At 41.2% G+C, this 52710-nt stretch carries 46 protein-coding genes; 20 read left to right on the plus strand and 26 right to left on the minus strand.

Annotation, left to right across the window (positions count from 1 at the left end):
• Nucleotides 1-668 precede the first annotated feature (668 nt).
• The 3 genes from JIG41_RS22250 to JIG41_RS22260 are packed head-to-tail and all read right to left on the minus strand — an operon-like array spanning nucleotide 669 to nucleotide 2308.
• A complete protein-coding gene (locus tag JIG41_RS22250) occupies nucleotides 669-1004 on the minus strand; it encodes a DUF6488 family protein (RefSeq protein ID WP_199525485.1) in 336 nt (111 codons plus the stop codon).
• 52 nt (nucleotides 1005-1056) lie between these two features.
• A complete protein-coding gene (locus tag JIG41_RS22255) occupies nucleotides 1057-1590 on the minus strand; it encodes a hypothetical protein (protein ID WP_199525486.1) in 534 nt (177 codons plus the stop codon).
• A gap of 22 nt (nucleotides 1591-1612) precedes the next feature.
• A complete protein-coding gene (locus tag JIG41_RS22260; protein WP_199525487.1) occupies nucleotides 1613-2308 on the minus strand; it encodes a HupE/UreJ family protein in 696 nt (231 codons plus the stop codon).
• Between the two features lie 363 nt (nucleotides 2309-2671).
• Between JIG41_RS22260 and JIG41_RS22265 the strand changes: the two genes are divergently transcribed.
• The 3 genes from JIG41_RS22265 to JIG41_RS22275 are packed head-to-tail and all read left to right on the plus strand — an operon-like array spanning nucleotide 2672 to nucleotide 6363.
• The gene (locus JIG41_RS22265) at nucleotides 2672-4501 is read left to right on the plus strand and encodes a DUF3604 domain-containing protein (RefSeq protein WP_036972394.1); all 1830 of its coding nucleotides are present in this window, start codon (nucleotides 2672-2674) and stop codon (nucleotides 4499-4501) included.
• A gap of 9 nt (nucleotides 4502-4510) precedes the next feature.
• On the plus strand, nucleotides 4511-5380 hold the full coding sequence (locus tag JIG41_RS22270) for a peptidyl-prolyl cis-trans isomerase (RefSeq protein ID WP_036972395.1): 870 nt from the start codon (nucleotides 4511-4513) through the stop codon (nucleotides 5378-5380).
• Nucleotides 5377-6363, plus strand: coding sequence for a HupE/UreJ family protein (locus tag JIG41_RS22275; RefSeq protein ID WP_244887025.1), 987 nt, complete (start codon nucleotides 5377-5379; stop codon nucleotides 6361-6363). Before JIG41_RS22270 ends, JIG41_RS22275 begins: the two co-directional genes overlap by 4 nt.
• 79 nt (nucleotides 6364-6442) lie before the next feature.
• On the opposite strand, the gene JIG41_RS22280 is transcribed toward JIG41_RS22275, so the two are convergent.
• The 11 genes from JIG41_RS22280 to JIG41_RS22330 form a co-directional block, all read right to left on the minus strand.
• Nucleotides 6443-9322, minus strand: a complete 2880-nt coding sequence (locus JIG41_RS22280) for an EAL domain-containing protein (RefSeq protein WP_083422858.1) — start codon at nucleotides 9320-9322, stop codon at nucleotides 6443-6445.
• A gap of 3 nt (nucleotides 9323-9325) precedes the next feature.
• Nucleotides 9326-9610 carry a hypothetical protein gene (locus JIG41_RS22285; RefSeq protein ID WP_180311751.1) on the minus strand — a complete coding sequence of 95 codons (285 nt, stop codon included), beginning with the start codon at nucleotides 9608-9610 and terminating at the stop codon, nucleotides 9326-9328.
• 132 nt (nucleotides 9611-9742) lie between these two features.
• Nucleotides 9743-10531, minus strand: a complete 789-nt coding sequence (locus JIG41_RS22290) for an HD-GYP domain-containing protein (RefSeq protein WP_199525488.1) — start codon at nucleotides 10529-10531, stop codon at nucleotides 9743-9745.
• Nucleotides 10532-11031: 500 nt separating this feature from the next.
• Nucleotides 11032-14340: an EAL domain-containing protein gene (locus JIG41_RS22295; protein ID WP_180311753.1), complete on the minus strand. Its 3309-nt coding sequence runs from the start codon at nucleotides 14338-14340 to the stop codon at nucleotides 11032-11034.
• Between the two features lie 126 nt (nucleotides 14341-14466).
• Nucleotides 14467-15852 (minus strand): tRNA 5-hydroxyuridine modification protein YegQ, encoded by a 1386-nt coding sequence (yegQ, locus tag JIG41_RS22300; RefSeq protein ID WP_199525489.1) that lies wholly within the window; start codon nucleotides 15850-15852, stop codon nucleotides 14467-14469.
• 224 nt (nucleotides 15853-16076) lie between these two features.
• Complete coding sequence (locus JIG41_RS22305) at nucleotides 16077-17624, minus strand: S8 family serine peptidase (protein ID WP_199525490.1); 1548 nt, start codon at nucleotides 17622-17624, stop codon at nucleotides 16077-16079.
• An 11-nt stretch (nucleotides 17625-17635) separates the two neighbouring features.
• Nucleotides 17636-18217, minus strand: a complete 582-nt coding sequence (locus JIG41_RS22310; protein ID WP_199525491.1) for a hypothetical protein — start codon at nucleotides 18215-18217, stop codon at nucleotides 17636-17638.
• Between the two features lie 486 nt (nucleotides 18218-18703).
• Nucleotides 18704-19183 carry a hypothetical protein gene (locus tag JIG41_RS22315; RefSeq protein WP_065979597.1) on the minus strand — a complete coding sequence of 160 codons (480 nt, stop codon included), beginning with the start codon at nucleotides 19181-19183 and terminating at the stop codon, nucleotides 18704-18706.
• Between the two features lie 70 nt (nucleotides 19184-19253).
• Nucleotides 19254-21887, minus strand: a complete 2634-nt coding sequence (locus tag JIG41_RS22320; protein WP_075593188.1) for a hypothetical protein — start codon at nucleotides 21885-21887, stop codon at nucleotides 19254-19256.
• Nucleotides 21887-22498 carry a hypothetical protein gene (locus tag JIG41_RS22325; protein WP_036972403.1) on the minus strand — a complete coding sequence of 204 codons (612 nt, stop codon included), beginning with the start codon at nucleotides 22496-22498 and terminating at the stop codon, nucleotides 21887-21889. Before JIG41_RS22325 ends, JIG41_RS22320 begins: the two co-directional genes overlap by 1 nt.
• Before the next feature lie 404 nt (nucleotides 22499-22902).
• The gene (locus JIG41_RS22330; RefSeq protein ID WP_036972404.1) at nucleotides 22903-23499 is read right to left on the minus strand and encodes a hypothetical protein; all 597 of its coding nucleotides are present in this window, start codon (nucleotides 23497-23499) and stop codon (nucleotides 22903-22905) included.
• Between the two features lie 242 nt (nucleotides 23500-23741).
• Between JIG41_RS22330 and ndk the strand changes: the two genes are divergently transcribed.
• The 10 genes from ndk (at nucleotide 23742) to JIG41_RS22380 (ending at nucleotide 34761) form a co-directional block, all read left to right on the plus strand.
• Entirely contained in the window at nucleotides 23742-24173 is a 432-nt protein-coding gene (ndk, locus tag JIG41_RS22335) for a nucleoside-diphosphate kinase (protein ID WP_036972405.1), read from the plus strand.
• A gap of 172 nt (nucleotides 24174-24345) precedes the next feature.
• Nucleotides 24346-25476 carry a bifunctional tRNA (adenosine(37)-C2)-methyltransferase TrmG/ribosomal RNA large subunit methyltransferase RlmN gene (locus tag JIG41_RS22340; protein WP_036972406.1) on the plus strand — a complete coding sequence of 377 codons (1131 nt, stop codon included), beginning with the start codon at nucleotides 24346-24348 and terminating at the stop codon, nucleotides 25474-25476.
• Between the two features lie 113 nt (nucleotides 25477-25589).
• Nucleotides 25590-27500 (plus strand): type IV pilus biogenesis/stability protein PilW, encoded by a 1911-nt coding sequence (pilW, locus tag JIG41_RS22345; protein ID WP_199525492.1) that lies wholly within the window; start codon nucleotides 25590-25592, stop codon nucleotides 27498-27500.
• On the plus strand, nucleotides 27497-28354 hold the full coding sequence (locus tag JIG41_RS22350; RefSeq protein WP_075593185.1) for a RodZ domain-containing protein: 858 nt from the start codon (nucleotides 27497-27499) through the stop codon (nucleotides 28352-28354). Before pilW ends, JIG41_RS22350 begins: the two co-directional genes overlap by 4 nt.
• A 5-nt stretch (nucleotides 28355-28359) precedes the next feature.
• Nucleotides 28360-29478 carry a flavodoxin-dependent (E)-4-hydroxy-3-methylbut-2-enyl-diphosphate synthase gene (ispG, locus tag JIG41_RS22355; protein WP_036972409.1) on the plus strand — a complete coding sequence of 373 codons (1119 nt, stop codon included), beginning with the start codon at nucleotides 28360-28362 and terminating at the stop codon, nucleotides 29476-29478.
• 132 nt (nucleotides 29479-29610) lie between these two features.
• On the plus strand, nucleotides 29611-30885 hold the full coding sequence (gene hisS / locus JIG41_RS22360) for a histidine--tRNA ligase (protein ID WP_036972410.1): 1275 nt from the start codon (nucleotides 29611-29613) through the stop codon (nucleotides 30883-30885).
• 24 nt (nucleotides 30886-30909) lie between these two features.
• Complete coding sequence (locus JIG41_RS22365) at nucleotides 30910-31530, plus strand: tetratricopeptide repeat protein (RefSeq protein ID WP_036972411.1); 621 nt, start codon at nucleotides 30910-30912, stop codon at nucleotides 31528-31530.
• 9 nt (nucleotides 31531-31539) lie between these two features.
• Nucleotides 31540-32718, plus strand: coding sequence for an outer membrane protein assembly factor BamB (gene bamB, locus JIG41_RS22370; RefSeq protein ID WP_199525493.1), 1179 nt, complete (start codon nucleotides 31540-31542; stop codon nucleotides 32716-32718).
• 75 nt (nucleotides 32719-32793) lie between these two features.
• Entirely contained in the window at nucleotides 32794-34263 is a 1470-nt protein-coding gene (gene der / locus JIG41_RS22375) for a ribosome biogenesis GTPase Der (RefSeq protein WP_036972413.1), read from the plus strand.
• Nucleotides 34264-34380: 117 nt separating this feature from the next.
• A complete protein-coding gene (locus tag JIG41_RS22380) occupies nucleotides 34381-34761 on the plus strand; it encodes a VOC family protein (RefSeq protein ID WP_036972420.1) in 381 nt (126 codons plus the stop codon).
• Here JIG41_RS22380 and JIG41_RS22385 read toward each other — a convergent pair.
• Nucleotides 34758-35183 carry a MarR family winged helix-turn-helix transcriptional regulator gene (locus JIG41_RS22385; protein WP_036972421.1) on the minus strand — a complete coding sequence of 142 codons (426 nt, stop codon included), beginning with the start codon at nucleotides 35181-35183 and terminating at the stop codon, nucleotides 34758-34760. The two genes, JIG41_RS22380 and JIG41_RS22385, sit on opposite strands and share 4 nt — an antisense overlap.
• 195 nt (nucleotides 35184-35378) lie before the next feature.
• On the opposite strand from JIG41_RS22385, the gene JIG41_RS22390 reads away from it, so the two are divergent.
• Nucleotides 35379-36377 (plus strand): NADP-dependent oxidoreductase, encoded by a 999-nt coding sequence (locus tag JIG41_RS22390; protein WP_199525494.1) that lies wholly within the window; start codon nucleotides 35379-35381, stop codon nucleotides 36375-36377.
• A gap of 214 nt (nucleotides 36378-36591) precedes the next feature.
• On the opposite strand, the gene JIG41_RS22395 is transcribed toward JIG41_RS22390, so the two are convergent.
• Nucleotides 36592-37107 (minus strand): zf-TFIIB domain-containing protein, encoded by a 516-nt coding sequence (locus JIG41_RS22395; protein ID WP_199525495.1) that lies wholly within the window; start codon nucleotides 37105-37107, stop codon nucleotides 36592-36594.
• Between the two features lie 21 nt (nucleotides 37108-37128).
• Nucleotides 37129-37716 carry a DUF4202 domain-containing protein gene (locus tag JIG41_RS22400; protein ID WP_036972426.1) on the minus strand — a complete coding sequence of 196 codons (588 nt, stop codon included), beginning with the start codon at nucleotides 37714-37716 and terminating at the stop codon, nucleotides 37129-37131.
• Between the two features lie 174 nt (nucleotides 37717-37890).
• Here JIG41_RS22400 and JIG41_RS22405 point away from each other — a divergent pair, with 174 nt between their 5' ends.
• Nucleotides 37891-40401: a bifunctional diguanylate cyclase/phosphodiesterase gene (locus JIG41_RS22405; protein ID WP_199525496.1), complete on the plus strand. Its 2511-nt coding sequence runs from the start codon at nucleotides 37891-37893 to the stop codon at nucleotides 40399-40401.
• Here the strand turns inward: JIG41_RS22405 and JIG41_RS22410 are convergent.
• Nucleotides 40376-40840, minus strand: coding sequence for a thioredoxin family protein (locus tag JIG41_RS22410; protein WP_036972428.1), 465 nt, complete (start codon nucleotides 40838-40840; stop codon nucleotides 40376-40378). The genes JIG41_RS22405 and JIG41_RS22410 overlap by 26 nt on opposite strands.
• 227 nt (nucleotides 40841-41067) lie before the next feature.
• Here JIG41_RS22410 and JIG41_RS22415 point away from each other — a divergent pair, with 227 nt between their 5' ends.
• Both JIG41_RS22415 and JIG41_RS22420 read left to right on the plus strand, forming a co-directional pair.
• The gene (locus JIG41_RS22415) at nucleotides 41068-41637 is read left to right on the plus strand and encodes a DUF3365 domain-containing protein (protein WP_065979608.1); all 570 of its coding nucleotides are present in this window, start codon (nucleotides 41068-41070) and stop codon (nucleotides 41635-41637) included.
• A gap of 99 nt (nucleotides 41638-41736) precedes the next feature.
• Nucleotides 41737-42072, plus strand: coding sequence for a zinc ribbon domain-containing protein YjdM (locus JIG41_RS22420; protein ID WP_074988514.1), 336 nt, complete (start codon nucleotides 41737-41739; stop codon nucleotides 42070-42072).
• Here the strand turns inward: JIG41_RS22420 and JIG41_RS22425 are convergent.
• The 6 genes from JIG41_RS22425 to JIG41_RS22450 all read right to left on the minus strand — a co-directional run bounded on the left by JIG41_RS22425 (nucleotide 42069) and on the right by JIG41_RS22450 (nucleotide 46960).
• A complete protein-coding gene (locus tag JIG41_RS22425) occupies nucleotides 42069-42869 on the minus strand; it encodes an alpha/beta hydrolase (RefSeq protein ID WP_065979609.1) in 801 nt (266 codons plus the stop codon). The two genes, JIG41_RS22420 and JIG41_RS22425, sit on opposite strands and share 4 nt — an antisense overlap.
• A gap of 188 nt (nucleotides 42870-43057) precedes the next feature.
• A complete protein-coding gene (locus JIG41_RS22430) occupies nucleotides 43058-43903 on the minus strand; it encodes a mechanosensitive ion channel family protein (RefSeq protein WP_075593436.1) in 846 nt (281 codons plus the stop codon).
• A gap of 41 nt (nucleotides 43904-43944) precedes the next feature.
• Entirely contained in the window at nucleotides 43945-44916 is a 972-nt protein-coding gene (locus tag JIG41_RS22435) for a calcium/sodium antiporter (protein WP_118845063.1), read from the minus strand.
• 343 nt (nucleotides 44917-45259) lie between these two features.
• Nucleotides 45260-45664 (minus strand): hypothetical protein, encoded by a 405-nt coding sequence (locus JIG41_RS22440; protein WP_199525497.1) that lies wholly within the window; start codon nucleotides 45662-45664, stop codon nucleotides 45260-45262.
• A gap of 100 nt (nucleotides 45665-45764) precedes the next feature.
• Nucleotides 45765-45932, minus strand: coding sequence for a hypothetical protein (locus tag JIG41_RS22445; protein ID WP_199525498.1), 168 nt, complete (start codon nucleotides 45930-45932; stop codon nucleotides 45765-45767).
• A 218-nt stretch (nucleotides 45933-46150) separates the two neighbouring features.
• Nucleotides 46151-46960, minus strand: a complete 810-nt coding sequence (locus tag JIG41_RS22450; RefSeq protein ID WP_036972438.1) for a sulfite exporter TauE/SafE family protein — start codon at nucleotides 46958-46960, stop codon at nucleotides 46151-46153.
• 389 nt (nucleotides 46961-47349) lie between these two features.
• Here JIG41_RS22450 and JIG41_RS22455 point away from each other — a divergent pair, with 389 nt between their 5' ends.
• The 3 genes from JIG41_RS22455 to JIG41_RS22465 all read left to right on the plus strand — a co-directional run bounded on the left by JIG41_RS22455 (nucleotide 47350) and on the right by JIG41_RS22465 (nucleotide 51129).
• Nucleotides 47350-48324: a DUF1852 domain-containing protein gene (locus JIG41_RS22455; RefSeq protein WP_036972439.1), complete on the plus strand. Its 975-nt coding sequence runs from the start codon at nucleotides 47350-47352 to the stop codon at nucleotides 48322-48324.
• A 24-nt stretch (nucleotides 48325-48348) separates the two neighbouring features.
• Entirely contained in the window at nucleotides 48349-49380 is a 1032-nt protein-coding gene (locus JIG41_RS22460; RefSeq protein WP_180311772.1) for a methionine synthase, read from the plus strand.
• Nucleotides 49381-49593: 213 nt separating this feature from the next.
• Nucleotides 49594-51129, plus strand: coding sequence for an EAL domain-containing protein (locus tag JIG41_RS22465; RefSeq protein WP_199525499.1), 1536 nt, complete (start codon nucleotides 49594-49596; stop codon nucleotides 51127-51129).
• A gap of 392 nt (nucleotides 51130-51521) precedes the next feature.
• Here JIG41_RS22465 and JIG41_RS22470 read toward each other — a convergent pair whose 3' ends face one another.
• Complete coding sequence (locus tag JIG41_RS22470; protein WP_199525500.1) at nucleotides 51522-51833, minus strand: hypothetical protein; 312 nt, start codon at nucleotides 51831-51833, stop codon at nucleotides 51522-51524.
• Between the two features lie 194 nt (nucleotides 51834-52027).
• Nucleotides 52028-52423, minus strand: coding sequence for a hypothetical protein (locus tag JIG41_RS22475; RefSeq protein WP_199525501.1), 396 nt, complete (start codon nucleotides 52421-52423; stop codon nucleotides 52028-52030).
• Nucleotides 52424-52710 lie beyond the last annotated feature (287 nt).

Raw genomic sequence — 52710 nt, forward strand, 5'->3', positions numbered from 1 at the left:
AAACCCAATAGAGCAAGTATGGAACTGGATACGACAACACTGTTTATCCAATAGAGTGTTTTCGGGCTATGACGAAATTGTTGATGAAGTTTCAAAAGCATGGAATCACTTTATTTCAATACCGGAGCGAGTGATGAAGATGTGTAATCGGGAATGGATAAAGTTGATTTAATCTTTATGCGGAATGGTATTACTCTAAGTAACTTTTGTCCAAAAGTGAGTTATTGTCTCTTGAACGCTCACTTGAGACTTTTGTATTCTAAAGTTCAGTCACATACTGGCAATATGCCTCACTGCCTTCATCTTCCTATATTTGAAGAATGCCAACTCCGTCTTATAGTTCTGCCATCATGATAGCAAGTAACATCAAACTTAATCCCCATTTAATATTACAGTAGCAGTTCAATCTCAATCTAAATAAGAACCAAATTGAGGACACGTTTCCTGCCACTTTTTGGCTTATTTATTATCTATGCATGAAGTAAAAACAAGGTAAAAAACATCATTTTCAATAAAAATATTGAAATTTATTGCTCCCCACCTCTCCACTGTATACCTGAAAGTAGCCCCGTTGCACTTATCTAAATTAAGGTCATGTTTATTGATAGATGAATTACACAGCTAGTTATCAGAGTGGCTCATTTATATTGCACGCTGATGGCTTTCAGCTATTCAAAATCATGATTGGACTTCACATCTAACAATTCGCCAGTCTTAGCTATCTTAAAGAAGATATTTTTCTCATTTTGGTTATTTTCTACTTTGACAACATAATAGCCCTCTTCAACATGGACTATTGAGAGCTTATCGTTTGCTACCTCTTTCCATGAAGCATCGAGTTTACCAACTTCAAAACCATAATCCTTAAAAGTCATTTTCTTGATTGACTTGGCAGCAATATTCATTGCTTTTTGGTCATTAATAAGATCATGGCCACTGTGCGCCAACGCCCCAACACTCACTAATGCAATGCAGATTAACGCTGTTGTAAATAATCGATTCATTACTTTTCTCTCCTGGTTTTTACTTTTACCATGTGTTTAATTATGCCGTTTATTATTTTAAGCCAATCACTTCATATTCACCCTTAACAAGCAGCTGTACGGCAATTGGGTTATCTGTTTTATTTTTCCAGTACCAACCGTGTGAACCGGCAAAGGGAGCTGTGAAGCTTCCTTTCATTTCATTACTGGTGGCAATCGTATAGCTTTCAAAATACCCCGTTGTGTCACCTTTTGGTTCACCATGCAAATCGAAATACAATGGCTCACCCTCTGTTAACCATTCATAGGTCATTTTGGCATGTTGGGGCATTGCAAACTTATATTCAACTCCTCTACCTGCAGGAACGATTACTTCAATGATCTGAAATTCATCGTCGGTGCCTTTATTCCCTGTCGGTGATTGACTTGGTTGTGCGTCTGTCTCTGCAGCTATCGCAATGCTGGTTAGGCCAAGCTTATGGCCAAGACCCGTTGGGTCAATGTTATATTCGGCCGGAAGAATTAAAGTCACCAGAGCAATGGCCGCAACAACCGTTGACGATACGCTCGCTATAATTAAGGTCTTTAAACTCACTGTGTGTTGCATACTCATCTCTTTTTTTTATGTGTTAACTAACGAAATAACCCGTTAATTGAAAACCAACTAACATCACACCAGCACTCATGAGTGCTGTATTTGTTAAGGTCGAAAAACGTTGGAATGATGGAAAATGTCGCCACGCATTTATGGCAATTAAAATAAAGATAAGCGCTGCAAATTGCCCCAATTCAACACCAATATTAAACGCAATTAAATTAACTAATAAACCATCCTCTGGTAATTGAAACTCTTGTAACTTCGTCGCTAAACCAAAACCATGAAACAAGCCAAAAATCAGCACCGCTACTTTTGTATTGGGTTGCCAGTTAAAGCAGCGTTTAAACCCACCTAGGTTATCAAACCCTTTGTAAATAACAGAAAAACCGATAATCGCGTCAATTAAGTAAGCATTAACGTTAATATCACCCAGTACACCGAGCAAAAGCGTAGTACTGTGACCAAGAGTGAACATCGTCACATAAAGCAACACATCTTTGCTGCGATATAAAAAGAAAATCACACCGACTAAAAATAATAAATGGTCATAGCCTGTGATCATATGTTTTGCACCAATATACAAAAACGGGACAAATTGTATTCCCTGATTTTGCTCTAAAAATGCACGGGTGTTGTCATCTACACCATGTGCCAACACATCAATACTGACGAGCCCAAGCACCGCAATCAAAAAGAGTAAGCTCATTTTTAATAGCTTATTTTGCATTCCAACTTCCTGTACATCTAATTCTTTCAAGTAATACGCCTTTCAATTTTTATCACATGTTATAAAGCGCAGATAAACCTGCTTGGCCAACTAAACTGTTAACTAGACTTAAGTGGTTTAACATTAATTGCAACGTTTGATTTACGTTTTCTCCTTTATAACGTTATCTTCATCATTTGCAGTAATGACTGTTAATTCAACCGACTTAGAAATAATTTCCTTCATCAAACAAAAGTTCAGCACTCCTTATTCGTGCAAAAAAAAGTCGCTTTTGATGGTTCTTCTACACAAAGCCTGCTATTTTTTAATCAGTTAGTATCTAAAAAATATACATCACCACATTTACTGCGAGGAGTGCTCAAAATGTGTGCACGGATTTCACTTATATCTACAACTATTTCAATCGCTTTAGCCTGCTCTTTGCCGTTAGCTTTTTCTGCAAAAGCCGAACAAAAACCTAACAATGCCAAGGTCTACCCATTAAAAGAAGCGTTCTTCGGTGAGCAACATGTCCATACAGGTGTGTCGATGGATGCGTTTATTGCGGGTAATAGACTAACGCCTGATGACGCCTATCGCTTTGCTAAAGGCGAAGAAATGATGGTGAATGGTAGTCTCCACAAAATAAAACGACCACTTGATTTTGTTGCTGTTACAGATCACTCAGAGTTTATGGGAGAAGCCTTTAGCCTAATGAATGAAGGGGCACCTGGTTACGACCACGAAATAGCCGTTGCTTTTCGTGAAGCTCCAGATTTAGAAACGGCATTAAAACTTTATAATAAGTACGTATTAGCCCCATTAGCAGGCGGTGGAGAACCTCACCCTGCATTTTTTCAAGGCCAAGAAGCCATTAAATCTACATGGCAAAAAAATATAGAAGCCACTGAAAAGCATTATCAACCAGGTAAATTCACTACCATACATGCCTACGAGTGGACATCTGCTCCTGGGGGGGCTAACCAACATCGCAATGTTTTCTTTAGAGATAACAATGTCCCTGATATGCCTTTTTCATCAAACGAAGGGGCCGATCCTGAGCAGTTATGGGCATGGATGCAAACACAACGCGACAGTGGCAAAAAAGTGTTCGCAATACCACATAACTCAAATGAATCGAAAGGCTTATTATTTGCTGAAGCAAGTCTTTCAGGCGTACCCGTAAACAAAGAATATGCTGAAAAACGGGCCAGTATGGAGCCACTCATTGAAATGATGCAAGTTAAGGGTAATTCAGAAGTTATACCCAACTTTTGGCCCAATGACGAATTTGCAGACTTTGAAAATGCAGTGTCAATTCAAAAGTTTAATGGTCGTGCGTTCATAAAAGAAAACTATGTGCGTTATGGACTAGGACGCGGCATTAAATATCATGCAGAGCTTGGAGTTAACCCTTTTAAATATGGGTTTGTTGGCGGAACAGACAGCCATAATGGCACACCAAGTAACGTTGAAGAAGACAATTACGCTGTCGGTAGTCACGGCTATGCCGACCAAACAGCCGACGTACGTTCTAAGGCAATGCTTGAAGGCGAAATGCTGATTGCAGACTCCAGTCCTGGCGCGTTGACTGCTGTGTGGGCTAATTCAAATACGCGCAGTGCGATTTGGGATTCAATGCAAGCAAAAGAAACCTTTGCCACCAGCGGCCCACGTATGAAAGTCCGTTTTTTTGCAGGCCAAGGGTTCAATAAAAGTTACAAAAATTACACCGACCTTGTAAAAGATGGTTATGAAAAGGGCGTGCCGATGGGCGGCGACTACAAAGGTAAAAAAGCCCCTGAGTTTTTAGTATGGGCAATCAAAGATCCTATTGGCCCAAACTTAGATCGTATCCAAATTATTAAAGGGTGGTACGAAAACGGTGAAATGAAAGACCACGTTTATGACGTTGTAGCCTCGGGAGATCGCCTAAAAGCAGATGGAAGTGTTACCCCTATTGATGCCCCTATAAATCTTAAAACGGGTGAATTCAATCAAGTAAAAGGGGCTGTTGAACTTATGTCAGTATGGACAGACCCTGACTGGGACCCAAATCAAGAAGCATTTTATTATGTGCGTGTTTTGCAACTGCCAACAGCACGTTGGACGTTATATGACGAAATAAATGCCGGTGTTAAATACCCTGATGATGTAAAACGTCAAATTGTAGAACGCGCATGGGCCTCACCTATTTGGTACGAAGTAGAGTAAGTATAATTAATGATTAAACGTATTTTAAAAGAGCCTATTACTCATTTTCTGGTATTAGGCTCACTCTTATTTGCAGCATGGAATTACCTTGCACCTTCGCAAGAATCAGAAAACAATGAGTATGTAATAGTGGTCGATCAAGCTAAGTTTGATCACCTAAAAACCCTTTGGAAAGCGCAGTGGAAACATGAACCTTCGAATGAGGATATTGCTGCCATTCTTGAGCGACATATTCGCAAAGAGGTATTTTACCGTGAAGCGTTAACCATGGGTCTTGATCAAAGTGATGAAATAATTCGTACGCGACTTGCACAGAAAATGGAAGCAGTTGCCAGCGATCTCAGCAATTTAATGCAGCTCCCTTCTGAGCAACAGCTTAAAGAGTTTCATCAAGCTCGCCCAGAACTGTTTACCATTGCGCAATCATTCGCGTTTGAGCAAGTTATATTAACGCCACAAGAGGCTCAAGAGCCAAAACTGAGTGAAATTCGCGCCCAACTAATAGCAAATCCAAATACACTAAACAGTTTTGAGAATCGCCGTTCAGTGCCTAACAACTGGCCTCTCATGCCTGAAAACACCCTCAAGAATGCATTTGGAGGCACCTTTGTTGAGCAACTCGCTAAGCAGCCAACAGAGCAATGGGTTGGGCCCATTGAGTCTGGTTTTGGTTTGCACCTCGTTAAAATTGCCAATAATACCCCCGAACATTTAGCCCCTTTCAGTGATATTAAAGACTATGTTTTAGAGCAGTATAAATACTATGCAGTCATCGACTCACAGCAAAAAATGTTCGAAACGTTGCTTAAAAAGTATCGCGTTCGATTGGAAGCTGACACCATTCCGACGGAAATAGAGCAAGAGTTTGCCGCATTATGAGAATGAAAGTATTTTGTTTTGCCTTGCTATTAATATGGGGAAGTTCAGGGTTTGCACATGAAATTCGCCCCGCGTATTTACAAATTAATCAAGTGACTGAACACGAGTATAATTTACTTTGGAAAGTACCCACTAACAATAACTTAGTGCAGAATATACGCCCTGTTTTCGAGCCTCAGTTTTCACTTTCTCCATTACCGAATCACATGGTAATAAATGGATTTGTATTGTTTCAATATCGGTTAAATGCCGATACAGAACTTGCAGGAACAACACTGACAATTGAAAACCTAAACCGCACCACTATCGATACTTTAATCAACATAAAATTGTTGAACGGGAGTCAATATAGTTTATTAATGAAGCCGAATGAAAATACGCTTTCGATTCCAAGCGAAGGCAGTATTTGGCAAATCATCACCTCTTATACAAAACTCGGAATTGAGCATATTTTAGAGGGCTGGGATCACCTGGCATTTGTTGCAGCATTGATGCTAATTGTTAGAGGCTGGGTCACGTTATTTAAAACAATCACCGCGTTTACATTAGCACATTCAATCACGCTCGGGTTAGCAACATTTGGTTATGTATCACTGCCACCTCCTCCCGTTGAGGCACTCATCGCATTGAGTATTTTACTGATTGCAGCTGAATCAATACGTATTAGACACAATCAACACAGCCTAACAACAAAATGGCCTTGGTTAGTCGCATTTATATTTGGTTTATTGCATGGCTTTGGTTTTGCGGGAGCACTAAAAGACATTGGCTTACCACAAGTCGATGTGCCTGCAGCTCTCTTGTTTTTTAACTTAGGGGTTGAGCTTGGCCAATTGTTTTTCATTACCGCTATTTTAGGCACCGTTGCCATTACTAAGCACCTTATTAAAGTGCCAAAACCCGCGGCTACGTTTGCGGCATACGGTATTGGTAGCCTTGCCTGTTTTTGGCTTATTGAGCGCATTGAAGGTATGTTTTTTTAATCGTGTTTAACGTAAGGCATGTTATTTGCCACTCTCTCAGCGAGAATAAATAAAATGCCTTACGTGCACTCATCAATCATTATTCACGGTGGTTAAAACTTTGTGGCTTACCTAATAGATAACCTTGGAAAAACTGACACCCTAAACGTTTTAAGTATTGAAATTGCTCTTCTGATTCAACCCCCTCGGCTATCACATTTTTTCCTAAGCTTGTCGCTAAGGTGAGAATCGCTTTCACAACCGACTCGTCTTCGGAGCTAATCAGCATTTTATCGATGAATGACTTATCGATTTTTAACGTATCAATCGGAAACCGCGTTAAGTAGCTAAGCGAAGAATAACCGGTTCCAAAATCATCTAAAGAGAGGTTGATACCCAAGTTTTTTAGATCCTTCATTCGCTTTATGAGCATCTCGGTGCCCATTAAAATAACCCCTTCGGTTAACTCTAGTTTTAACCGTGAAGGTTGTATTGAAAATCGATTAATTGTCTCAAGCACTTGCGGAACAAAGTTAGGGTCTTGAAATTGCAGCGCGCTGACGTTAACAGCTACACTTAAATTAGGGTTTGAATACGCATCATTTTTGCTCATTTCTTCACACACTTGCTCAAGAACCCACTGCCCTATTTGATTAATTTGTTTTGTTTCTTCTGCTATAGGTATAAAAACATCTGGTGAAACGCTCCCTAATTTAGGGCTATCCCATCGCAGTAATGCCTCATAACCAATCAGTTCTTTGCTGGTGTTATGAATAGGTTGATACACAACGTTTAACTCTTTTTTGGCAATGGCATTGATCAACCCTTGGTTTATTTCATTTCGCTCTAAAATAGATGCTTGTAATTTCGGGTCATAAAAACTAATCATATTTCGCCCTCGCTCCTTAGAGTGATACATCGCAATATCAGCCTGCTTCAGTGCCTCTGACAATTCAAAGTCGCATGCATTAATGATTGTGAGGCCAATGCTAGGTGTTGTATGAACTTCATACCCATCAAGGTAAAAAACACGCGAAATCGTTTCACGTATGTTTTGCGCAAAGCTATCCACAGAATGAAAGTCACCATCTTTTATGCACGTAGGATCATCCAGTAAAATAACGAATTCATCGCCCCCTAATCTGGCAATTAAATTAGGCGATAAAACAATACTTTCTAAACGGCGCGAGACTTCTTTTAACAGTAAGTCACCAATACTGTGCCCTAAAGTGTCATTGATCATTTTAAAATTATCTAAATCAATCAGCAGTAAGGCGTAACTGTGGCCTTGGGTATGATGCTTTGATTTAGCCAATGACTTTGCTTTGTCGATAAGATGACGTCGGTTAGGTAAATTAGTTAACTCGTCATACATTGCTAAGCGATGAACATTTTGCTCTGCAAGTTTACGGTCGGTAATATCAGCTCTAATAGCAATGTACTTATACGGCTTGTTATTTTCATCAATAAAAGGAACGACGGTTGAGTTAACCCAATATAAGCTGCCATCTTTGGCACGGTTACAGACTTCTCCTGACCACACTTGACCACTGCGAATTGTTTGCCACATAGTTTTAAAAAAGCGCGGGGGATGCGTCCCAGAATTGACTAACGCATGGGTTTTTCCGATAAGCTCTGCAGCAGAAAATTGCGATATGTTGCAAAACTTTTCATTCACACTCGTGATTACTCCCTTGCTATTGGTGGTCGCGACAATCGCATGCTGATCAAGGGCCTTTTTTAGTTCTGCTCGACTTCTATTGAGCTCTTCATTTTCTTTTTCGGCGAGCTTCATTTCGGTCATGTTTTCAATCAAACATAACAGGCTAATTACTTTTTCTGACTTATCATTTTCTGGGATCACATTAACATCAAGAAACAACGTTTCCTCATCGAGCCCTTTGAGGTTTATCGAAAACTTAACTTGTTCTCCCTTTAATGCCGTCCTTAAAAAAGGCAATACTTTATCGATAACATCGGGAGGGAAAACATCATGAATATACTTACCCTGAGTCGGTGTACGTAAATAAAAGTAGGTTTTTAGCGCATTCTGATTGTAATAACTCAACTTAAAATCAGCGCTTAATCTGAGCACACCTATGTTCATATTATCTAAGATTGTTTTCAGCTCATTTTTCTTTTTAGATGCATACAGCTCAGCCTTGTTCACCATTGAATAAGGATATAAAACCCCCTCAATAAATACGCTTTTATAGATAAATAACGCACCACATAACTTCACCAAATGCGCAATGACAAGGTAGGTATCAGACAGGGTTTGATACTGGGTAACCAACAATGAAAACAACGCCATACAAACTGATGATAATGCAAAATGAAGGTACCTTTTTTCACCATCTACGTTATGTTTCTTGTAAAACAAATAAGCCACGACGACATAACCAATTAATAGAACATTTTCTAAGGTTATTTTTACAATGGACACGCCTTCGCCATAAATAAAGAGAGACGGTAGGTTATAAGCAAACAAGGTGCCGAACGCGATTAAAATAACTGAAACAATTAACCCACAGCTTAGCCATACCATTTTCCTGCCATGAAAAGTCAGTGAGGCCGCAATGGCTGCAAACGTCAGTAATTCAAACATTCGCGCAGCTAAAGAAAAGAAAATCGACTTTTGACTTGAGCTGGGCGTAATAAACGCTGGCATACCAGCAAACGAAATCGCGTTCATGTAGTCCATCATTAGGACAATACTAAATCCGAATATGATGATATTCGTTTGTTCTGCGTAGCGGCCGTCAAGGCGCTGAAATTCAAGCAGTACCACTGATGAGAAAACAAAAACTGACAATAGCTCCGTTGTTAAATGCAGTATTTCAGTATTTTTTTGTGAAAATATATCGATACTTTCAAGCACAAAAAAGCATATTAAAGCCCCAATAATTAAGCTCGAAAACAAAACAAAATAATGGTTATTTACACCCTGACACTTAAAACCCGCTTTAGAGATGTACATTGTCTATTCTCCTTGCCAAATTACAGCAAACATAGGCGTAGCTAAAGCGTCTTCATCATGCTTACTTTGAGCAACAGCATGACTTTTTAAAACCTTTAAATTCAAGGTTTTTAATTGTTTTTTCATTGTATAAAACACAGCGTTTGAAAACTCAAAGCAGCATAAAAAATTAAAATCTTTACCAATTAACTGTTCTTCATCAACACCTACTTTTTGTGAAAGAAACAGTGAACTATTTAAAGTCGAGAGTATTTTTTCTAAATTATTTATTGGTAAATCACTTCGCATGATATCTGTTCCATTTACAGTCTTTTAATGGATTTAAAAATTAAATGCACAACATTTACTGGCTCATTTAAAAATGCCAGTTCAATATAAAGGGTTTTATTTAGCTAGATTAAAAATAAAAATAGAGGCGTGTTATATAAACCACAGACATTTAGCTATATTAACTTTGTCAACAATTGATTTTTCAACTGTGTGGCTATCAGCTAACTCAACGGTGCCATTCGCGAGATCTTTATTAACAATAGCCTGCGACTTATCATTTAATTCAACCTTTGCACCTTTTGGATAAAGACGAATAAAGTTAATAAATTTAGTCGTTAATATATGATCAAACTTACCAATTTGAGCGGCGTGATAAACTTTCTCAATCGCTTCTACACGTGAGAACTTTTCGCGATAATGACGCTGTGAAGTTAAAGCAACGTATGTATCAATGATACGAATTATGCGTGCTTCAAGGGGGATTTCGGGTTTTATTAGGCCATGAGGGTAACCAGAGCCATCACAATTTTCATGGTGGCACTTGATAATCTTGATCACATTGTCTTCAATGCCGCGGCTTTGCAACTCGCGGCAGCCCAACACAACGTGCTCATGAACACTGTCAATTGCTTTCGCGCTTAACTGCTTACTTTGCTTGTAATCAGGCGGGATCAAAGACATGCCAATGTCTTTTAAGAATGCTGACTTTGCAAAAGGGATGAGTTTGTCTTTTCTTAATTTTATTTCTTTTGAGAATAAAGTAATTAACACCAATAACCGCACGGACTCTCGAAATGATTGGGAGTCTTCGCTAATTTTTTCGTATATTAAATCCAGACGACTGGCATCATTAAGCACAAATAAAACAATATTTGTAACGGCTTGAGTTATCGCCTTGTTGTTTAATACATCTGATTGGCCACAGTCTTCAAGTGCCACTTTAAGGATTGATAACCCTTTATTCAGCGCACCAACCGATTTGTCTTCAGAGACATATAACGATCCCTCAAATTGCTTGAGTTTGTGCTTATCGCCTTCAGACTTAATTTTAACTTTATTTGTAAAAAAGGAGTTTTTAGCCAGTGTTCATTGACCCTAACTAACATACCTTTCTTTAATTGATTGGATTGTATTTTTTTCAATCTAAGTAACCTTGTAATAAAAAAACATTAGTTACTCATCGTCTTCCCATTGACAATTAATCCTTTAGTCGTTCTATTTTACTTAAAAAGTTAAATTACATCAATATAAATCAGAAACAAGCTAAGACTATGAATCAAAAAAAGATAATTGCAATTTAATTTAAAAAAACACTTTTTATAATACAATACTATACAGTAAATAATTCGATGAAATACCTAATAAAGGTAATTAAATATTAAATTAAACAACCCAAAATAATACCTAATAAAGGTAATTAGTTTCTTAATAAATAATCGTCAATTCTTATCGCGTTCATGAGTAGCGTATGTATAAAACGCATCAATTGGCATTGGTTTACTGTGGTAATAACCTTGGATCTGAATGCAGCCCAACTCTTTTAGGGTTTGTAATTGTTTTTCTGACTCAACGCCTTCTGCTATCGACTCCATATCAAGTGCTTTCGCCAGATCAATCATGGCTTTTACAATGGCAATATCTGCTTTAGTTGGATGTTCTAAATTATCAATAAATGACTTATCAATTTTTAACTTATCTAGTGCAAATTCCTTAAGGTAACCCATTGATGAGTAACCCGTCCCAAAATCATCAATCGACATTTTAAATCCAGCTTCACGCAGTTTAGTTATCGTGTTTAATGCAAACTGTGGATTACCAATCGCAATCGTCTCAGTCAGCTCAAGTTCAATACAGCTCGGCTCAATGGAATATTTTTGCAGTACCGTGGTCAAACTACGTAGCAAGTTCTTTTTAACAAATTTGGTAGCCGATAAATTGATGGCAAAAGTGAGCGCTGGCATCCCATTATCGCGCCATTGACGAATCGTTTTTACGGTATTTTCAAAAACCCAATCATCAATGTCACTAATTCGGCCACAACGTTCTGCAATCGGAATAAACTCAGCGGGTGAAACACAGCCTAACGAAGCTGAATGCCAGCGCAATAAAACCTCAGCGGCTACCATTTTGTTTGTTGCTAGTTCTATTTGAGGATGAAATACGAGTGAAAATTCGTTATTTTTTAGTGCGTAATTGATAGCATTAATGATCTGAGCGTGCCTCACACCTGCCTTATTCATTTCTTCAGCATAAAACAAGACATTATTACGGCCTAGTTTCTTCACCTCAAACATAGCCGACTCAGCCATCTGCAATAAAGATTCAAAGTCACTGGCATCCAGCGGGCACAGGGCAACCCCTATCGAGGCCGTTACAACAATTAACTCGTCGTTAATTGATAAGGGTTCTCTGATCACTTTGAGTAAGTTATGAGTACACTTATCAATCTCTTCTGTCGATGTATAGGGGGTAATAAATGCAAAGCGGTCACCTTGTAAACGCGCAACCATGACTTGTTCACCCATAAAATTACTCATTCTTGCACTCAAGTTCTGCAGTATTAAGTTGCAATTCCCTATTCCCAGAGCCTTATTAAGAATTTTAAAGTTGTCTAAGCCAATTAAGATAAAGGCTGATTTAATACCGACATGCGCTTTTATGACCTGCTCAAATTCCATTTGTAACTTCACTTGATTGGCAAGCCCTGTTTGCTGATCAAAGTAAGAAAGCTGATGTATTAAGCTTTCACTTTCGACTTGCTTAGTCATATCATGTTGAAAAGAAATGTAATTACTGATTGCTCCTTGCTTATCAAAAATGGGGTATATGGTTGTTTGCTCTACAATAGCATCTCCGTGTTTAGTTTTATTAACCAATGAACCAACCCACGCCTGTTTATTATTTAGCTGTTGCCACATCCCCTGATAAACACCTAAATCCGTTTGACCTGCGCTGATCATGTTCGGACTTTGGCCTATAAGTTCATCGTAACCATACTGACACATGTCTAAGTACGCCCGATTCATATATTCAATTTTGGCATCCGTATTCGTAAACATAATAGGGTGCGGATTTTGCTCTACAGCTTGAGATAAAATATGCATGCGTTTATTCAACGTGATTTTATTAAACCACTGCCACACTGATTCGGCCCACACGGTGAGCATGTTTTTATCATGAACTGAAAATGTTTTTTCTGTGTGTTGCAAAATAATCGCTAACTGACATTTGCCATGACGCACAACCGGCACCACCAGCAAAGAGCTGGCATTACTTGGCAAGCCAAACTCTTTTGCTTGCTTGCGATTAACAATGACTGCTTCTCCAACAGCGACTTTTTCTTGCAACTTACTGGTACATACATCCAGTTTTGAGCCATGCACCGCACGGTAAGCGAGCTGCTTATGTTCATTACAAATATAGAGCGATGCACCATCACAATTTGCAATTTCACGGGCTTGCTCAACGGCATAATTAAGCAAGGTTTCTTGATCTTCCTGAAACGAAATTTCGGTCAATGTAAGCAATCCCTTATTAAACTTACTTTGTTGAAGCAGTGCTGCCATTTGCCCTATTTTTTCTGTTACGTCACGCGCGACAACTAAATAAGTTTCATGCTCATTTTCATAAGTAAACAACGTCACAGAGAATTCAAAATGATGCGTACGTCCATTAATTAAGAGAGGTAATGCATCGATAGTAAATAATCCAAATAAATGATTTTGTTGCAGTGAGTGTATAAACTGCGGTGCATGTTGAGGAGCAAAAAGCTGACAAATATTGCGACCTAACACATTGTTCGAAAAGACACGACTCGGCGAATTGTCACTGTAAATAGTTTTAAACGTGCCATCTCGCTCAAGCTCAAAAACAGAATCGGGTAAAGCGGTGAGCGTTGCAGATAACTGCTCTGTTGAATTTTCAAGATCAGCATAGGGTTTGATGACGGTTTCAACAAACACGATTTTATATAATAAAAAGTAGGTCAAACCTTTATAAATATGACCAAAGAAGTTAAGTGTATCGGTTACATGCGAGGCATCATTATAGAGCGTAAAACACGCCTCACTTAATATAGCCAACAAACAAACAAGCGTTTTCCCAGCGATATTTAGAGTGTTTCTTGGTTTTCTTAATTGCGATGCAAACATACACGCAGCAAGGCTGTAGAGCGTAATCAGTGTTATTTCTATCAGCCACTTTTGTTGACTGCTGCCACCTCCTTCAATGTACAACGTGGGCAACCAATCGGGAAAATAAAATACAACAGCCACAATACACGCGGTCACACTAAGTAAAGTACTCAGCACAACACGCGCATTAAACAGCTTATAATTCACCCAAATAGCGGTTGCAATCACTAAAAATGCAGCGGCATTAAAAAACCGGGCAAACAGCCAAAAAGCAAACACTTGCTCCATGTTTTTCTCGTGATCACTGACACTTGAAAAACTCAAAAAGTGCAACGCATCAAAAATAGCAACACACAGCATAAGACAAGATAGCAACAATAACTTGCTATTCCGGGTGAAGTGCCATGTATTCCATCCAATAGCAAAAATTAAGAATGAAATAACAACTGAGAAAAGCTCAACACTGGTGTGCATGCCTACATAAAAAGGTTCAGTAGCAATTAAACCGACCTTTTCTAGCAGTAGTACGATGGCTAATAGCAACACACCGACACCAATGTAAGGTAAGGTATTTACAAGTTCTTTATGATGAGAAGTATGTACAAACTGTTTCACTAAGCTTTTAACTATTTTTATAAGTATTACTAAAAAGGATAGTAAAAATAACAGTTAAGTGTAGATAAATAATGAAAAAATCTGTCGGTGTTGCGCTAACTATTGCTTAGCGCAACAGAATGAAAACTAACCTTTATTAAAAGGATTCCGTGTATCTTGATTAGCATCGAGGTTACGCATCAAAATTGCGTGGTCTAAATCAATATCTTCCGGTAGAGGGATTTTTACAATATGGCCTGAGCCTTTTGCATCGCTGATTGATTCGCCCTTTTTGTTTTCCATAAACTCAAGGTTAAAGTTGATATTGCCTTTAGGTGTCATTAACTCAAGCGAGTGACCCGTACAAAATTTATTTTTAACATCAATTTCAACCAACCCATTGCTAGTACGCCCCAGCACTTCACCAACAAACTGTTGTTTATCTGATACCGAGTGACCGTACTCATAGTTTTGATAGTCTTGGTGTGCATGGCGCTTTAAAAAGCCTTCGGTGTAACCACGGTGTGCTAAGTTCTCAAGCGTTTTAAATAAGTTTGCATCAAAAGGACGTCCAGCCACCGCATCATCAATTGCTTTACGGTAAACTTGTGCGGTACGCGCCACATAATAGAAAGACTTTGTGCGCCCTTCAATTTTTAGGCTATGTACGCCCATTTTTGTAAGCTGATCAACATACTGTACGGCGCGTAAGTCTTTTGAATTCATGATGTAAGTGCCATGCTCGTCTTCAAATGCAGGCATGTATTCACCAGGGCGACCTTGCTCTTCCAGCATATAGACTTCATTACTTGGCGCGCCTTCACCGAGTGTGGGGATCACTGATTTAGGATCAATTTTATGAACCATTTCGCCCGTTTCGTTTTCGGTGCCCGGTTTTACATCGTAATTCCAACGGCATGCATTCGTACACGTGCCTTGGTTAGGATCGCGCTTATTAATATAACCCGACAACAAACAGCGTCCAGAGTACGCCATACATAATGCCCCATGAACAAAGACTTCAAGCTCTGTGCTTGGGCATAACTCGCGTATTTCTGCAATTTCTTCAAGTGATAATTCACGCGACAAAATAACACGTTCAATGCCTTGTTTTGCCCAAAAATTTACCGTGGCATAGTTAACTGCGTTAGCTTGTACAGATAAGTGAATTGGCATGTCTGGCCATTTTTCACGGACCAGCATAATTAAGCCCGGATCTGACATAATCAGCGCATCTGGCTGCATTGCGATGACAGGTTCAATATCGCGTAAATACGACTTTACTTTGGCATTGTGGGAAGCAATGTTCGACACAACGTACAACTTTTTATTTTGTGCATGTGCCTCATTAATACCGATTTGCAAGTTATCTAAATCAAACTCATTGTTACGAACACGAAGGCTATAACGAGGCTGACCTGCATAAACGGCATCTGCGCCATAAGCAAAAGCATAACGCATATTTTTTAAACTACCTGCGGGTGATAACAACTCAGGCGTAAAAGGGCGAGGGGTCAAAATAGGTGACGACATGAATGCTCCACACATCGAACCGAGTACAAATCTGTTGCATGAATTAATATGATTAACGAGCGCGGGAGTATAATAATCTGTGACTAGATTTTATTGATCTAGATCATAATTGCAGGTAACTAAGCCGCTAATTAACGCCAAACATTGCTGCTTGCGAAACACAACGAAAAAAAGCGCCTTTTGGCGCTTTGGTATCAATAACAATGTATCTTATAACTCGTCAATTAATGAGCTGAGCCATCGCCCCCGCGTAACACGCCTTTTGGCGCACTACAGCCATGCTCAGAAATATAATCAACGGCGGCTTTTGCTTGAACAACCCCCCAGCCATAAGCATGATCATACCCAGCCTCGCCCTGATCATCCGCCGACGCACGAAGCGCTAAGCGAATACCATTTGCAGTACATTCAGGGAAATTACTCCACACCACAGCTGCCACGCCAGATACATGAGGTGTGGCCATTGAAGTGCCTGACTTAAAGTCATGATCTGTAAACTCGGCAACACTTATTGTGGTTTCTTGCCCTAGTTGCTCCATTAAATGAAGCCCCTCATTCATCATTACCGCGCCCACAACCAGTGTCGTTGGATTAATATTACCCACAAGCTGGCCTTCGATGTTATTACGCATAATAACCCCCACCCCGCCATCGGCTTCGCATTGCTCAACCTTGCTATAAAACGGGCTATCACCACGCTCAACTAAACAAATTTTGCCTGTTACATCACCACAGCTTTCGGTGCCGCGTCCACAATCGACAAGCTCACCCGTGACCGAGCCAAAACGTGATCCATCCAATGCATAGTGCTGAAAGTTAACATCATCCTGCATTACACTAAATTTTGAAAAACGTCCTTTACCGACAGGAATTGTTGAGAACACCCCAACCCCTGGCGCTGATAACTCAACCTGTGAACTGCGCTGTGAAAAGCTTGCATGTTGCTTAACACTATCCACAGCGGCAACTGAAACCACACTATCGTAAGACGCAGGATAACTGTGTGATGCATCGCCTGAGTTACCTGCAGCTGCAATCATTAAAATATTATTACGCGCCACTTTATTAATTGCTCTTTCTTCAATCGGACTTGAATATTTGCCCCCTAAGCTCATGGAGATCACTGTTGAACCCGCTTGCTGACACTCATCAATGGCCCCAGCTAAATCAGAGGCATAAGCCCAACTACCGTTGCCTGTAAATACACGCACAATGTGCATATCCAGAGAGTGGTCACCCACAATACCGGCACTGCCTTTGTTGTCATCAATTGCAGCAATCGTGCCCGCAACATGCGTGCCATGACCAAATGGGTCTTCATACCAAACACCCGCGCCACCATCCGCTGAACCGGTCACGCCCGCACTCGGTAAATCAGGGTGACTTAATGCATAACCACTATCAATGACACACACCTTTTGACCGCCTTGATACTGCACTTTATCTGCCTGAACCATCGTATAGCCATAAGGTAAGAACTGCATCGGCTCTTCTGACATCAGTTTACGAGGTACATCGGGGTAAAACGCTTTAATATTCGATAAACCCGCTATCTCTGCCAATTGCGCTTTATTAATAGTGACTGCAAAACTCTCGAGTGACTTAATTTCTTTTTCTATTTTGACATTTTTAGCCTGTAGTGCCGATTTCACAATTGACGCTTTATTATTGTTCGCTTCAACCACTATGCGAAACGTCTGTTCTGCAAAACTGGGGAAACTACATGCGAGAGCCACACTTGCAGCAAGTACTGTTTTTTTATTAATCATCATTGGGCTCCTTGTTATTGTGCAGTCTTATCGTTTTTGCTCGCTGGGCAATCATGCAACTGAACGTTACCACTGATTGTTCCTGCATTGCTGTAACCTTGATATGGCCCAGACTCAAGCAACATCACATTTAAGAGCCCGTTTGCACCAATCCCTGTTTTAACGCCTTCTGAAATATCCATCATACAGGCAAAGCCAACGCCCTCTCCCGGCGCTGTTGGGTTGGTTGAGCTATAATTAAACTCCACCTGATACATTCCCTCAGTGCAAATATCTTGCTTACAGTACAAACGCTCATCACCCGACTCTGCGCCCTCAGGATCAACGGGCTCTTCGCTGCATAATCCAGCACCATACACGTTTGCATTAAACGCTACACCGCCCATTTGCTGCCAATCAATTGCTGTTAAATCCTTATAATTAACCTGTCCAGATACATCACCATCGCATCGCGCAGCATGCGCAGTAAAGACAGCTTTGCCCGCTCCGCCTTTTGAATTAAGCGTTCCACCTGCTGACACTCGTGCATCTATTTTTGCACAGCCACTCAATATAGCGGCTGTTGCAATTAACAACCCTAACTGTGTTAGTTTCATATTTTTTTCCTTGTAGTTTGTTTTCATTATCGTTTTATCCACTGTGACGCAAACTAATATTTCGAGTATATACATCTAGTTAAGAGCGACAGCACAGTATTAGAGCAACCAATAAGAGAATTCAATACGCAGAAATAAGCAAAAATGAACAGCACAAATGTAAGCAGAAAAAACGCCTTTATTTACAACCTGTTAAAAATAAATTCACACAACGTTCATATGTACCAGTTTGTACCAAAGTGTAATCAAGCACCAAATAGCACATTAAAAGATCTTAATTAAACACTGTTACACTGTGGTTATAGTGCATTGTGATACCCATTCGCTTATGAGATGAATGGCTTTGAAACACGAGAAACTAACAGAGAAAAGAAAAAAGGTGACCAATCCTATGGCCACCTTTTTTAGATCAAACGCAATTAACTATCCAGGATAATTGGTTTTGATTTAGTTATGTTAACAGCAAAGCCATTCTCATAAAAATTTTTACACGCCTGTTAAGCGTTCGCGGCGCTTTTTCCACAACAGAAATTGATAGCCAAGCAAGCCTTCAGCTTGAATGTTAATTCGCCCGCCCGCCGCTTTTTCAACTTTCAAATGACCTTGCTTGTCATCATGCTGAAAGTTAAATAAAAACGTTGTAAGGGTTTGTTTATTTAAGGTAATCGCTATTTTCTGTTTAGTGTCTTCGAGTACACTCACCAGCTCATTTTCATTAAAACGATATTTTATTTGCTTATTCGTCGCTATGAGTTTAGGCAGTAACTTTGCGATATTATCATTCCAGTACACAGAGCGCTTTGCGTACTCAATTGATGCAGCCTCATCAAGTTCCCATGTTGTCTCAAGTTCAGTTGGAAACTCAGCCTCTACAGGGTTCGATTCTTGATTGATTTGTGCATGTAAGTTTTCAGCTGTGCCAATCACAGATAATAAGCACATTATTTTTATTATATTTTTAAACATAAACAATTCTTTGTTGTAACAATAAAATGGCCCACATTTTGAGTGGGCCATCCACTAACCTAGCAAAATACTAGTCATCTATGTGTTCACAGCGACCAAACTCTGCTCCGCCTTTCACCGCTTCAACAACTTGTTTCGGGAAACTTAGTTCTTGGTTTATGCCATCTTTACATACAAAGGCTTTGTTGGCATCGACTTCAATGGTCACTGGTGTGGGAAGTCCGACAATACCAGCCATCATTTCGGAGCCGTTGGCACTGACACCGAAAATGCCATTGGTCATGAAGTTTTTCGCTTCTACGACACCTTGCTTACCAAAGAACTCCTGACCTGTCATCCAACCAATACCTTCCATATAGATGGTCGAACCAGCAGGCATGCCATTGATAAGCAGGCGGCCTGTGATAACAGATAAATCATCATTGGCATCAAGTACCATGTTCAATGGTAAACCAGCAATTTCAGCAATTTCTTCATGGCTCATATTATAAGGTGCCGCACATAGGTTGTAGATGAACTGATAGTATGGAACATCTTCGCACCAACGTAGACCACCGAGATTAGTCACTTCATCTGTTTTAGCATTCCAGACTTTCACCCCCTCACCGAACGCTCGACGGCCAAATCCACGTTGTGCACCAAAGGCGATACGCTCACCATCATAAGAAATTACAGAAGAGTTGAGTGCTCCGAAGTCCTTGTAGAGGTCTCGTAACTTACCATCCACCCACGCAAGCTGAGAGTTATTGTTGTTGCCTGAGCCGGTCACTGTTTTACCGTTACCAGAGATTTTATCTGCACGCACCCATGCTTCGGTTCGCTCACCATTAATACGTACTTCATAGCCATCTCCCCAAGAGCGAGGAATAAACTCTAAGCCATCAGTTAATGGTGTTGCTTTGCCTGTTTTAACATCCCAGACTGTTGGAACGCCATATGAACTTGACGCCTTGTCTGGTGCACACTCTACGCCACCAGTATTGGGGCGGCGAGAATTACCAACAACGGTTTTACCAGCATCATCCATATCCCAAATAGAGTGCGAACTCACACCTGACTGACTTGCCAGCGCACAGGTGTTATTGCTTGGGTCTTCAAGCACAGAGAGGTGGCCTGAACTGATATCCCATACTGCACCTTGACCAATGCCGTTACCGTCAAGATCAGCAATAACTGCCGCCTTTGTGGCTGTTTTACTCATCGCAGCAGAAGTGGCTTTTAAAGGCGCAAAACCTTGCGGCGTCTCCAGTGTTTCAAAAGTATTCTGTGTGCTGTTATAAATAAATGGTGTACCACCCTGAGTAGTACCTAATGCTTTCTTGCCATTTTTTGCATGATCGCTTACCCAGGCTGCCACAAGCGGGGTGTATTGAATACCATCTTGATAGCCATTGAAGTACATTTCAACTTCTTTAGTTTCACCTCCAGCGACAATGATTTCGGTCATGTTACACGCATTGTCAAGCGCTGGTGAAGTGCCTTCATCTTCATTCCAATATTCATTTTCAGAAATGATATCGGTTGGTGTCGTGGGGTAGCCGCCAGCACGAATTGGATCCATATACAGCGCATAGCGGCCACCAGGCGTTAAGCCGTTGATTGTGAATGAGCCATCAGGGCCTATACGCCCTTGGGTCATATTCCCACTTTGTTGGGTGATTACGTCTTGCAATGGATTATCGAGGTTACGGGCAACCATATTCATGCCTGCATACTCAACACCTTCTTTGGTGTAAAGTTTTCCTTTAATGGTTCCGTATTTGGTTTTGTAATCCGCAGTTGGATATAAATCAGAGATATTGACGATATCATCGCGTACATTTACCGTACCCTGTGCTTCGCCCTCGATACCACGTACATTAATAAATGGAAACATTGTTTCGATACTGTCGACAGGCGCACTATTCCGCCCAGTGTACGAATTCGTACCCGCACAACCAGCAACACCATCATACATAAGGTAGTTTGGGTTAGCTATATAGGTAAAGTGACCATTTGCCTGTGAGTGTGACATATTCATCGCGTGGCCAAACTCATGAGTAAATACGCCTTGTATCATCTTACCCTCGGTGTCGTTGATATCGACATACCATCCATTCATCAGCGCAGTTGCTTCTAGAATTTCACCCGTTTCTTCATCTGCCCATTCAGGAAAAGCAATACCGAGCACAGATGAACGAGGAACTCCAAAGTAATTTTCGAGGATCGCACCGTCAGTATCATAGTTAACCCAAAAACCGTAGCCGTTTTCGGCGCCATATATTTGGTCAACATTAGAAGCGTTAACGTCGCTAATACCAGTTTGACTTTCAATTGTGCCTGCAAGTGCCATGTCTAAGGTTGAGGTTTCAACATTTGACCACTGTGCGACAGCATCTGCTGTGACTGCATTCGCCTGCTCAATCGTTAGAAAAGTGTAATCTCGGTCTAAAGGAACGTATTTTGGTAACACAGTGCCATCTGGTAAAGTTATATCGACATTGAATGTCGTGCCTTGCTCTAATATGGTAAAAGCCTGAACGTCGTTACCGTCTTTGTCTTTAATAACTTGACCACCATCCGTCCATACAGGAATAGTGCCTTTGGAGGTGTCCCATTTATACGGTGCCATGGTTTTATCATGAATATATAAAGGGCCGCCAGCGAGTGAACTGGCTGAAAGAGTGGCTAAGGCAAGGGCTGCTGTAATTTTTGAAAATTTCATTATTGTTGTACTCCAGTCAGTTTACCCACCAAATTTATAAATACATCGGCCTTAACTGCTCCCGGACTGGTGAGCATATTGCGTTCTTCATTTGAAAAATTAGATGTATCCATGTCTTCAAATAGACCGGCATTTGCAAATTCGTTTACGACTTTGCCATCGCGTACAACAAACTTACCTTGTGCCATGCCCGCAGTTGTTTGAAAACCGGTAATAGAAGCTGGTTTGTACATAAAAGCAATGACGTTTTCACCTTCATGCCACTTTGCGAAACCATCTGGAGTAACCCCTAAATACACTTTGCCATTGCCCATTGAGCGAGGCTTAATTAAACCAAATTGACGAAAAGTGTAGGTCGAGTTTTCTTTTAATTTGCCTTTTGCATCAGACCCAACTTGAATAGTGACTTCAGTGTAAGGACGCTTGTTGTCAAACCCATCGGTTACTTTAATAACCTCGCCAGTAATAATACTTTGAGATGCTTGCGTTAGTTCTTGTAAGTTTTGTTGCTTTAATTTCATTGCATTGGCAGCTGGCGACAATGCCATCGCAGTGCCTAGTGCAAAAATAGATGCACATGACAGCTTGGTTAATGACCTGCGTAGTTTCATTCATATCTCCTATCATTCTTTAATTCGTGTATTTATTGTTTTAAATCAGGATTTATAACTACAAAAAACCTAATCACTAATTATTTATGGTTGAATAAAGACAAGAGTTCACGCAAAAAAATGTAGCCTTTTGTACACTTAAATTTAACATTTCGATTGCAATTTAAAAGGTGCTTATTTTTTATTTTAAGGTAGGGTAAAAAGAAGAAAAGTGAATTTAAAACCTATATATTCAGAAAGTTAAATTTATAGCAGCATAACACATTGGTATACGTTAACAGCGCAAAAGTGAATGAAATGTTAACAAAAATAAGGTTGTAAAAAGGAATGTTCCACCTAGATAAGTAAAGTAGCGATATGCAAAGTAACTTCACTTATCTAGTTCTAGTGCCTTTTATGATTGCCTAAAAAAGCGCAACTTCTTCTGTTTCGAGTGTGAACGTTTTACCATTTGCAAAATAAATATCTATATAAAAAATATGACTGCTTTGCAGTTCAGGCGCTTGATTTGGTTTTAGTTCAATAAACACAGGTGCTGTAGTAGGTAATATGTCAGCAAAATCAGCGACACTGGCATAGCCTCCCTCATTAAAGTAGTCAAAGTCATTCACATACATCTCTGTGACATTGAAGATACTATTCAAGCTCATACCAGCCGTTAGTTCGCTGCTATAATCGGCGCTTGAATAAACATTAATTGCAGTAATGCTATTAATACTGCCAAGCACCACAGCCGCCACTGGGCAATCAGCGTATTCTTTATTAGGATCTGGTTCGTTACCGTCTTGATAAACACCGTCACCCATTCCGCTTAGCTTGATTTTATAGGTGTCAAAGGCAATGGGTGTAAGTGTATTTGCGCTATCCTGTTCAGCTACCACAGCGTAGTTAGCAATATCGATGGCTACAGGTGAAGGCGGACATGTTAATTCATCATTTGAATCTGAATTACAGCCAGCTAAAACACTAGCAAGTAAACCTATTAAAAGAAGTTTTTTCATTGTTTTTCCTTATTTTAGTACTCTATTTTCCTTGCTGAAAATGATAACTCAAAATCCCTCTGCAGTAACAACTTTGCAGTCATAATTGAATTAAAGGCAGCCTTTTAGGGCAATCGCCAAAAGGATCATAAAAATGCCATCTATGCTCTATTTAATAAAATTAGGAATTTTAGCGTAAAGCGCGTATAATTCGCGCCCGTTAATATTTAACCTTTTATATATAAAATTATTGGAGCACAAAGATGGCTTTAGAGCGTACTTTTTCAATCGTAAAACCTGATGCAGTTGCTAAAAACCACATCGGCGCTATCTACAACCGTTTCGAAACTGCAGGTCTTAAGATCGTTGCAGCTAAAATGGTTCACCTTTCAAAAGAAAAAGCTGAAGGCTTCTACGCTGAGCACAGCGAGCGTCCTTTCTTCGGTGCTTTAGTTGAGTTCATGACATCTGGTCCAGTAATGGTTACTGTTCTTGAAGGTGAGAACGCTGTACTTAAAAACCGTGAAATCATGGGTGCTACTAACCCAGCTGAAGCGCTAGCAGGTACATTACGTGCTGACTACGCTGACAGCATCGACGAAAATGCTGTTCACGGTTCAGACGCTGTTGAATCAGCTGCACGTGAAATCGCATACTTCTTCGCTGACGAAGAAATCTGCCCACGTACTCGTTAATATCGAGTTCACAGCTAAGTCTGTGATGCAGAAGAAAAAGGGCTTTCGAGCCCTTTTTTAGTCATTAGCTAAGCTTATTATTCGTCTGTTTAGCTAATGACTAAGTCGATTAAATAATATACAATCGCGCACCCTAAATACTTATACCACCGTCACTGATTGAGGTTGTTTCATGACCACAGAAAAAAAGATTAATTTATTAGATTTAAACCGAGATGCAATGCGTGAGCTTTTTGTATCCTTCGGCGAAAAGCCGTTCCGTGGCGATCAGGTGATGAAATGGATTTATCATTTTGGTGTAGATAATTTTGACGACATGAGCAACGTCAATAAAAAGTTAAAAGAAAAGCTTAAAGCTGAATGTGAAATTGTTGCACCCGAGATCTCAGTAAAACAAGTAGCAAGTGATGGCACAATTAAATATGCCTTATTGCTACAAGGTGGCCAAGAAGTTGAAGCTGTGTGGATCCCTGAAAAAGACCGTGCAACCTTATGTGTATCGTCACAAGTAGGCTGTGCGCTAGAATGTACTTTCTGCTCAACAGCGCAGCAAGGCTTTAACCGTAACCTAACGGTATCTGAAATTATTGGCCAAGTATGGCGTGTTGCTAAAGATATTGGCCTTGATGGCGATAGCACCAAACGCCCTGTTACTAATGTTGTAATGATGGGTATGGGTGAGCCACTTTTAAACCTTAAGAATGTTGTGCCAGCAATGGAACTGATGATGGATGACTGGGGTTTTGGTCTATCAAAGCGTCGCGTTACACTGAGCACATCTGGTGTTGTTCCTGCTCTTGATTTACTAAAAGAAAAAATCGACGTTGCGTTGGCCATCTCTCTTCACGCGCCAAACAACGAGCTGCGTGACGTGCTAGTGCCTATCAATAAAAAGTACCCAATTGAAGAGTTTTTAGCGGCGTGTCGTCGTTACATCGATGGCTCAAAAGCAAATAAAGATGTCACTATTGAGTACGTCATGTTGCAAGGCATTAACGACAGCACCGACCAAGCCCATGAACTGGTTAAAACATTAAAAGGGACACCGTCTAAAGTAAACCTTATTCCGTTTAACCCATTCCCTGGCAACGAATATGGTCGCTCAAGTAATAGCCGTATTGACCGTTTTTCTAAAGTACTACAAGCGGCAGGCATTACCTGTATTGTTCGACGTACTCGTGGTGACGATATTGATGCAGCCTGCGGTCAATTAGTGGGCGATGTGGTTGACAGAACAAAGCGTTTAGCGAAAAAGAAAATGCGCGATGACAACGCAATTGCTGTTAATATTCATCAAGCATAATCGTTAAATCCAAGACAAGCCTTTGTGTTAAGCAGCTTATTTTTAAAATAATAGATGCAAGACAAAGGCTTTTCGGTAAGATAGGCATACGGAATCAAACAAGAGATTAGGTAATGCGATCTTTACTTGCCATAACTGTTAGTGCTTTAGCATTAGCTGGGTGTGTCACAGAAAACAGCTACAACGGAAGTAACAAACCTGTTGTTGAAAATAAAATCAATAATACTGGTGCCGCGCGTACTCGTATAGCCCTTGCTTTACAGTACTTAAAAACAGGCAATAACTCGCAAGCAAAGTATAATTTGGAGCGTGCAGCTGACTTCGCACCACAACTACCTGAAGTACACTATTCTCTGGCATATTATTATCAGCAAGTTGATGAAAATGAGTTGGCCGACAGGGCCTATCAACAAGCATTAAAACTTGATCCCGACGATCCTAATACCTTAAATAACTATGGGGTCTTTTTATGTGGTATCGGTGAATATGACCGCGCCGCAGAAGAACTCCTTAAAGCCATTGCGATTCCAAGCTATATTCGTGTAGCCGAAAGTTACGAAAACTTAGCGTTATGCGCCGTTGAGTTTAATGATTTTGAAAATGCTGAAAAATATTTTAAATCAGCATTAAGCCACAGCTCACAACGCCCATCATCATTAATAAACCTTGCAGGTTTATATTATGCTAAAAGCGACTTACATAAAGCACAGGAAGTCGTGGAGCAATTTGAATCTACAGGCCGTGTCACTCCTCGCGCTTTAATGCTAAGTTACCTTATTCAACAACGCATGGGCCACATTGAAAAAGCAGAAACCACGGCGGCCATTATTTTACAAACTTACCCCGGCTCAAGTGAAGCTAAAGCCATCTCCTCTCAGCAGTTAAAGAGCACTGAATTTGAGATTTTACGAGAAAAATACCGCCTTTCTCAGTTAGAAGAACTGCTCATTTCAAGCGATTACTCGTCGGTAAGTAAAGATCAGCCAAAAATCCGTATCGTAAAGAAAAAAGCACCGCCTAAGCCACAACAAGCAAGTTCGGCGAGCACAACAGTAGCTGCAAACACAACAATAGAGCCTGTCGCGACAATTAAACCTGCCGCAACTGAAGAATCAGCAGCGGTGTCTGTCGCTGCAGAACCAACAGACACACAACCTATGGCAACCATGCCAACGCCCGCAGACTCATTACCAGAAGTAAAATCTGTTGAAGTTGCGCAAGCTGATATTGAGCACGTTGCCGCAGTGGAAGAAAAGGCCGCAGTCGAAGAAGAGGCCGCTGTCACGGCACCTAAACAACAGCCAGTGGCAACCGTACAAAAAACGCAGCCTAAAATAGGCGGTTTTACCACCGTGTCATCACGCCCAGTAGTAAAAACCGCGGTGGCTAACGATACCTCAGCAGTTGTGAATGCACTTGGTTCATCACAAACCAGAACGCCAGCAGTTGAGCCCACACAAACAAACAGTGATGACGTAAAAATTGTTTCATTTGGTGCTCCACAAACACCTGAAATAAAACAGCAAATTGAGCCATCTACAAACGCGGTGAAAAAAGACACTGGCACCGTAGTTTTTTACGAAGCAGAAAAAGATGCCGATGTATTTAACACCCGTTCTTCTCGTTCTGCGCAAACAAGTAACACGCGCTACAGCGTCAGCACAGAGCAATTACAACTGCCCATGCTGAACCCCAGTGTCGCCGCATTAAATATTCCTTACCATGTTATTCAAAATGGTGAAAACCTATTTAGCATTTCGGTGCGATACAATGTTAAACTACAGAAGATTTTGCAATGGAATGGCTTAAAAGAATCGGATCGTGTGCAAAACGGCACAAAAATCTATTTAAATGATCCGCACATTTACCATGACATTAACGCTGGCGATACTCTTTATGGCATAGCCACCCAGCATAGCGTATTGATCGATCAATTAATGCGCTGGAACAAATTGAGCCCAGATGTAGCCCTAAAACCTGGGCATAGACTCTTATTGGTAGACCCAGACTCATACGCATTATGAATGAAGAAAACACGTTAGAACAACCGCAAGAAACGCTCGGCCAAGCGCTAAAAAAGCACCGCGAAAATGCGGGAGTGAGCCTTGAGCAACTTGCCGGAGCATTAAAATTATCTGTTTTACAATTACAGAGACTAGAAAACGACGAACACGAGTTACTTGGCCCTGCCACGTTTGTTAAAGGCTATATTAAAAGTTATTGCCGAGAGCTTAAAATTGACAGTCAAGCCATGCTTGCATTACTGCCTGAGCAGATAGAACCTGCGAAAAAGTCAAAAATGCAAAGTTTCTCTCGTCGTACTGAAAAAGAAGCACATGACAGCCGCTTAATGTTGTTCAGCTACTTTATTTTAGCTGTAATCATTGGCTCGTCTGTTTTTTGGTGGTGGCAAAATAGCGCACCAGCGATTGAAGAGCCCATTAAGACAATTCAGCCAAATCAACTTGAAACAAGTGAACTTTCGTCCCCTGTTCAAGAGCCTCCCGTTGGCCAAGAACACACTGAAAGTGCAGCACCAATCAGTACTGATTTAGCTGTTGCAGAGTCTGAACCAGCTTCTGCGACAACACCACCTGTGACACCAGAGCAAGCAAGCTCAAGCGATCCTGAACAAAGCACCATTGTCATGCACTTTAATGAAGACAGCTGGGTTGAAATTCACGATGGCAACGGTGACCGCGTAGCATTTGGCGTAAAAAAAGCCGGCTACGTCATGACTGTCACAGGTCCACAGCCATTTAATGTCGTGCTAGGCAAACACCAAATGGTTGATATTACGTTTGAAGGTCAACCTGTCGACACCTCACATTTTGCCAAAAACCGATTAGCTAAATTTACTTTACCGTTATCAGAGTAACCGCAATGTTTTCAGAATCTCCTATTAAACGCAGAAAATCGACACGCATTAACGTAGGCAATGTCCCCATTGGTGATGGTGCACCGATTGCTGTTCAGTCGATGACTAACACCAACACATTAGATGTCGATGCGACGGTTGCACAAATTCAAGCCATTCAAGACGCTGGAGCCGATATCGTTCGTGTTTCAGTGCCTACCATGGAAGCGGCTGAAGCATTTAAAAGCATAAAAGAACAGGTCACTATTCCACTGGTGACTGATATTCACTTTGACTACCGCATTGCACTAAAAGTAGCGCAGTATGGCGCAGATTGTTTACGTATCAACCCAGGTAATATTGGCAGTGAAGAACGTATTCGTGCAGTGGTAGACTCTGCACGCGAGCACAATATTCCCATTCGTATTGGTGTAAATGGCGGCTCATTAGAGCGCGATTTACAAGAGAAATACGGCGAGCCAACGCCCGAAGCATTACTAGAATCAGCAATGCGCCATGTTGAGATTTTGCAACGTTTAGACTTTGATCAATTTAAAGTCTCGGTTAAAGCATCAGACGTATTCTTAGCAGTCGGTGCGTACCGACTCCTTGCTAAAGAAATTGATCAGCCACTGCATTTAGGTATTACGGAAGCTGGCGGTATGCGCTCTGGCTCAGTCAAGTCTGCAGTGGGTTTAGGTATGCTGCTTGCCGAAGGTATTGGCGACACATTACGTGTGTCACTTGCGGCTGATCCAGTGCAAGAGATCAAAGTTGGCTTCGATATATTAAAATCGTTGCGTATTCGCTCGCGTGGTATCAACTTTATTGCGTGTCCAAGCTGTTCGCGTCAAGAGTTTGATGTTGTTAGCACGATGAACCAACTCGAAGAACGCCTTGAAGACGTTGTTGAACCCATGTCAGTGTCTGTCATTGGGTGTGTGGTTAATGGTCCCGGTGAAGCCCTCGTGAGTGATATTGGCCTTGCGGGTGCAAACCGTCGTTCAGGCCTTTACATTAATGGCGAGCGTCAAAAAGCACGTATCGATAACGACAACATTGTTGACCAGCTCGAAGGCTATGTGCGCGACTTTATCGCTAAAAAAGAGAAAGAAACGCCAATCGACATCAAAATAGTTGAATAATACGAATATAGTCGGCAAACCCAGCGGTTTGCCGTTTACCTTTACCGCTCAGACGTTATAATAGCGGGTCAATTTTTAGTTTTCTTGATGCGTAATGATTATTTACGCAAGTACAGTATTTAGGATTTATCAGTGGCAAAACAAATTCAGGCAGTTCGTGGTATGAACGATTGTCTGCCAGGCGACACGCAGATTTGGCAGAAAGTAGAAAATATCTTACGTGATACCGTTTCATCGTTTGGTTATCAAGAAATTCGTTTTCCAATTGTTGAGTCAACCGATCTATTTAAACGCTCTATTGGTGAAGTTACTGATATCGTTGAAAAAGAAATGTACACATTTGCTGACCGTAATGGCGATAACCTAACACTTCGCCCTGAAGGAACCGCGGTGTGTGTACGTGCAGGTAACCAAAATGGCTTACTGTACAATCAAGAGCAACGTTTATGGTACATGGGACCGATGTTCCGCCATGAACGTCCACAAAAAGGCCGTTATCGCCAATTCCACCAATTTGGTTTAGAAACATTCGGCATTGCCACTGCCGATATTGATGCAGAAGTTATTTTGCTTACAGCCCAATTATGGAAAGAATTTGGTATTAGCGAACACGTTCGTCTAGAGCTTAACTCATTAGGCTCTAATGAAGCACGTGCTGACTATCGCGATGCCCTTGTTGCCTACTTAGAGCAACATGTTGATGTGCTAGATGAAGACTCAAAACGTCGCATGTATTCTAACCCATTACGTGTCTTAGACAGTAAAAATCCAGATGTACAAGCAATCTTAACTGATGCACCAAAACTGTCTGAGCATTTAGATGCTGAATCAAAAGAACATTTTGAAAATTTATGTGAACGTTTAGACGCAGCTGGCGTCGAATACACGGTAAACGAAAAGCTTGTACGTGGCCTTGACTATTACAACCGCACAGTTTTTGAGTGGGTGACAGATAGTCTGGGCGCACAAGGAACCGTATGTGCCGGTGGTCGCTACGACGGCCTAGTTGAGCAACTAGGTGGTAAAGCAACCCCAGCCGTTGGTTTTGCAATGGGTCTTGAACGTTTAGTTCTGCTACTACAAGCATTAGAATGTGTAGGTGACATTCGTCGCAGTGCTGATGTATATTTGGCAGCCATGGGCGACAAAGCCAGTATTCAAGCGCCTATCATCGCAGCTCAACTTCGCAAAGATGTGGCGGGTCTTCGAGTGATGGTTCACGCTGGCGGCGGCAATTTTAAAAAGCAATTAAAACGCGCTGATAAAAGCGATGCATTAGTTGCGCTCATTATCGGCGAAGATGAATTAGAACAAGGCGTTGTGACTGTAAAATATTTACGTGAGCGTAAAGAACAAGTCACCTTAAAACTAGAAGAAGCGAAAACGCTACTAGCTGAACTTATTTAAGTTCAGTTAGCAACAGAGGTAAGCATGGAAATTTATTCAACAGAAGAACAACAAGCAGAAGCGATTAAACGCTTTTTTCGTGAAAACGGTGTCGCACTGGCAGTGGGTATTATCGCAGGCCTAGGTGGTTTGTATGGCTGGAAAGCATATAATCAACACCAAATCACCAGTGCTGAAAATGCATCAGACTCATTCACTCAACTTGTTGATAGCGGTGCCGTGCTAGACAAAGCAGAAACGTTTATCAAAGATAATAATGAATCAAGCTACAGTACCTTAGTTGCTTTCGTTGCAGCTAAAGAAGCCGTAGAAAAAAATGATCTTGATGCGGCAAGTGAAAAACTTAATTGGATTATCACGCACGAGAAAAACACCGAGTTAAAAGCCACAGCTGCAACGCGTCTTGCTCGTGTTCATCTTGCACAAAAGCAGTATGAGCAAGCATTAGCAACATTAAACTCAACGTTACCAGAATCATTTGCTGCAACGGTTGCGGAATTAAAAGGCGATGTGTTTGCTGCACAAGGTGACAAAGACCAAGCGCGCAGCCAATATCAAGCTGCGGCTGATAAAGGTGGCCTTGAAAATAACCCGTTATTACAAATTAAACTTGATGACTTAGCACAAACTAGCCCAGCGGCATAAGGGGTTAAGATGAAGAAGTTAACAGCGGCAACACTTGCTCTGTGTATTGCGACCCTAACAGGGTGTTCATCAAGTGATGACGAAGATGAATTAGTATTACCAGAAATTGTTAATCAGTTTGAAACAAAGGTTGTTTGGCAAGAGTCGATTGGTGATGGTGTTCAGCACTATTTTTCTCGCCTCACTCCAGCGGTATATAACGACGTTGTGTATGTTGCCAACCGTGAAGGTGAAGTAGAAGCCTTATCGCTTGAAAATGGCGATACTCTTTGGCATACCGATGTACGTGAAAACCCCGCTTTTTGGCCTTGGGAAACATCTGAGAGCGCTAAATTATCAGGCGGTATTTTACAAGCTTATGGTAAAATATTCGTTGGCTCTGAGCACGGCTATTTAACTGCTCTTGACCGCGAAACGGGTGAAATTATTTGGCGCAAAACAGTGCCGGGCGAAGTACTTTCAAAACCAGCTGCGGGCGATGGCCTAATATTCGTTAATTTGGGTTCTGCTAAATTACTGGCCATTCACCCAGACACAGGTGAAGAACGCTGGCGTTATGAGCAAGAAGTACCGCCACTAACACTGCGTGGCCAAAGCTCACCAACGGTTGCGAATGGTGGGGTATTAATAGGCCTTGAAACAGGCAAGCTCAACGTATTAATTTCAGAAAACGGTTATTCTGCTTGGAGCGCTGAAATTGCGTCACCAAAAGGGGCTTCTGAGTTTGAGCGTTTAGTTGATGTCGATACACAAGCTTTAATTAGCGGCCCATATGCTTATGCTATCGCCTATAATGGTAACTTAGCAGCCGTGGATATTCGCTCTGGTAATGTTGTATGGAAACGTGAGTACAGCAGCTACCGTGATTTATCGATGGACAGCCAATATATCTATATTGTTGACAGCAACGGTGTGGTATACGGCTTAGATAAAGTGTCTGGTATTGAACGTTGGAGCCAACCTGCTCTACGTGGCTGGTACTTAACAGGCCCAACAGTTGCTGGAAAATATTTAGCATTGGGTGACCAAGAAGGTAACCTACACTGGTTAGATAAAGAGTCGGGCGAGCTTGTATCGCGTGAAGACTTTGACAGCTCAGGTTTCTTTATTGAGCCTGTTGTTGCCGGTGACAAGTTAATTTTATACACCCGAGATGGTGAAGTTAGCGCGGTTAAAATTCCAGACTAACTTACTAATAGTAAACGTTATTTTTCTAAGGCTTCGCTTGGCGAAGCCTTTTGTTGTTTTTTAAAGAGGTAGTTTATGCTTCCCGTGATCGCTCTTGTTGGGCGACCCAATGTGGGCAAATCCACATTATTTAACCGTTTAACACGTACTCGTGACGCCCTCGTTGCCGATTTTCCAGGCTTAACACGAGATAGAAAATATGGCCAAGCTGACTATGATGGCTATGAATTTATCGTGGTAGACACGGGCGGTATTGACGGCTCTGAGCAAGGTATCGAAACTGAAATGGCTGAGCAATCGTTACTCGCGATTGAAGAAGCCGATATCGTATTATTTTTAGTTGATGCGCGCGCAGGCATGACAGCCGCAGACCAAGCAATTGCTAATCACCTACGTAAACAGCAGAAGAAATGCTTTGTTGTCGCAAACAAAGTAGATGGTATTGATGCTGACTCATACTGTGCAGAGTTTTTTCAATTAAGCTTAGGTGATATTCACCACATTGCCGCGGCTCACGGTCGTGGTATTACGCAGTTACTTGAAACAACACTTCAACCAGTTATCGCTGAAATGGCTGCACAAAACGATGACGTTGAAGAAAGTGATGACGAATTAATTGATCTTTACAGTGAAGACGACGACAGCGAAGAGAACCAACAAGCATTTGCAGATAAACCTGTAAAACTCGCAATCATTGGTCGCCCAAATGTGGGTAAGTCTACGCTGACTAACCGTATTTTAGGTGAAGAACGCGTTATCGTTTACGATATGCCAGGTACTACGCGCGACTCTATCTACATTCCGATGACGCGTAATGACAAAGAGTACATCCTTATTGATACCGCTGGTGTTCGTAAGCGTAAAAAAGTAAGCGACGTTGTTGAGAAATTTTCTGTTATCAAAACGCTGCAAGCTATTGAAGATGCGAACGTTGTATTACTGGTTGTTGATGCTCGCGAAGGCATTTCAGATCAAGACTTAAGCTTATTAGGGTTTGCCTTAAATGCAGGTCGTTCGCTCGTTGTAGCCGTAAACAAATGGGACGGCTTAGACGATTACGTTAAAGAGCGAATCAAATCTGAGCTTGACCGTCGTTTAGGCTTTATTGACTTTGCACGTTTACACTTTATCTCTGCGTTACACGGCACCGGTGTGGGCCACTTATTTGAATCAGTTGATGAAGCATATGAGTCTGCGACTAAGCGTATTAGTACTGCAATGCTACGTCGTATCATGGACATGGCTCAAGCGGATCATCAGCCACCTCTCGTTCGTGGCCGTCGTGTTAAGCTTAAATATGCGCATGCCGGTGGTTATAACCCACCACGTATCGTTATTCACGGTAATCAAGTTCATGACTTACCTGATAGCTATAAACGCTACCTAATGAACTACTATCGTAAAGCATTGAATATCATGGGGACACCTATCAAAATTGAATTTAGAGAAGGTGATAACCCATACGCAGGCCGCACTAATAAAGTGACCTTATCGCAAAAACGTAAAATACGTGCATTTGCGAAAGAAAACCGCAATAAGTCATAAACTTCATTCGGTCATGAAAAAACCTTGTACGCATTTGCCTACAAGGTTTTTTTATCCCTGCAAAACAGCAAAAACTGTGCTTTATTTATAGGACGAATAAAAACAAGAGCACAATGAATGGAGTTTATAAGTCAGGTTATTTACGTCGATAACGTAGAAGAAGTACTCGACTTTTATTATCAAGCATTTGGTTTTAATACCAATCATATAAGTGACGATGCAGAGTACGGCGAGCTCGTAACGGGCACGGTGAAATTAGCGTTTGCCACTCACCCACACGCGCAATCTTATTTTAAGCAAGGCTACATTCGCGCGCACCCTAAGCAACCCGCATTGGGATTTGAATTAAGATTTAGTTGTGAAAACCTAGCACAAAGCTACGATAAAGCTGTACTTGCAGGTGCTGAACCTTTATGCCCACCGACCAAAAAAGACGCCCAACATTATGCCTATGTAAGGGCCATTGAAGGTACATTGGTGTGCCTCATTGAGATTTAACTTTTTGTCAGCTCGGTATGCAGCTCTAGTGTCAGCACGCGAAGTTCCTCAAGGCGATCTAAGCTCATATTAGAGCGTGCCATTAACTTAGCCGTTAATTCTTCCGCGTCTGTTTTAAGCTGTATGCCCTGCTCTGTTAACGAGATCACTTTTTTGCGTTCATCTTCACTAGAGACTTGGCGAGTTAACAAACCTTTTGCTTCTAACCGTTTCACAATAGGGGTCAGTGTGCCTGAGTCTAAATGCGTATCAAAAGAAAGCTCTTTTAAGCTTACTTGATTTCTGTACCACAAAGAATGCATCACGATGTATTGCGGATAGGTTAAGTCATACGCTTCGAGTAAAGGGCGAAACGCTCTTATTAGCGCATTAGTCGCACTGTAAAGCGTAAAACACACATTGTCTGATAAGTTTTGAGTCATTGCAGTGCCTTAAAGATAATTACTGCGGCTATTATTACGTTAATTTACTTTGCGCGCAAATTATTTTCGAATAACACTTGCCATTTGCCTAAAAGATCATTAAATTGATCACAAATAGTTTGCGCGCAAATGTTTTGCGTGAATCTTAGTTTGTTATTTCACTAGCATTGCTAGATTAAAAAATACGAGGTTTTTATGGCTACAAGTCAACAGATTCATTTAGTATCACGCCCTACAGGCATGCCGACCCACAATAACTTCAAGCAAGTAGAAATAACATTGCCTGAACTACAAGACGGTGAAGTCTTAATTAAAAACACCTGGATGTCAGTCGACCCTTACATGCGCCCACGTATGATAGATCGTGAATCTTACATCGAACCCTTTAAATTAAACGACGTTATGGATGGCGGTGCCATTGGCGAAGTAATTGAATCACGTAACAACCAATTTCCTGTTGGCAGTAAAGTAACTCACCTTAGTGGCTGGCGCACTGCACACATTAGCGATGGCAGCGACTTAACCTTATTACCTGATGTTCCACTGCCTGATCAATTATTTTTAAGCACCATGGGTATGACAGGTTTAACTGCATGGGCAGGCCTTACAAAAGTTATCACTCTAAAAGAAACAGACACTGTGTTTGTGTCTGCTGCATCTGGCGCAGTCGGCAGTGTTGTGTGCCAAATTGCTAAGCTAAAAGGCTGTAAAGTTATCGCCTCGGTGGGTTCAGATGAAAAAGCACGCATGGTTAAAGACTTAGGGGTTGATGCTGTAATCAACTACAAAACCGTTGAAAACCTTACTCAAGCACTTCAGCAAGCCGCTCCACAAGGGATTGATGTTTACTTTGAAAATGTCGGTGGCGACCACCTTGAAGCAGCATTAAATGTGATCAACGATTACGGCCGCATTCCTGTTTGTGGCATGATCTCAGGTTACAACAACGACACGGCGCAACCTGGGCCAAATAACTTATTCTTCATTAACTCTAAAAAGTTAACCGTACAGGGCTTTATTGTTATTGATTATTTTGACCAACTCCCTGAATTTATCGAGCAAATGGGCGCATGGCTCAGTGAAGGTAAAGTTAAGTCTGAAGAAACAGTATACGAAGGCATAGAAAATGCCGTAAATGCTTTTCTTGGTTTATTCGAAGGTAAGAATAAGGGCAAAATGCTGGTTAAGCTATAACACGCTAAACGTGTAATAAACAGCCTGTGTCTTCGCTGACACAGGCTTTTTAAAAGTGAACAAATTTAAAAAATACCATCGTCGAAACCAGAACTGTTTACGATTTAAACGCCCTTGAAAAGAAAACAGTACATCACAAATAGCTAAATCTCGAGGTTTCGAGAGGTACATCGCTTTGCGAGTTAGCTCAGCCTCAGGGGCTTTATATAGGTTATCAGCCATTCAAAAGCGATAAGTATGCCAGCTGTGCCAGTTTTTCTAATGATGAGCTTGTCTTAGATCCTGGTTTTTCAGCATCAACAGAATAACGCCTTTTTGGGATCTTAACTTGAATAAAGCCATGGTTGTTTGCCATATCGAGACGTAATAGTTCACGTTCTTTTGGGGTTAGGTGATTTTCATGAATTTTTTCAAGTTCACCATTATCAAGCCAAATCGCGGCACAGTTGGGGCACTCATCTAACTCAACTACTTTAAGCGGGGTAAAAAAACGCCGCATCATCACGATATCAGGGCACTTAGGCCAATTAATCCGCTTGGTAAGATCAATGCATTCTGTCGGTAATGTTTGTAAGTGTGCGACCAGCAGCTGTGCTGTTTTTAAATTGGGATCGCTGAAGTGAAATATTTGCCGATTATCAAAAAACACGCCACCCGTTGATGAAAAATACACCTTAGTATCGCCAATACTCACCTCATTAAGGGGTGTATTTGTGCGTGGACAATCCATAACACATCCTTGTTTTTAATATTAGTTAAGCGCTTTTAAAATAAGCGGTTTTAATGGTTCTGGCAATGCGATTTGCCCAGCTAAAACAAACTCATGTGCTTCACTCGACATTTTTTGCCATGTTTTACGAATGATCCCCAGCCATTTCGCCTCGTCGTAATCAGGTTTACTCATTGCAAAATCAAGCATGTAATGCTCAATAAATACCAAACTTGCAATATCTTCTATCAGCTGGCTGTCAGGGTTATGTTTAATGTTCTTTTTAGCAACCGCAGCATACACACGCTCACAATCAGCTATTGAATAGCCCGCAGTTTTCATTAGCGCAGTCACTCGCTCAGCATGAAAATCGTATAACGCGCCTCGCCACTGATAATAACCCTGCTTACCTAAAGGGAAATCACTGCGAGGTGAGCGCCAACGTTCAATATGCTGACCTCGTGCAGCAATGTGCATTAACTCATCAGCGTCAGGTTTAAAACGCGTTAGCATGTCTGTCATACGCATCGCATAAAGGAATTCTTTTGCATATGACTGCCCCTCGAACTTCACACTATTTGGATCAGCATTATTTGCATTATCTATTGCTTTTATTACAGCTTGGTACATAGGAGTTCTTTCTTAAGTATTTGCAAGTTATTGTAATCTGGTCTGTTACATTTTGCTATTTTGTTGAAATTGATGAGTAATTATTGAGCTTTGCTAGACAATAAAGCAACCCTAAACTAGTATTTTTCAGTAAGTAATTTCATACTTTAATTGCCTAAGAGTTTAGGGATGCCCTTGCTGAAGAAAAATAAAATCTCTCAATCGTTACTTTCCTTTATCATTAGTTTCGGCTTATTTTCAACGATTGCATTCAAGGTGTATTTTGATAGGCAAGAAATGCATGAGCTGGAACAAAAAACGATTCTGAATAGTTACAGTAGCGATGTTGAAAAGGCCATTCTCAATGCCCTACAAGGCCCTTATTTAGTGCGCGCTGCAATGCGTGACTATTCGTACACACAAGAGCAGTTCGAAACACTCGCCAAACAAATCCTAAATCACAGCGATGGCAGCCAAACGATCCAGTTGGCGCCAAACGGAATTATTGCCTACAGCTATCCATTACTAAGCCATGAAAGTGTCATCAATGCAGACTTATTCAAAAACAAAACCATTCAAGATTCTTTGCAAAAAACGATACAAACCAAACAAATGCAACTTGATGGGCCTAAAGAGCTCTCACAAGGTGGGCAAGGGTTAGTCGCACGCTTACCTATTTTTAAACAAGACACCCTTTGGGGCTTTAGTATTGCTGTGCTGCGCTTTCCTGAATTTATAAGCAATATTAAACCTAAACTTGCCTCTGCATCTCATCGTTTTGAAGTCTGGCAAAAACAAGACACCAATTACCGGCCTTTACTCGCTAATCAGACGTTTGATGAAAGTGAATGGCTAACTCAGCCGATCATGATAAAAAATCAGCAATGGGTAGTCGGCATTAAAGACCAATTTATATTGCGTAGTCACACCGAAATTGCTGTTTTACTGCTGTTCTCACTGCTGTTGTCATCTATCAGCTGTTATTTGTTTTTTATCACGGCGCGTCTTCGCGAGCACGAGCATAATTTAGAAGAATTAGTGCAAAAGCAAACAGTCGAACTTTCAGAACAAGCGTTAGCACTCAAACAAGCACAATCATTGAGTGGTGTGGGGAGCTGGCACTTATCACCCGATACGGGAACGCGTCATTTATCAGCCCAAGCCAAAGTGCTTTTTAACTCAGATTCGGCAGAACAAACGATCAACGCTATCTGTAACAGCATCGACAGTTTTTATAAAAATGCCTTTTTAAATTTTATCAATTCACGCCCAAATACGCCTATAGAGCTTGAGTACACCATAAAAATTAATGGCGAAAAGCGCTGGTTTCACGAACTTGCAGAGTGGAACTTTAAAACCAACACTTTAGTGGGGACTGTCGAAGACGTCAGTGACGAAAAACACCAGCAACATGAACTCTATCGGCAGGCTAATTTTGATCCAATGACCGGACTGGCTAATCGCCATTACACTGAAAAATACATCACCAGCTTATGTCCTCAAAATCAATATAACTCAGGACTTACCTTGTTATGCGTTGAAATAAAAGGCTTTCGACAACTCGAAGATATCTATGGTCATAATTTCATAAACGAATTACAAATAATCATTGCCAATCGTTTAATAGAGTTTGCAGAGCACTACCACGCATTTTGCGCCCATATTAAACCCGGGTGTTTTCTACTGCTGTTAAAAGAAGCTATTTTTGATGAAAAGCTTGCAACCTTTGTTGATAAACTTCAACACCAAGTTGCTGGTTTAATTGAAACCGCAGGCACGGCCCACTTTTATCATTTTTATATTGGTGTGGGTTATCCTCATTTACAAAGTCTCGATGCAAGAGAGCAAATTAATACGGCACTTATTGCAATGAATGAGTGCCATAGCTTAGAAAAAACATTCACTATTTACAGCCAGTCTCTAAAAGATAAGCTGATAGCAAAGAGCGACTTAGAAAGTGATTTGCGTCACGCCCTCTCTACCGGTAAGCAATTGAGTATGGTTTACCAACCCATTCTTAATACCAAAACAGGGGCGTTGGTTGCATGCGAGGCATTAGTTAGGTGGCAGCATCCTGTTAGGGGCTATGTGTCACCAAACGAATTTATCGCCATTGCAGAGCAGTCTGCGTTGATCAACTTATTATCGCGGTGGATCATTGCCAAAGTCGCTGAAGACTGTCACCGATTAGTGGAAAATAACATTCGTATAAGAATGTCGATAAACCTGTCTCGTAAACAGTTTTCAGATGCGCATCTCGTAAAACGTTTAAGCCAAGAAAAAATGACCTTGTTCCCGGCAGATCAAGAAATAAACCTTGAGATCACTGAGTCTGCTCTTTTTCAAAACACACAATATGCCATTAGCTTAATGCACAAACTAAAAACAGCGGGCTTTGATTTATCGCTTGATGACTTTGGAACGGGTTATTCATCGCTTGCGTCCATACAGCAATTCCCCCTTGATAACGTGAAAATAGACCGCGCGTTTATTTGTAATTGCGTTGAAAACCCGCGTGACGGTCTTTTTTTACAAACCATGAGTGACTTGGCGCATCATTTAAACTTAACCATCACTGCCGAGGGGGTCGAAAGCTCAGAACAATGGCAACTGGTCAGTGATAAAGGCATTGATTACATTCAAGGGTATTTAATTTCAATGCCATTACCAATCGAAAAGTTTATTGAATTTGATCCTGCCCCGTAAGATCGCGGGCAATACTTTGCTGAGGCTTTTCAATCATTCGGGTAAGTTCTGTGCCATCATCACTGATAATGATGGTAGGGGTGTAACGTAAGTCATGCTTCTTTGCGAGGCCGTTAGGGTCGAGTTTGTCGTAGCCAACCGCAACTAAACGCAATGAACCAAGTTGCACTTTAGCCATATCAAGCAATTTTAAAAAGCGCGGTACTTCGCGTTTTGAATCATGGCACCACGTGCCTAAAAAAACTAAAGCTTGCTTGCCTTGCAGTGCTTTTATTGTGTTTAGGTCATTTTCGCTTGGCGAATAGTCTTCATATTCTTCGCTAAATTCAGCGTAGTTTTTAAGTAAGTCTGCAACCGTTATATCGCCAGCATAGGGCGCTTCAGCGGCAAACAGCGTCGTTGACAAAAGCACCACAAAGGCACTCAATACATATTTCATAATTATTATTCTCTACGCTATTAAAGTCCCACAATAACTAATTGCGCTTATTTACACCAGTTTTAGGTGCGTTCAAAACAACACTAAACGTTCTAAAATAAACCTCTACGATGAGTAGGGTTAAATCAACATCCCGACTTTCAATTCGGCCTATGAACACACGCTATTCGCAAAATCTTAAAATCTACCCTATTATATTAGTTATAACTAATATAATGAGAATCACCATGGTCACAGCAAAAAGAGTCAGCGGTCTTTTAGTACTTTTCAGCTCAATGAGCTATGCACAAACAACACCGCCTAATATCGCGAGTTTGGAGAGCGAAGCCGTTGAGCGCATTGCATTGTTTGCAAACACACTCAAGTCTGAACTTGGTGAGGCAATACAGCAAGGTGGGCTTGTTGCAGGGATTGAAGTGTGCCAAATGAAGGCGCCCGCTATCGCTGAAAGTTTATCTATCAATGGCTGGAAAGTCGCTCGTAAAAGCAGCAAAAACCGAAACCCGAACAATAAACCTGATGGTTGGGAGGCCGAGAAAATAGCCGAACTTCTGGACATGCTACGAAACAGCGAAAGCATCGAGAATGTCACATTTTCAACCACCCGCGATGGTCAGTTTCGCTTTGCCAAAGCCATAAAAGTTGCCCCGATGTGTTTAGCCTGTCACGGTGAAAAAATATCACCAGAGGTAAAACAAGCGCTCAATAATCATTACCCTAACGACTTAGCAACTGGGTATAAACTAGGCGATTTAAGAGGCATTTTTTCTGTGAGCAAAACACTGGAAACCCCCTAATACAATGCCATGATGGTGTATTTGTAAGTAACTTAGGCTCGCATAGTGCACCATTAGCCATTAATATAAGCGCAAATAAAATTAACCTAGGTGTAGTTTATGTCGACCCCTCCTTGCCCAAAGTGTCAATCGGAATACGTATACCCAGATCAAAACAACCTCATATGCCCTGAATGTGGGCATGAATGGAATCCAACGGCTGTAAATAGCGATGACGTGATCACAGTAAAAGATGCCAACGGCACTTTATTGGTCGATGGCGACAAAGTGACAGTTGCTAAAGATTTAAAAATCAAAGGCAGCTCACAAGTCATTAAAATTGGCACCAAAGCTGTTATTCGCCGAGTGCTCGATAAAAAAGACCACGAGCTCGACTGTAAAGTAGACGGTATCGGCGAAATGATGGTCACCGCAAAATTTGTAAAGAAAGCTTAAGCTTGCGCGTCCTCAGCCAGCCATGACAACATGGCGCTGCGGACAACTTCAACATGCTCGCCGCCCACAGTCCAGTGACAAACACCTTCAAGCTCAATAAACTGAGCCTTATTTCGGGCATATTTTTTTGCCATTGCTCGCTGTGCTTTGATGGGGGTCACCCTGTCTTTATTGCCCGCAATGATAAGTATTGGGCAGCGAATTGATGCACTATTAACGCGTGAATAACCCGTTGGAAAAAAGCCACTTACCCCCATTTGAAATGTAGCCCGCCCCGACTCATAAGTCGCATGCTGATATATTAGCTGCTGAACCGAATCAGGTTGCGTATTCGCAATACCATAACGAATCTGCGCAAGCGTGATGTGTGTTACCCGCCGCCATAGCGGAAATAAAAATAAATTACGTCCAAATGTGCGAATAACAGACCAACTCCATGCATTGATCCCCCCCGGTGCCGCTGATGAAAGTAAAATAAGCTTGGCAACATGCGTCCTTGCTGCGACCAATTGAGCCAGTAACCCCCCCATCGAATGACCAACAATAATGGCAGGCCTATCAAGCTTGGCTATTTCTGCCATAATAAACGCAACATAATCTTGTAAGCGCAGCTTCGCTAATGTCTGTTTATCTGCCGTTGTATAACTTGATTTGTCAAAATGCATCGGCAACGTTAATGCATGAACTTCAAAGCCCTGTTGCGTAAATACTGCCGCCACGTCTTGCATAGCCACTGCGGTGCTCCACATACCATGAATAAGGACAACGGGTGGTTTATTTTTAAACTGTGTATTCATGCCGTTCATACCATTTATTAACCCATCGAAACGACAGCTTATGTGTGCTGATGTCGATGTTTGTCGTTTTTAAATTGTAAAACATCATTGGCAATTGGGTCCTGAGTGAGCGTTTGTTTATCTTTACCATAATGCATTGTTACCACCCACGGTGGTTAAACAATAAAAGCCCAATTGTGGCTTTTATTTCACACAGGCTCGCTTTTAGTAACAAGCCGTTCGGGTATGTGTAAGGTACGCTGCGGAAATGGAATCGTTAAGCCTGCGTCTTCGATAGACTCTTTAACGCGCTTATTTAAATCCCAATACGTTTGCCAATAATCGTCATTTTTAGCCCACGCTCTAAGCTGTATATTAACTGCACTTTCGGCCATAGCCGATACCATAACGTGAGGTGCAGGTTCTAAAAGTAAGCGAGGTTCGCTGGCAGCAATACGTTTTAAAACATCGAACCCTTCATCAATCGAATCGGCATACGAAATACCCACAACAATATCCATGCGGCGTTTACCATTTCGAGTAAAGTTTTTAATATTGTTGCCCCACACAATCCCGTTCGGTGATGCGATATATAAGCCATCGATGGTTTGAAAAATAGTGGTGAACAAATTAACTTCAGAAACTGTTCCTTGCATTGAACCTATTTCAACAAAGTCACCCACTTTAAACGGCCTTAAAATAAGCAACATCATGCCAGCAGCAATATTACTTAAAGTATCTTTAAGCGCTAAACCTATCGCGAGGCCTGCGGCCCCCACTAACGCAATCAAACTTGCGGTATTTACGCCAAAAATATCTAAAATAAACACACCACCAATCACATATACCGTATAGCCTGTAACCGATGACAAAATAGGCAAGAGTGTGTCGTCTACTTTATTCAGTTTTGAATGAGAGTTTTTAATCGCCTTTTTCACAGACTTGGCGATAAGCGCACTGGCAATCAAAATTACAATCGCCAGCACCAATTTGTAGCCCAGCGCAATAATAGTCTGTGAGTGATTAAGCCAAAAATCGCTAACCGTTTGTTTCATACTATGTCCTGTATAATATATTTATATTTCAATTTGTTAACTTAATTGCTTACTGAAAACAGTAACCACGCATTATAGGCACAGTACACAAGCAGTAGCCCAACCCCTTCAACTCTGTTTATTCTGCCAGTCCTGCGATAACCATAAGCAAACACTAATAAACATAGCGTTAAAGAGAACATCGCTAACCAATCACGCATTAATAAATCACTTGAAAGATTAACGGCAGGCGCAATAACACCAGCAATGCCTGTCACCGCTAAAATATTAAACATGTTAGAGCCAATCACGTTACCAATGGCAATATCGTGTTCACCTTTTCGCGCTGCGACAACTGAGGCGGCAAGTTCAGGTAACGACGTACCCAGTGCCACAATAGTTAAGCCAATAATTAAATCGCTTATTCCCATAAGTTCAGCAATATTTACCGCCCCCCACACAAGTAAACGAGAGCTGGCAATGAGTACAATAAGCCCGATGACTAACCAAGTAATAGCCGCCTTAAGCGACATAGGTTGGGCACTCAGTTCCTGCTCAACATCGTTTTGTAAGGTATCGTTTTTGCTTTTTAGCGCAGCAAAAATACTCCAGCCAATAAAGGCTAGAAACCCAAGTAATAATACAATGGCATCAAAACGCGTTAGGCTGTTGTCCCATATCAACACAGCAAGCAAAATACTAACAAGCAGTAATAGTGGTAGCTCTTTTTTAACAATCGTTGAATGAACAACAATCGGCGAGATAATAGCTGTAAGGCCCAATATCAGCCCTATATTTACGATATTTGACCCAACGGCATTCCCTAAGGCAAGCTCGGGGCTGCCGTCTGCCGCCGCCATAGCTGACACCAACATTTCTGGCGCAGACGTGCCAAAGCCAACAACGACCATACCAATTAAAAGAGTTGGCATACCCGCATATTTAGCACTGACAGCGGCACCATCAACAAATCGATCGGCACTCCAAATCAGCAATGCAAAACCGCATAAAATAGCGAGGACAAAAGTAATCATATGAACTCCCGGCGCATCAGTGGTAACAAAATGACCGACTTGAACATTGCGTAGTCACCCAGACCACACGCTAGAAAAGTAATAAACACGAGCAGGCTCCTTAGGGCGGAATACAATAAGGCATGCACTATGCCCGCCCGGAACACAGTAGATGCCTTAAGTCTTGTCAATCCATACTACGGACATGAACGCCACGAACGAATGTTCGGAGACTGTTGACGTTCATCTTAGTAACTAAGCGACTACTCCCCTAAGGTTAGGCGAAGACTATATAACCAAAAGTCACAAGTACAAAGTAAAATCTACACCTTTTTTACTTGTTTTTTTACCACGATTCGACTTCTTAAACAGAGTAACGTTCGACGACAATACCCGCCACATCACATGCTTTACAGTGCAACTCCCAACCACCAGCCCAAGTTCGAGCATGAAGACTTGCACGGCAAAGTGGACACACTTCATCAGCAAATGTACTTGGAGTTAACGCTTTTGCACGCTTAGAAAAAAACCTTAAAAACCACAAAATGTTATCATCGATGTTTATCGCAAGATCGCGACGTAAGGTATCGCAAAATGCGTTAAAGACTGCCTGCTTGTATTCCCGTTCATGTTCAGGCGATTTTGCAGCATACAGGCCAAGATAGTGATCGATTTCTTTAACACGTTCAGGCCATGCGTGTGCGTCTATATGATGTTGGCAATCAATCAGTTCTGCCAATGTATAATTTGCGTAATCTGGTTTTATCATCGTAAATTTCCTCCTTAAAACTCACTCACTCGGATAAAGAGAGCCATTTTTATTTATCGCTGCTAACCACTGCTCAAACAAGGTATTAGCATCAGCCAGCTCATTCTGTGACAAGCGTGGGGTTCTGTGACAAGCGTGGGGAGTGCTTTTGCTCAAACCAAGCATAGCGATTATATAAATCATTATTTTGCGTCATTTCCATAAGCAAACGATTAATCGCATAGGCTTTAGCCGCACTGTTTACGCCCACTTGCTCATCGACAAACATATACGTGCTTTTTCATTTCCCTGCATCGCTGCGCGCTCTATGAATTCTGCCCTTGCAAGTTTAGTAGGAAATTGCGAACGCACATAAAATTCAGGTGTTAAACGTAGACATAGCATCCCACGATAAAATGCAAATTGCTAGATTACGCTAGCCCAAAAAACTTGAATGCAAGACATAGCTGCCCAACAGGTGCCTTACACTCAAGCATTAAAAATATGCTAGCGAGTCAGCATATTAACGGCCATTATAATAAGCAAAGTGGCAAATATTTTTTTGATCAATGACACTGGCCATGTCTGCGTTGCTAGGGCCCCCCAAGGCGCAGTAAACCAAGACGTACAAACAATACCCAACAGAGCCGGTAAATAAACAAACCCTGCAAAACCGTCTTGCAATGCAAAGTACTGACTACCCGCACTGATGTAACCTACCGAACCAAATAGCGCAATAACAATGCCACAAGCCGATGCGCAACCAATGGCTTTTTTCATATCGACTGAAAAAAACGTTAATAATGGCACAAGCACCGCACCGCCCCCAATACCTATCATGGCCGATAAACCACCGGTGATTGTGGTTAAAAATGTAAGCAGGCCTTTATTAGGTAATTGGCGCGCAGTGGATGTATCTCCCCTGCCCCCAAAAATCATTTTAAGCGCAATGAGCACAACGCAAATAGCGAATACTAACCTCACCACATTTTCTGGTAATAACGCCGCAATAAACCCACTGATGAGCGCACCAAGTGCCACACCAACCATCACCCAAGGCGCAATTTCCCATGGCACATTGCCATTTTTATGATGCGCTATTGCTGACGACGTTGAAGTAAAAAGTATGGATGCCAATGAGGTTGCAATAGCCACTACCACGACCTGCTCTGCGGGTAAGACATTAAAGTGCAGTAATATAATGCTGAGTATTGGCACAATCACTAAACCGCCACCAATCCCTAATAAACCGGCTAAAAACCCAACGCCACTGCCAAGTAAAGCGCAGTAAAGCACCAACACGATTAATTCACTCATTCCCTTTATCTCTGTTATTCGTTTAGATTTCGAGTATATCAATTAAAGGAACAATAGTTGCGGCGTTAAGTATTGAATATTACTCACGTTTCACATGAAAAAACCACATCATAGCCTCACTCACTTAGCCATCTAGACTTTCAAAGTATGTTTAAGTGCTTTGCACCCATATTAAATACACACCACAAGAGTGCGTCCCTTTAATGTATGAATCGCATTCATGTTTTACCTGAAATAAAAACGTTTTTCTTCATGCTCCAGAGCACGTATAAATTTATTAACGCTGCAAAGGTTACTAAAGCTAATTGAGTAGCCTGCTATGACTAACACAGCGATAAATAATTAAACAGCAGTCACGTTTTCGGATTAAACATTGGATACCTACAGCCATGAAAAATGATTTTACATTTACTATTAAGCGCATTTGCTTGGATGAAAACTACCATCCATCAAACAGCACGCGTATCACTACCAACTTTGCAAACTTAGCAAGAGGCGAAAGCCGTAAACAGAATCTACGCAATGCTTTAAAAATGATTAATAATCGTTTTAATGCCTTAGCAAATTGGGATAACCCACAAGGCACTCGCTACTCTGTTGAACTGGAAATTATTTCTGTTGATATCGATATTGCGAACAGTGGTGACGTTTTTCCCTCTATTGAAGTGTTAAAAACGAATATTATTGATCACCAGACCGATGAACGAATCGAAGGCATTGTGGGTAACAACTTCTCATCTTATGTTCGCGACTATGACTTTAGTGTGTTGCTGCTTGATCATAATAAAAGTAAAAGCCAATTTAGCATCCCCGATAACTTTGGCGACTTACACGGCAAGCTGTTTCAACACTTTGTAAGCTCTGATACTTACAAAAGCCACTTTAAAAAACCACCGGTTATTTGCTTAAGCGTGTCAGACAACAAAACCTATCACCGCACTGAAAACCAGCATCCAATTTTAGGGGTAGAGTATCAGCCAAATGAAACATCATTAACTGAACAATACTTCAAAAAAATGGGCTTACAAGTGCGTTACTTTATGCCTCCTAACAGTGTGGCTCCTCTGGCATTCTATTTTTTTGGTGATTTGCTTAACGATTACACTAACCTTGAGCTTATCAGCACCATTAGCACCATGGAGACCTTTCAAAAGATCTACAGGCCAGAAATTTATAACGCCAATGCAGTCGCAGGGAGCCGTTATAAACCAAACTTAAAGAACCAAGATCATTCATTAACACAGATTATTTATGACCGTGAAGAGCGCAGTCAGTTAGCTGTTGCACAAGGCAAGTTTGCCGAACAATACTTTATAAAGCCCTATAAAACAGTGCTTGAGCAATGGTCTAGCAATCTGGCCTAATAACAAGATAACTAAGCGATTATTATGAAAAAATTATTACCTACTTCAACCGCTGGCAGCTTGCCAAAACCGTCTTGGTTGGCACAGCCAGAAACGCTTTGGTCACCCTGGAAATTACAAGGAAGTGAACTTAGCGATGGCAAGCATGATGCTCTACGTGTTTCGTTACATGAACAACAGTTAGCAGGTGTTGATATTGTGAGTGATGGCGAACAAACCCGCCAGCACTTTGTCACCACCTTTATTGAACACTTAACAGGGGTTGACTTCGAAAACCGTAAAACCGTTAAAATACGTGACCGTTACGATGCCAGTGTGCCGTGTGTTGTTGGACCTGTATCACGTACCAAACCGGTGTTTGTTGACGATGCCAAATTTTTACGCGCACAAACCAAGCAGCCAATCAAATGGGCGTTGCCGGGTCCGATGACCATGATCGACACCCTGTACGATGACCATTATCACAGCCGCGAAAAGCTCGCCTGGGAATTTGCTAAAATTCTTAATCAAGAGGCCAAAGAGCTTGAAGCTGCAGGTGTCGATATCATTCAATTTGATGAGCCCGCTTTTAATGTGTTTTTTGACGACGTTAACGACTGGGGAATTGCCTGCCTTGAAAGAGCAATCGAAGGGCTGCAATGCGAAACCGCCGTTCATATTTGTTACGGTTACGGCATTAAAGCCAATACCGATTGGAAACAAACATTGGGCAACGAGTGGCGCCAATACGAGGAAATATTTCCTAAGCTACAAAAATCGAATATCGATATAATTTCACTCGAATGTCATAACTCGCGTATACCAATTGAATTACTTGAGCTGATCCGTGGAAAAAAAGTGATGGTAGGCGCTATTGATGTCGCACGCAATGAAATAGAAACCCCAGAAGAGGTTGCCGCAACACTGCGTGAAGCACTCAAATATGTTGATGCCGATAAGCTCTACCCTTGCACCAACTGCGGCATGGCCCCATTGCCCCGAGATATCGCAAATGACAAATTAAAAGCCCTCAGCGCAGGGACAGAGCTTGTACGAAAAGAGCTGCTAGCTAATTAATCCTCACGAAAAACAACGACATTACAGATAAACAAGCAGGTAGCGTGCTACACGACACCTGCTTTTTTACTTCACGCTATTCAAAAAATCGTAATTCCTTAATTTTAAGCAATTTCTGAATGTTTAATCACCCTTTCCGACTGGCTAACATAACTACATTCACCAATACTGTAACGGCAATAAACACAACCCAATAAAAAATAAGGAACCTTGATGCTGTCGAATATACCGCGCTTTAAAATTGACGATATTTTGATGGCCATCAAAAACAACGAGTTCTTTTTAGTCGCACAGCCACAAGTCAACCTCGACACATACGAACTGGTCGGGTTTGAATTTCTGGCACGCTGGAACCATCCTAAATATGGTGTCATCGCACCATTTCATTTTATTGATCTACTTGAAATAAATGAACAATGTTATTTATTAACGCTCACACTGTTTGAGCGAATGCTGCAGACCATTCAGTCCCTTGATAATACGAAAACGGCTATTCACTATTCATTAAATATGTCAGCTAATGACCTCACCATTGAAGGCTTCGCCAAACAAATCGGTCATTTAATCAATCAATACCAGATAAATGCAGATTCGATTGTACTCGAAGTCACCGAAACCGCAGGTATTTTCAGCAACCAAAGCGTGGCAAACCTGAGACAACTCAGTCAATTGGGTATTCAACTTGCTATTGATGATTTCTGGACGGGCTTTTCGACACTCGAAACAATTCGGTTAAATGTGTTTAGCGAAGTAAAAATTGACTACTCCTTAACCTCGCAGCTTATTAATGACAAAGCAAGCATGGCAGGCATGAACGCTATTCTTCAACTGTGCAGTGATTTAGAGCTGCGTTGTGTAATCGAAGGCATAGAAACCTGCATGGCACGAGGCATTCTTATTGAAGCAGGTGCCAAAATTGGTCAGGGCTTTTTATTTGACAAAGGGGTTGAGGAGCACGCTCTTAAAGAGTGGATTACTAATTATACTCACAGTCAATACAGCGCAAAATGTGATAACGCCACATTGTTACTCAGTGAAAAAGAGCTTCGTTTACTAGAGCTTCGCCCACATCCTTCTTGGCTATGGGATTTCAACACCAATAAAGTCATTTGGGCAAATCGTTCTGGGGTTAAATTTTGGGGAGTAGAGAGCCTCAAAAACTTACAAGCAAAAACATTCAACTTAATGAGTTACTCAGTTAAAACACGGCTAAAAAGCTATTATCGACGCTTTGTTTCAGGAGAAGCCGAAATAAGTTCTGAATGGGATTTTTACCCAAATGGTCGGCACAAAAAAGTCTTTTGTATTCAAATCCCCCGCGTTTCACAAGAAGGTAACTACGTTATGATGGTGCATGCGTTTGAAGGGTTTCATTCGCGCCTCCCCAATAAAAAGCACTTCGATTCAACAAACCAGTTCCCTGCCCCTTTTATCATTGTTAATGAGCAAGGAGCGCTAACACGAATCAATAAACACGCCCATATTGAGATTGATATTCAAACAGACCAAATTAGCGAAATAATTGCCTCTGATGATTTTCAAAACATAAAATCAGCCTGCCGAGGTGGGCATTTGGTGCAAACATTTGTAAAAAACCAAAAGAGTGATTGCCAAGACGTACTCTACATTCGCGCTTTAATGGTGCCGGATCAAAATACGTCTGAACAATGTGTTTACCACATAGTGTTAGTGCCTATCAGCGATTTACTCGCCAACGAGATACCCGCGCTAAAACCTGTAGACAATTAAAATTAACACCAATAGGAAGAACAAAACACATTACATTGACCATAGAATAAGCGTAATAACAATATTCAGTAACTTATTCAATGTTCTACCCCCTCATAGCAACACGACATTTAGGCATTAAGGTTGAAAATGTTCTAGCAATTTACTGTCTTGTTGTAATCTAACAAATACCCGCAAACTATCCCTCATAAGCAAAGAAGCCTACCGAAAGGAAAAGTGACAATATATTTTTCATGGTATCCAGTATTTTACCCATATGGACTTAACCTAATTTCATTGTTATTTCAGTCGAATACTTCATTTCTATCCCGCATAAGCGCGCACGGATAATGATAATCACTGCTCCATCAATGAAGACCCGTATTCATTGTCACTGTGCTTGAGGACTCAAGTTACTTCATGATTTTCTCAAACCTGAAAAAGTCTTCTTCGTTGATGCCAGAATCATCAATATCCTGAACCACAGAATCACCGTCAATATGGTGTTTATTAAAGAATTCAACAATATGAAAACCACACTTATTTACGTAAAAGTTAATATTTCTTTTTTCAAAATAAGGCGTGACTGTTGTCCAAACTTTAGTATCTGGGTACGCAGCTTCAATGGCTTTCCATGTCGCCAGCCCTAAACCTTTGTTATGATTTTCTGGGTAAATAAAAAACAAATCGAGGCTGTTATATTGGCTATCTGTATTAATATTCAACACAACACCCCCCACCCTCTTTTGTTCATATACTATATGAGATACAACAGCGCCTTTTGCGTTAAAAGACGTCGTTATATCCTCATCTGATGGTATGGGTTCACTGTGTGAAACTCCATATTGCTTCAATAATAAACAAAGCGCTGAACTACGTCTTTTCTCCTTAACGAGCACAACTAGTGTTAATGTGCTTATTAAGAGTTTTGTTTTTTAATCCACCTATTTGTAAATAATAAAACTAAAAATAAGCCTAAAAAGAAAACATGTACTGCAACAAGAACATAGTATATCTGGGGATTTTGTTGGACAAAGTAGTCAGTATTTCCTTTCCAAGAAATATAGCCTTTCGAAAAAGCATAATACAATTTGGTAGCTAATATTATGCTGAGTAAAGCCATGATGGTTTTTACGAGAACGAACCTTGCAAAAAAATCACGCTTTTCGAGAGCTTGCCGTTCTTGAGGCTTATTGGCTGCGACCTCAATCTGTTGGCAAATTATAAAATACCTAAGTGGATGAGCTTGCTGATCAATTGAGCTACGTGCCTCCAATAACTCTTGTAGGCTATAGTTTGAGTAATCTGGCTCCATTTGAGTATCCTGTGTAGATGCCTAACATTTTAAAGTACCCTCGTCGCTTATTTTCTTGAGTATATACGCGAACGACATAGTTCGGAAATTAATTAACTAATATTTAAAGCCAACCTCAATGTCTGGTTTGATCTTCCCCTTAATTTGTTTTGGGGCGTGCGACGTGAAGTCGTATGAAGCGCTGTTCACCGCTTAATGAGTGAACCATCTGTATCACCAGATGATCCTAGGAGCCTGAATAAAGTAGCGGCTCTGACAATGTAACGAAGGTTGGTATGCGCCAATCG

The organism is Pseudoalteromonas sp. bablab_jr011, from assembly GCF_016464045.1.
Lineage (GTDB): Bacteria > Pseudomonadota > Gammaproteobacteria > Enterobacterales > Alteromonadaceae > Pseudoalteromonas > Pseudoalteromonas lipolytica.

Excerpts from the sequence above, each read along its gene's own strand:
- JIG41_RS22320 (WP_075593188.1), bottom strand. The coding sequence starts at position 21,887 with ATGAAATTTTCAAAAATTACAGCAGCCCTTGCCTTAGCCACTCTTTCA.
- ispG (WP_036972409.1), top strand. The coding sequence starts at position 28,360 with ATGTTTTCAGAATCTCCTATTAAACGCAGAAAATCGACACGCATTAAC.
- JIG41_RS22280 (WP_083422858.1), bottom strand. The coding sequence starts at position 9,322 with ATGTACATCTCTAAAGCGGGTTTTAAGTGTCAGGGTGTAAATAACCAT.
- JIG41_RS22385 (WP_036972421.1), bottom strand. The coding sequence starts at position 35,183 with ATGACTCAAAACTTATCAGACAATGTGTGTTTTACGCTTTACAGTGCG.
- JIG41_RS22270 (WP_036972395.1), top strand. The coding sequence starts at position 4,511 with ATGATTAAACGTATTTTAAAAGAGCCTATTACTCATTTTCTGGTATTA.
- JIG41_RS22425 (WP_065979609.1), bottom strand. The coding sequence starts at position 42,869 with ATGAATACACAGTTTAAAAATAAACCACCCGTTGTCCTTATTCATGGT.
- JIG41_RS22445 (WP_199525498.1), bottom strand. The coding sequence starts at position 45,932 with ATGTTTGTCGATGAGCAAGTGGGCGTAAACAGTGCGGCTAAAGCCTAT.
- JIG41_RS22455 (WP_036972439.1), top strand. The coding sequence starts at position 47,350 with ATGAAAAATGATTTTACATTTACTATTAAGCGCATTTGCTTGGATGAA.
- JIG41_RS22460 (WP_180311772.1), top strand. The coding sequence starts at position 48,349 with ATGAAAAAATTATTACCTACTTCAACCGCTGGCAGCTTGCCAAAACCG.
- JIG41_RS22350 (WP_075593185.1), top strand. The coding sequence starts at position 27,497 with ATGAATGAAGAAAACACGTTAGAACAACCGCAAGAAACGCTCGGCCAA.
- JIG41_RS22255 (WP_199525486.1), bottom strand. The coding sequence starts at position 1,590 with ATGCAACACACAGTGAGTTTAAAGACCTTAATTATAGCGAGCGTATCG.
- JIG41_RS22400 (WP_036972426.1), bottom strand. The coding sequence starts at position 37,716 with ATGTACCAAGCTGTAATAAAAGCAATAGATAATGCAAATAATGCTGAT.
- JIG41_RS22250 (WP_199525485.1), bottom strand. The coding sequence starts at position 1,004 with ATGAATCGATTATTTACAACAGCGTTAATCTGCATTGCATTAGTGAGT.
- JIG41_RS22325 (WP_036972403.1), bottom strand. The coding sequence starts at position 22,498 with ATGAAACTACGCAGGTCATTAACCAAGCTGTCATGTGCATCTATTTTT.
- bamB (WP_199525493.1), top strand. The coding sequence starts at position 31,540 with ATGAAGAAGTTAACAGCGGCAACACTTGCTCTGTGTATTGCGACCCTA.
- JIG41_RS22275 (WP_244887025.1), top strand. The coding sequence starts at position 5,377 with ATGAGAATGAAAGTATTTTGTTTTGCCTTGCTATTAATATGGGGAAGT.
- JIG41_RS22450 (WP_036972438.1), bottom strand. The coding sequence starts at position 46,960 with ATGAGTGAATTAATCGTGTTGGTGCTTTACTGCGCTTTACTTGGCAGT.
- JIG41_RS22390 (WP_199525494.1), top strand. The coding sequence starts at position 35,379 with ATGGCTACAAGTCAACAGATTCATTTAGTATCACGCCCTACAGGCATG.
- ndk (WP_036972405.1), top strand. The coding sequence starts at position 23,742 with ATGGCTTTAGAGCGTACTTTTTCAATCGTAAAACCTGATGCAGTTGCT.
- JIG41_RS22340 (WP_036972406.1), top strand. The coding sequence starts at position 24,346 with ATGACCACAGAAAAAAAGATTAATTTATTAGATTTAAACCGAGATGCA.
- JIG41_RS22305 (WP_199525490.1), bottom strand. The coding sequence starts at position 17,624 with ATGATGATTAATAAAAAAACAGTACTTGCTGCAAGTGTGGCTCTCGCA.
- JIG41_RS22365 (WP_036972411.1), top strand. The coding sequence starts at position 30,910 with ATGGAAATTTATTCAACAGAAGAACAACAAGCAGAAGCGATTAAACGC.
- JIG41_RS22420 (WP_074988514.1), top strand. The coding sequence starts at position 41,737 with ATGTCGACCCCTCCTTGCCCAAAGTGTCAATCGGAATACGTATACCCA.
- JIG41_RS22315 (WP_065979597.1), bottom strand. The coding sequence starts at position 19,183 with ATGTTTAAAAATATAATAAAAATAATGTGCTTATTATCTGTGATTGGC.
- JIG41_RS22440 (WP_199525497.1), bottom strand. The coding sequence starts at position 45,664 with ATGATAAAACCAGATTACGCAAATTATACATTGGCAGAACTGATTGAT.
- JIG41_RS22430 (WP_075593436.1), bottom strand. The coding sequence starts at position 43,903 with ATGAAACAAACGGTTAGCGATTTTTGGCTTAATCACTCACAGACTATT.
- JIG41_RS22435 (WP_118845063.1), bottom strand. The coding sequence starts at position 44,916 with ATGATTACTTTTGTCCTCGCTATTTTATGCGGTTTTGCATTGCTGATT.
- JIG41_RS22415 (WP_065979608.1), top strand. The coding sequence starts at position 41,068 with ATGGTCACAGCAAAAAGAGTCAGCGGTCTTTTAGTACTTTTCAGCTCA.
- JIG41_RS22380 (WP_036972420.1), top strand. The coding sequence starts at position 34,381 with ATGGAGTTTATAAGTCAGGTTATTTACGTCGATAACGTAGAAGAAGTA.
- JIG41_RS22395 (WP_199525495.1), bottom strand. The coding sequence starts at position 37,107 with ATGGATTGTCCACGCACAAATACACCCCTTAATGAGGTGAGTATTGGC.
- JIG41_RS22265 (WP_036972394.1), top strand. The coding sequence starts at position 2,672 with ATGTGTGCACGGATTTCACTTATATCTACAACTATTTCAATCGCTTTA.
- JIG41_RS22260 (WP_199525487.1), bottom strand. The coding sequence starts at position 2,308 with ATGCAAAATAAGCTATTAAAAATGAGCTTACTCTTTTTGATTGCGGTG.
- JIG41_RS22285 (WP_180311751.1), bottom strand. The coding sequence starts at position 9,610 with ATGCGAAGTGATTTACCAATAAATAATTTAGAAAAAATACTCTCGACT.
- JIG41_RS22410 (WP_036972428.1), bottom strand. The coding sequence starts at position 40,840 with ATGAAATATGTATTGAGTGCCTTTGTGGTGCTTTTGTCAACGACGCTG.
- JIG41_RS22310 (WP_199525491.1), bottom strand. The coding sequence starts at position 18,217 with ATGAAACTAACACAGTTAGGGTTGTTAATTGCAACAGCCGCTATATTG.
- pilW (WP_199525492.1), top strand. The coding sequence starts at position 25,590 with ATGCGATCTTTACTTGCCATAACTGTTAGTGCTTTAGCATTAGCTGGG.
- JIG41_RS22465 (WP_199525499.1), top strand. The coding sequence starts at position 49,594 with ATGCTGTCGAATATACCGCGCTTTAAAATTGACGATATTTTGATGGCC.
- yegQ (WP_199525489.1), bottom strand. The coding sequence starts at position 15,852 with ATGTCGTCACCTATTTTGACCCCTCGCCCTTTTACGCCTGAGTTGTTA.
- JIG41_RS22330 (WP_036972404.1), bottom strand. The coding sequence starts at position 23,499 with ATGAAAAAACTTCTTTTAATAGGTTTACTTGCTAGTGTTTTAGCTGGC.
- JIG41_RS22475 (WP_199525501.1), bottom strand. The coding sequence starts at position 52,423 with ATGGAGCCAGATTACTCAAACTATAGCCTACAAGAGTTATTGGAGGCA.
- der (WP_036972413.1), top strand. The coding sequence starts at position 32,794 with ATGCTTCCCGTGATCGCTCTTGTTGGGCGACCCAATGTGGGCAAATCC.